At 34.3% G+C, this 57,671-nt stretch carries 44 protein-coding genes, 16 tRNA genes, 1 rRNA gene and 2 pseudogenes (1 of these 63 running past the window's edge); 53 read left to right on the forward strand and 10 right to left on the reverse strand.

Annotated elements, in window-relative coordinates:
* Window positions 1-91: 91 nt before the first annotated feature.
* The 16 genes from rrf (at window position 92) to ACYVEC_RS04315 (ending at window position 1,580) form a co-directional block, all read left to right on the forward strand.
* Window positions 92-207, forward strand: a 5S ribosomal RNA gene (gene rrf, locus ACYVEC_RS04240).
* Between the two features lie 8 nt (window positions 208-215).
* Window positions 216-290, forward strand: a tRNA-Asn gene (locus tag ACYVEC_RS04245).
* Between the two features lie 2 nt (window positions 291-292).
* A tRNA-Ser gene (locus ACYVEC_RS04250) sits at window positions 293-384 on the forward strand.
* Between the two features lie 17 nt (window positions 385-401).
* Window positions 402-476: transfer RNA gene (locus tag ACYVEC_RS04255), tRNA-Glu, on the forward strand.
* 5 nt (window positions 477-481) lie between these two features.
* Window positions 482-557 (forward strand) — tRNA-Val (locus tag ACYVEC_RS04260).
* A 24-nt stretch (window positions 558-581) separates the two neighbouring features.
* Window positions 582-658, forward strand: a tRNA-Met gene (locus tag ACYVEC_RS04265).
* A 3-nt stretch (window positions 659-661) separates the two neighbouring features.
* Window positions 662-737 (forward strand) — tRNA-Asp (locus ACYVEC_RS04270).
* A gap of 9 nt (window positions 738-746) precedes the next feature.
* Window positions 747-822: transfer RNA gene (locus ACYVEC_RS04275), tRNA-Phe, on the forward strand.
* 18 nt (window positions 823-840) lie between these two features.
* Window positions 841-916 (forward strand) — tRNA-Thr (locus ACYVEC_RS04280).
* A 10-nt stretch (window positions 917-926) separates the two neighbouring features.
* Window positions 927-1,010, forward strand: a tRNA-Tyr gene (locus ACYVEC_RS04285).
* 7 nt (window positions 1,011-1,017) lie between these two features.
* Window positions 1,018-1,091, forward strand: a tRNA-Trp gene (locus ACYVEC_RS04290).
* A 19-nt stretch (window positions 1,092-1,110) separates the two neighbouring features.
* Window positions 1,111-1,186: transfer RNA gene (locus ACYVEC_RS04295), tRNA-His, on the forward strand.
* 63 nt (window positions 1,187-1,249) lie between these two features.
* A tRNA-Gln gene (locus tag ACYVEC_RS04300) sits at window positions 1,250-1,324 on the forward strand.
* 5 nt (window positions 1,325-1,329) lie between these two features.
* Window positions 1,330-1,404, forward strand: a tRNA-Gly gene (locus ACYVEC_RS04305).
* A 13-nt stretch (window positions 1,405-1,417) separates the two neighbouring features.
* A tRNA-Cys gene (locus ACYVEC_RS04310) sits at window positions 1,418-1,488 on the forward strand.
* A 10-nt stretch (window positions 1,489-1,498) separates the two neighbouring features.
* Window positions 1,499-1,580: transfer RNA gene (locus ACYVEC_RS04315), tRNA-Leu, on the forward strand.
* Between the two features lie 331 nt (window positions 1,581-1,911).
* On the opposite strand, the gene ACYVEC_RS04320 is transcribed toward ACYVEC_RS04315, so the two are convergent.
* On the reverse strand, window positions 1,912-2,232 hold the full coding sequence (locus tag ACYVEC_RS04320) for a DUF3884 family protein (RefSeq protein WP_063225212.1): 321 nt from the start codon (window positions 2,230-2,232) through the stop codon (window positions 1,912-1,914).
* Between the two features lie 619 nt (window positions 2,233-2,851).
* Between ACYVEC_RS04320 and ACYVEC_RS04325 the strand changes: the two genes are divergently transcribed.
* From ACYVEC_RS04325 to ACYVEC_RS04385, 13 genes are all read left to right on the forward strand, one after another.
* Complete coding sequence (locus tag ACYVEC_RS04325) at window positions 2,852-3,571, forward strand: YebC/PmpR family DNA-binding transcriptional regulator (protein WP_000532949.1); 720 nt, start codon at window positions 2,852-2,854, stop codon at window positions 3,569-3,571.
* 147 nt (window positions 3,572-3,718) lie between these two features.
* On the forward strand, window positions 3,719-4,180 hold the full coding sequence (locus ACYVEC_RS04330) for an NUDIX hydrolase (protein WP_063225211.1): 462 nt from the start codon (window positions 3,719-3,721) through the stop codon (window positions 4,178-4,180).
* Window positions 4,181-4,626: 446 nt separating this feature from the next.
* Window positions 4,627-5,403: a transglycosylase domain-containing protein gene (locus ACYVEC_RS04335; RefSeq protein WP_016089400.1), complete on the forward strand. Its 777-nt coding sequence runs from the start codon at window positions 4,627-4,629 to the stop codon at window positions 5,401-5,403.
* A gap of 187 nt (window positions 5,404-5,590) precedes the next feature.
* Window positions 5,591-6,244 carry a DsbA family protein gene (locus ACYVEC_RS04340; RefSeq protein ID WP_060629453.1) on the forward strand — a complete coding sequence of 218 codons (654 nt, stop codon included), beginning with the start codon at window positions 5,591-5,593 and terminating at the stop codon, window positions 6,242-6,244.
* Window positions 6,245-6,358: 114 nt separating this feature from the next.
* Window positions 6,359-6,432, forward strand: a tRNA-Gly gene (locus ACYVEC_RS04345).
* Between the two features lie 198 nt (window positions 6,433-6,630).
* Window positions 6,631-7,773: a tRNA epoxyqueuosine(34) reductase QueG gene (queG, locus tag ACYVEC_RS04350; protein WP_063225210.1), complete on the forward strand. Its 1,143-nt coding sequence runs from the start codon at window positions 6,631-6,633 to the stop codon at window positions 7,771-7,773.
* A gap of 44 nt (window positions 7,774-7,817) precedes the next feature.
* The gene (locus ACYVEC_RS04355) at window positions 7,818-8,705 is read left to right on the forward strand and encodes an amidase domain-containing protein (protein ID WP_063225209.1); all 888 of its coding nucleotides are present in this window, start codon (window positions 7,818-7,820) and stop codon (window positions 8,703-8,705) included.
* 58 nt (window positions 8,706-8,763) lie between these two features.
* Window positions 8,764-9,252 (forward strand): tRNA (uridine(34)/cytosine(34)/5-carboxymethylaminomethyluridine(34)-2'-O)-methyltransferase TrmL, encoded by a 489-nt coding sequence (gene trmL, locus ACYVEC_RS04360; protein ID WP_000538147.1) that lies wholly within the window; start codon window positions 8,764-8,766, stop codon window positions 9,250-9,252.
* A gap of 128 nt (window positions 9,253-9,380) precedes the next feature.
* Window positions 9,381-11,450 (forward strand): sensor domain-containing protein, encoded by a 2,070-nt coding sequence (locus ACYVEC_RS04365; protein ID WP_063225208.1) that lies wholly within the window; start codon window positions 9,381-9,383, stop codon window positions 11,448-11,450.
* 396 nt (window positions 11,451-11,846) lie between these two features.
* Window positions 11,847-13,742: a PrkA family serine protein kinase gene (locus ACYVEC_RS04370; RefSeq protein ID WP_000353280.1), complete on the forward strand. Its 1,896-nt coding sequence runs from the start codon at window positions 11,847-11,849 to the stop codon at window positions 13,740-13,742.
* Window positions 13,743-14,187: 445 nt separating this feature from the next.
* Window positions 14,188-15,363 (forward strand): sporulation protein YhbH, encoded by a 1,176-nt coding sequence (yhbH, locus tag ACYVEC_RS04375; protein ID WP_063225207.1) that lies wholly within the window; start codon window positions 14,188-14,190, stop codon window positions 15,361-15,363.
* 251 nt (window positions 15,364-15,614) lie between these two features.
* Complete coding sequence (locus ACYVEC_RS04380; protein ID WP_460505717.1) at window positions 15,615-18,725, forward strand: leucine-rich repeat domain-containing protein; 3,111 nt, start codon at window positions 15,615-15,617, stop codon at window positions 18,723-18,725.
* Between the two features lie 155 nt (window positions 18,726-18,880).
* On the forward strand, window positions 18,881-19,744 hold the full coding sequence (locus ACYVEC_RS04385) for a GNAT family N-acetyltransferase (RefSeq protein ID WP_063225205.1): 864 nt from the start codon (window positions 18,881-18,883) through the stop codon (window positions 19,742-19,744).
* Between the two features lie 101 nt (window positions 19,745-19,845).
* Here the strand turns inward: ACYVEC_RS04385 and opuD are convergent, their stop codons facing one another.
* Window positions 19,846-21,396: a glycine betaine transporter OpuD gene (gene opuD / locus ACYVEC_RS04390; protein ID WP_063225204.1), complete on the reverse strand. Its 1,551-nt coding sequence runs from the start codon at window positions 21,394-21,396 to the stop codon at window positions 19,846-19,848.
* 268 nt (window positions 21,397-21,664) lie between these two features.
* Between opuD and colA the strand changes: the two genes are divergently transcribed.
* From colA to ACYVEC_RS04425, 7 genes and pseudogenes are all read left to right on the forward strand, one after another.
* Window positions 21,665-24,562: a collagenase ColA gene (colA, locus tag ACYVEC_RS04395; protein ID WP_063225203.1), complete on the forward strand. Its 2,898-nt coding sequence runs from the start codon at window positions 21,665-21,667 to the stop codon at window positions 24,560-24,562.
* Between the two features lie 397 nt (window positions 24,563-24,959).
* Window positions 24,960-25,508, forward strand: coding sequence for an NfeD family protein (locus ACYVEC_RS04400; protein ID WP_063225202.1), 549 nt, complete (start codon window positions 24,960-24,962; stop codon window positions 25,506-25,508).
* A 12-nt stretch (window positions 25,509-25,520) separates the two neighbouring features.
* Window positions 25,521-27,095 (forward strand): flotillin family protein, encoded by a 1,575-nt coding sequence (locus ACYVEC_RS04405; protein ID WP_063225201.1) that lies wholly within the window; start codon window positions 25,521-25,523, stop codon window positions 27,093-27,095.
* A gap of 242 nt (window positions 27,096-27,337) precedes the next feature.
* Window positions 27,338-28,372, forward strand: a pseudogene (locus tag ACYVEC_RS04410) (HAMP domain-containing protein); the annotation flags it as partial.
* A gap of 81 nt (window positions 28,373-28,453) precedes the next feature.
* Window positions 28,454-29,314 carry a methyl-accepting chemotaxis protein gene (locus ACYVEC_RS04415; protein ID WP_371830863.1) on the forward strand — a complete coding sequence of 287 codons (861 nt, stop codon included), beginning with the start codon at window positions 28,454-28,456 and terminating at the stop codon, window positions 29,312-29,314.
* A gap of 145 nt (window positions 29,315-29,459) precedes the next feature.
* Window positions 29,460-31,070 carry an ATP-binding protein gene (locus tag ACYVEC_RS04420; RefSeq protein ID WP_080468775.1) on the forward strand — a complete coding sequence of 537 codons (1,611 nt, stop codon included), beginning with the start codon at window positions 29,460-29,462 and terminating at the stop codon, window positions 31,068-31,070.
* Window positions 31,070-31,762, forward strand: coding sequence for a response regulator (locus tag ACYVEC_RS04425; protein WP_063225198.1), 693 nt, complete (start codon window positions 31,070-31,072; stop codon window positions 31,760-31,762). Before ACYVEC_RS04420 ends, ACYVEC_RS04425 begins: the two co-directional genes overlap by 1 nt.
* 41 nt (window positions 31,763-31,803) lie before the next feature.
* On the opposite strand, the gene ACYVEC_RS04430 is transcribed toward ACYVEC_RS04425, so the two are convergent.
* The gene (locus ACYVEC_RS04430) at window positions 31,804-33,108 is read right to left on the reverse strand and encodes a CitMHS family transporter (protein ID WP_063225197.1); all 1,305 of its coding nucleotides are present in this window, start codon (window positions 33,106-33,108) and stop codon (window positions 31,804-31,806) included.
* A gap of 256 nt (window positions 33,109-33,364) precedes the next feature.
* Between ACYVEC_RS04430 and ACYVEC_RS04435 the strand changes: the two genes are divergently transcribed.
* The 14 genes and pseudogenes from ACYVEC_RS04435 to ACYVEC_RS04500 all read left to right on the forward strand — a co-directional run bounded on the left by ACYVEC_RS04435 (window position 33,365) and on the right by ACYVEC_RS04500 (window position 47,982).
* Window positions 33,365-33,619: a hypothetical protein gene (locus tag ACYVEC_RS04435; RefSeq protein ID WP_063225196.1), complete on the forward strand. Its 255-nt coding sequence runs from the start codon at window positions 33,365-33,367 to the stop codon at window positions 33,617-33,619.
* Window positions 33,620-33,747: 128 nt separating this feature from the next.
* Window positions 33,748-34,251, forward strand: coding sequence for a nitrous oxide reductase accessory protein NosL (locus tag ACYVEC_RS04440; protein WP_460505724.1), 504 nt, complete (start codon window positions 33,748-33,750; stop codon window positions 34,249-34,251).
* A gap of 437 nt (window positions 34,252-34,688) precedes the next feature.
* A complete protein-coding gene (locus ACYVEC_RS04445) occupies window positions 34,689-35,561 on the forward strand; it encodes an ankyrin repeat domain-containing protein (protein WP_142332690.1) in 873 nt (290 codons plus the stop codon).
* Window positions 35,562-36,075: 514 nt separating this feature from the next.
* The gene (locus ACYVEC_RS04450) at window positions 36,076-36,780 is read left to right on the forward strand and encodes a metallophosphoesterase family protein (protein WP_063225194.1); all 705 of its coding nucleotides are present in this window, start codon (window positions 36,076-36,078) and stop codon (window positions 36,778-36,780) included.
* 165 nt (window positions 36,781-36,945) lie between these two features.
* Entirely contained in the window at window positions 36,946-37,617 is a 672-nt protein-coding gene (locus ACYVEC_RS04455; protein WP_063225193.1) for a response regulator transcription factor, read from the forward strand.
* Window positions 37,614-38,864 carry a sensor histidine kinase gene (locus ACYVEC_RS04460; RefSeq protein WP_460505727.1) on the forward strand — a complete coding sequence of 417 codons (1,251 nt, stop codon included), beginning with the start codon at window positions 37,614-37,616 and terminating at the stop codon, window positions 38,862-38,864. The genes ACYVEC_RS04455 and ACYVEC_RS04460 overlap by 4 nt, the downstream gene beginning before the upstream one ends.
* A gap of 206 nt (window positions 38,865-39,070) precedes the next feature.
* Window positions 39,071-39,892 (forward strand): transporter, encoded by an 822-nt coding sequence (locus tag ACYVEC_RS04465; protein WP_460505729.1) that lies wholly within the window; start codon window positions 39,071-39,073, stop codon window positions 39,890-39,892.
* 13 nt (window positions 39,893-39,905) lie between these two features.
* Window positions 39,906-40,643 (forward strand): C39 family peptidase, encoded by a 738-nt coding sequence (locus tag ACYVEC_RS04470; protein WP_142332692.1) that lies wholly within the window; start codon window positions 39,906-39,908, stop codon window positions 40,641-40,643.
* Between the two features lie 271 nt (window positions 40,644-40,914).
* Window positions 40,915-41,928 (forward strand): annotated as a pseudogene (locus ACYVEC_RS04475) (HAMP domain-containing protein); the annotation flags it as partial.
* 120 nt (window positions 41,929-42,048) lie between these two features.
* Window positions 42,049-42,867 carry a methyl-accepting chemotaxis protein gene (locus tag ACYVEC_RS04480; protein WP_445079865.1) on the forward strand — a complete coding sequence of 273 codons (819 nt, stop codon included), beginning with the start codon at window positions 42,049-42,051 and terminating at the stop codon, window positions 42,865-42,867.
* Between the two features lie 78 nt (window positions 42,868-42,945).
* Window positions 42,946-44,547: a sensor histidine kinase gene (locus ACYVEC_RS04485; protein ID WP_460505731.1), complete on the forward strand. Its 1,602-nt coding sequence runs from the start codon at window positions 42,946-42,948 to the stop codon at window positions 44,545-44,547.
* Window positions 44,544-45,251: a response regulator gene (locus tag ACYVEC_RS04490; RefSeq protein ID WP_460505732.1), complete on the forward strand. Its 708-nt coding sequence runs from the start codon at window positions 44,544-44,546 to the stop codon at window positions 45,249-45,251. Before ACYVEC_RS04485 ends, ACYVEC_RS04490 begins: the two co-directional genes overlap by 4 nt.
* A 122-nt stretch (window positions 45,252-45,373) precedes the next feature.
* Complete coding sequence (locus ACYVEC_RS04495) at window positions 45,374-46,720, forward strand: 2-hydroxycarboxylate transporter family protein (RefSeq protein ID WP_000512716.1); 1,347 nt, start codon at window positions 45,374-45,376, stop codon at window positions 46,718-46,720.
* 59 nt (window positions 46,721-46,779) lie between these two features.
* Window positions 46,780-47,982, forward strand: coding sequence for an NAD(P)-dependent malic enzyme (locus tag ACYVEC_RS04500; protein WP_460505734.1), 1,203 nt, complete (start codon window positions 46,780-46,782; stop codon window positions 47,980-47,982).
* Window positions 47,983-48,272: 290 nt separating this feature from the next.
* Here ACYVEC_RS04500 and ACYVEC_RS04505 read toward each other — a convergent pair whose 3' ends face one another.
* Window positions 48,273-48,797, reverse strand: a complete 525-nt coding sequence (locus ACYVEC_RS04505; RefSeq protein WP_460505736.1) for a DUF4871 domain-containing protein — start codon at window positions 48,795-48,797, stop codon at window positions 48,273-48,275.
* A 115-nt stretch (window positions 48,798-48,912) separates the two neighbouring features.
* Window positions 48,913-49,839, reverse strand: coding sequence for a DMT family transporter (locus tag ACYVEC_RS04510; protein WP_460505738.1), 927 nt, complete (start codon window positions 49,837-49,839; stop codon window positions 48,913-48,915).
* A 120-nt stretch (window positions 49,840-49,959) separates the two neighbouring features.
* Here ACYVEC_RS04510 and pdxR point away from each other — a divergent pair, with 120 nt between their 5' ends.
* Window positions 49,960-51,360 carry a MocR-like pyridoxine biosynthesis transcription factor PdxR gene (pdxR, locus tag ACYVEC_RS04515; RefSeq protein ID WP_063225182.1) on the forward strand — a complete coding sequence of 467 codons (1,401 nt, stop codon included), beginning with the start codon at window positions 49,960-49,962 and terminating at the stop codon, window positions 51,358-51,360.
* A 33-nt stretch (window positions 51,361-51,393) separates the two neighbouring features.
* Here pdxR and ACYVEC_RS04520 read toward each other — a convergent pair whose 3' ends face one another.
* The 3 genes from ACYVEC_RS04520 to ACYVEC_RS04530 form a co-directional block, all read right to left on the reverse strand.
* Window positions 51,394-51,906 carry a GNAT family N-acetyltransferase gene (locus ACYVEC_RS04520; RefSeq protein WP_000351216.1) on the reverse strand — a complete coding sequence of 171 codons (513 nt, stop codon included), beginning with the start codon at window positions 51,904-51,906 and terminating at the stop codon, window positions 51,394-51,396.
* A gap of 292 nt (window positions 51,907-52,198) precedes the next feature.
* The gene (locus tag ACYVEC_RS04525) at window positions 52,199-53,662 is read right to left on the reverse strand and encodes a sensor histidine kinase (protein ID WP_460505741.1); all 1,464 of its coding nucleotides are present in this window, start codon (window positions 53,660-53,662) and stop codon (window positions 52,199-52,201) included.
* A 64-nt stretch (window positions 53,663-53,726) separates the two neighbouring features.
* Window positions 53,727-54,398 carry a response regulator transcription factor gene (locus tag ACYVEC_RS04530; RefSeq protein WP_000238951.1) on the reverse strand — a complete coding sequence of 224 codons (672 nt, stop codon included), beginning with the start codon at window positions 54,396-54,398 and terminating at the stop codon, window positions 53,727-53,729.
* A gap of 329 nt (window positions 54,399-54,727) precedes the next feature.
* On the opposite strand from ACYVEC_RS04530, the gene ACYVEC_RS04535 reads away from it, so the two are divergent.
* The gene (locus ACYVEC_RS04535; protein WP_001068388.1) at window positions 54,728-54,850 is read left to right on the forward strand and encodes a hypothetical protein; all 123 of its coding nucleotides are present in this window, start codon (window positions 54,728-54,730) and stop codon (window positions 54,848-54,850) included.
* Between the two features lie 371 nt (window positions 54,851-55,221).
* Here ACYVEC_RS04535 and ACYVEC_RS04540 read toward each other — a convergent pair whose 3' ends face one another.
* Window positions 55,222-55,728, reverse strand: coding sequence for a GNAT family N-acetyltransferase (locus ACYVEC_RS04540; RefSeq protein ID WP_063225180.1), 507 nt, complete (start codon window positions 55,726-55,728; stop codon window positions 55,222-55,224).
* 276 nt (window positions 55,729-56,004) lie between these two features.
* Window positions 56,005-56,811 carry a formate dehydrogenase accessory sulfurtransferase FdhD gene (fdhD, locus tag ACYVEC_RS04545; protein WP_063225179.1) on the reverse strand — a complete coding sequence of 269 codons (807 nt, stop codon included), beginning with the start codon at window positions 56,809-56,811 and terminating at the stop codon, window positions 56,005-56,007.
* 301 nt (window positions 56,812-57,112) lie between these two features.
* On the opposite strand from fdhD, the gene fdhF reads away from it, so the two are divergent.
* Window positions 57,113-57,671 carry the 5' portion of a formate dehydrogenase subunit alpha gene (gene fdhF, locus ACYVEC_RS04550; protein ID WP_063225178.1) on the forward strand. 2,378 nt of this gene lie beyond the right edge of the window, so only the first 559 of its 2,937 coding nucleotides appear in the window; it begins with the start codon at window positions 57,113-57,115; its stop codon lies beyond the right edge, outside the window.

The following is a 57,671-nucleotide window of genomic DNA, read 5'->3' on the forward strand; positions in this document are numbered from 1 at the left end:
AGCAATGTTATCTAGTTTTGAGAGAACATAAAAAACTTGTTGACTTTTAAAGTAAATAAGTTATAATAATGATTGTCTCAAAAGAATAATGTCTGGTAATGATGGCAGAGAGGTCACACCCGTTCCCATACCGAACACGGAAGTTAAGCTCTCTAGCGCCGATGGTAGTTGGGACCTTGTCCCTGTGAGAGTAGGACGTTGCCAGGCAATATTATTCCGCAGTAGCTCAGCGGTAGAGCTATCGGCTGTTAACCGATCGGTCGTAGGTTCGATTCCTACCTGCGGAGCCATTGGAGAGCTGTCCGAGTTGGCCGAAGGAGCACGATTGGAAATCGTGTATACGTCACAAGCGTATCAAGGGTTCGAATCCCTTGCTCTCCGCCATAGGATTTATAATATTTGGCCCGTTGGTCAAGTGGTTAAGACACCGCCCTTTCACGGCGGTAACACGGGTTCGAATCCCGTACGGGTCACCACTTTTGGAGGATTAGCTCAGCTGGGAGAGCACCTGCCTTACAAGCAGGGGGTCGGCGGTTCGATCCCGTCATCCTCCACCATATAAACTATATGAATAATATTATCGCGGGGTGGAGCAGCACGGTAGCTCGTCGGGCTCATAACCCGAAGGTCGCAGGTTCAAATCCTGTCCCCGCAACCAAATGGTCCCGTGGTGTAGTGGTTAACATGCCTGCCTGTCACGCAGGAGATCGCCGGTTCGACCCCGGTCGGGACCGCCATTTTAATAAGGCTCGGTAGCTCAGTCGGTAGAGCAGAGGACTGAAAATCCTCGTGTCGGCGGTTCGATTCCGTCCCGAGCCACCATTTATTTTAATAAAATACGCCGGCTTAGCTCAATTGGTAGAGCAACTGACTTGTAATCAGTAGGTTGGGGGTTCAAGTCCTCTAGCCGGCACCATGTAAGTTTCGGAGGGGTAGCGAAGTGGCTAAACGCGGCGGACTGTAAATCCGCTCCTTCGGGTTCGGCAGTTCGAATCTGCCCCCCTCCACCATTTACATAGGGGCATAGTTTAAAGGTAGAACTGAGGTCTCCAAAACCTCCAGTGTGGGTTCGATTCCTACTGCCCCTGCCAAATATATTTACACAACATGGCGGTTGTGGCGAAGTGGTTAACGCACCGGATTGTGGCTCCGGCATTCGTGGGTTCGATTCCCATCAGTCGCCCCATTTTTATTTTTAAAATTATAAATAATCTAATTGATACTTACATATAATTAAGTAAGAATTCGATGGGCTATAGCCAAGCGGTAAGGCAACGGACTTTGACTCCGTCATGCGCTGGTTCGAATCCAGCTAGCCCAGCCATTTTTGCGGAAGTAGTTCAGTGGTAGAATACAACCTTGCCAAGGTTGGGGTCGCGGGTTCGAATCCCGTCTTCCGCTCCAATGAATTTAATATGGCGGCATAGCCAAGTGGTAAGGCAGAGGTCTGCAAAACCTTTATCACCGGTTCAAATCCGGTTGCCGCCTTTTCTTTTGTGCCGATGTGGCGGAATTGGCAGACGCGCACGACTCAAAATCGTGTTCCTTCGGGAGTGTCGGTTCGACCCCGACCATCGGTATCACGAACGGCGTAACATCAAGGCTCTACACTAATTGTGTAGAGTTTTTTTGTATTTTCTTCACACGACAAAATAAGCACAAAATCCACGTATGTAACCACTGATGAAGAAGCATTGAATTTATTTTATACTGATTACCAACTTCGAAATTTAAGACCTCACACAATAAAATGAAGCGTTTGTTTGAACGACTGAACGTTAAAAATCGATCCATCTTATTTATTTTTTAAAAGATAAGTATAAAATTTTTCTCGATCAAAGCACATACTATACAGTTGGAGTAAACTGTGAAACACTAAAAGGATAAAAACTAACATTTGTTTTTATCCCTCTATAAAGAATTTCTCCAACCTGGTGACATGAAGTTAAATCCGACACCACCAGTAGATATTAGCACATGATCAGCTGGTAATTTCGTAATTTCTAAAAACTTCTTTTCAAATTCTTCTCTGTTGTACTTGTACATTGTTGAGTGACACGACCACATTTGCGTTGAAGTACTCAACCAGTCCCCTAATTCCTTTAATTCAGGAAACGACTCAAATTGAATTGGTTCATCTAATTCCATGAATCTCACTTGATAGATAGTTGGGTTTAGTTTTTCTCCTATCCCTTTAAGACCATGTGCTTTTTTCTCATTTGAATGTATCATAATAACTCTCTCCCATCCTTCTTTCAAATTTGTGGATTTCAAAAAATTTTCTATTTCAATTATACAGCAATAGAAAGTAATTAGGGGGACGTTATAGGAAATTATCCCTTTATCTTATTGTTTAGCGAGAGATAAGAAAAAATAAGAAATGAAATAGGATAAACTTAATTAAGGGAGAGAAATGAAAATAAAAAGTATCAGTTATTCATTGTGATTCCATTTTAATTTATCATTTTGAAAGAAGCTCAAAATTTGTTAAATGCTTTAAAATAAAGGATTTTAAGGGTAACACTCTATATAAATGTCACCTAAAAGACTCAAAATCGTGTTCCTTCGGGAGTGTCGGTTCATCGGTATCGGCGATGTAAAAAGACTCTAATAGAAGTGTTAGAGTCTTTTTTGCTAAATTATGTTATGTGATTCTAAAATTCGTAATAAACGTAGGAATTCATGTATAATATAACTTGTTGAAAGAACCAAATGATAGTGATTTATATTATGTCTGTAATATGAATCAAAAATGAACTTTTTATATTTCTTTTAAAAATGTGTTGAATACACATTATATTTTATATTAATATTTTTATGTAGATTTAAAATGGGAAAGAGAGTGGAAAGTATGGGTCGTAAATGGAATAATATTAAAGATAAAAAAGCATCAAAAGATGCAAATACAAGCCGTATATACGCGAAATTTGGACGTGAAATTTATGTGGCAGCAAAACAAGGCGAGCCAGATCCAGAATCAAACCAAGCGTTAAGAGTCGTATTAGAGCGTGCGAAAACATATAATGTACCAAGAACAATTATTGATCGTGCAGTGGAAAAAGCAAAAGGCGGTTCAGAGGAAAATTATGATGAGCTTCGTTATGAAGGATTTGGGCCAAATGGAGCTATGGTTATTGTAGATACACTTACAAATAACGTAAACCGTACTGCAGCAGATGTACGAGCTGCCTTTAGCAAAAACAGTGGTAACATGGGTGTAAACGGCTCTGTAGCTTACATGTTTGATGCGACAGCTGTTATCGGCCTTGAAGGTAAAACATCAGATGAAGTTCTTGAAATTTTAATGGAAGCAGATGTAGATGCACGTGACATTCTAGAAGAAGAAGATGCTGTTATCGTGTATGCTGAACCAGATCAATTCCATTCAGTACAATCTGCACTTAAAGGTGCTGGTGTTGAGGAATTTACAGTTGCAGAATTAACAATGCTTGCACAAAGTGATGTAACACTTCCTGAAGATGCTCAAGTACAATTTGAGAAAATGGTTGATGCATTAGAAGATTTAGAAGATGTGCAACAAGTTTACCACAACGTAGACTTAGGAGAATAATACGATAGAAGCCTCTGTTCGTTTAACGAATAGGGGCTTTTTTTATGAGGCTAATTAAGGTGCTGAGTTAGTAAAGGTATTTTGTTGTAGACAGGGAATATGCTTATAGGGATATGTGAAATTTTCATTATTGCTAGGAGGCGTAATATGGAGCATAGAACACCAAAGCATATCGTTGCAGTAGCAGGCTATTTAACCAATGAAAAAAATGAGGTGTTATTAGTAAAGGTACACTGGCGAGCTGATACGTGGGAAATACCTGGAGGACAGGTAGAAGAAGGGGAAGCGCTCGATCAAGCTGTTTGTAGGGAAATAAAAGAGGAAACAGGATTAACGGTGAAGCCTATCGGTATTACAGGGGTTTATTATAATGCTTCTATGCATATTTTATCTGTCGTTTTTAAAGTGGCATATGTGAGCGGTGAAATAAAAATTCAGCCTGAAGAAATACAAGAGGCTAAATTTGTTGTTTTAAATGAAGAGAACATAGATGAGTATATAACGCGTCCTCATATGAAATCCAGAACGCTTGATGCGATGAGAGCAACACATTTTATTCCGTATGAAACGTGGGAAGTGCAGCCATATAACTTAATAGGAAGATTGTAAAGAAAAGAGTAGCCGATTTGAGATACAATCAAATCACTACTCTTTTTTGTATACTGTTTAAGAAAAAGGTCAAAATAATAATAGTGGCAGTATTGATTTTTAGAACGTTTGTTCTGTATAATATATGATGTATTATATACATTTAGATTACTAGATACTCAAAAGTATATATATTTGTAGATGATATAATGAAAGTATAAAGTGAACATAAGGTGTTTTAATAGGGAAGTATAATAGCCTTAAAGTATACTCTGTTATTTGGGCGTTAGCATAATCTATATTCGATATTTCAGATGAATAGTAGATAAAAAAAGACTGTGATACAATACTTTTTTATACCTTACAATGATGTAAGGTACGTGTAAGAGAAATCGATGGGATATTTTTTTGCAACAAGGTATTCTTAAAGTAAGAGTTATACGCTGTGTGGAAAAGAGGTGTTTAAGATGAAAGAACGAGTATTATCTAGGGTGAACTATCATCAAAAAGTTGCATTAAATCCAATGACTAAATTTTTTTATAAAGCCATTATTTTATTATTATTGTTAAGTTTTACGTTATTATTCATTGGAAATGTAATGATTGAGCAGAGTGATATTAGTAAATTACATGTACCGGCTAAGTTAGAGGTGCCAGAATCGTTAACACATGCATTCATTGCAACAGAAGATAAAAGGTTTTATCATCATAACGGTTTAGATTATATAGCGATTATCAGGGCGTCTGTTGAGAATATAAAAGCTGGTGGTGTTGTGCAAGGAGGAAGCACAATTACACAGCAATTATCCAAAAATGCTTTTTTAACGAATGAACGTACATTTTCTCGTAAGTGGAAAGAAATTTTTTACACAAAAAAAATTGAACGCACATTTACGAAGGATGAAATTTTAAAATTGTATGTAAGTAATATTTATTACGGAGAAGGAGCATGGGGAATTGAAAAGGCAGCAAACCTTTACTTTGGTAAAAAGGTGAGCCAATTAACGTTGGCTGAAAGTGCAATGATGGCTGCTGTAGTAAAGGCACCAGCTTATTACTCACCTGCACAAAATTACGATAAAGCAGTTGAGAGACGGAATGTAGTTTTAAGGTTAATGGAGAAAGAAGGCTATATCAATCATGATGAGTATGTGCAAGCAGTTAGTGAGAAATTAGTAATCCGTCATGATATAAAAACAGAGCAGTCGATGTTAAATAATGCACGTGAAAAAGCAGTAAGCTAAGGGAAGTTCCTATATAGGAGCTTCTTTTTTTGAATAAATTGTGACAAATTGTGACACAATATCGTCACAAATGTTGTATTTTTGTAATTTATGTGAGCGTGTTCATTGCGTGATATATGTAAGTATTGATATTATGTGTATTGTGTACAATGCTGTATACAGAATATGAATTTAAAGAGGAATGTATATGAAATCATCGAACAAACTCATGGCTCTTGGTATAGTTTTTTCCATTGCAGTATTGATTGTAATCGGAACGATTGCGTATAGCATCATAAATGACAAAAAAGATAAAGGGAATGAGATGTTTGCTTATTCCACACAACAATCTTTAGGGAAAGATGATGCTCCGGTTAAGGTAGTTGAATTTGGAGACTTCAAATGTCCTGCTTGTCGTACTTGGGATGTAACAGTATTACCACGATTAAAAGAAGAGTATATAGATAAAGGTAAAGTGCAGTTATATTTTATTAACTTCCCATTTATCGGAAAAGACTCTGATTTAGGTGCAGCAGCTGGTGAAGCAATTTATAAGCAAGATAAAGATTCATTCTGGATTTTCTATGATGAGATTTATCAAAGTCAAAAGAAAGACACGGAAGAATGGATTACAGAAGAATTACTTCTTAACATTGTGAAAGAAAAGCTTCCGAAAGTTGATGTAGAGCAATTTAAAAAAGATTTACATAGTAAAGAAATGAAAGAAAAAGTACGTAAAGATTCAGATCGTGCTCAAAAATTAAAAGTACAAGGCGCTCCTTCAGTATATATAAATGGAAATCTTGCAAATCCTGATTTCGATAGTATGAAGAAGGCAATTGATAAAGAATTGAAAAAGTGATGAGATACTCATCACTTTTTCGACTTTTTTCGATAAAATTCTTGCTTCCGATTTTTTTACATGCTATACTACTTTACATAAGTTATCCTAATATCTTATATGTATTTCATATTTGCGGGTGTAGTTTAGTGGTAAAACAAGAGCCTTCCAAGCTCTGGTCGAGAGTTCGATTCTCTTCACCCGCTCCAAATTTTATTTAATGTTTTTCTATAAATTGTGATCAACGCAGTGTTTCGTTTCCGAGATAAACGAGGCATTGCGTTTTTTAATGTTTGAAAAGCGTGATTGTATGCGAAAATAGAAGTAAAGAATAGTATTCCAAAAGTGAATTGCTAACCAATAGATTGTTACATAAGGGATGGATTCATCTGAGGAGGCGATTAGGAATGAATTTTGAACAATTAAAGCAAGATGTCATTGCGTATAGTAAAACAATTGGTATAGATAAAATAGGCTTTGCTAGTGCTTCACCATTTGAAGAATTAAAGCAGCGTTTAATCCAGCAGCAACAATTAAATTATCAATCTGGATTTGAAGAGCCTGATATAGAAAAGAGAACGAACCCACAGCTGCTATTGCCTGGTGCGAAATCAATTATTGCGATTGCATTAGCGTATCCTTCAAAATTAAAAAATGCACCATTAAGTAAGCGTGGAGAACGCCGCGGGATTTTTTGTCGTGCTTCTTGGGGACAAGATTATCATCTTGTTTTACGAGATCGTTTGCAAAAATTAGAAGCATATTTAATTGAAAAACTTCCCGATATAGAAGTTAAGTCAATGGTTGATACGGGTGAATTAAGTGATCGAGCTGTTTCGGAGCGTGCCGGTATTGGTTGGAGCGGTAAGAATTGCGCTATTATTACACCTGAATTTGGTTCGTATGTATATTTAGGAGAAATGATTACAAACGTTCCATTCCCACCAGACCAACCGATAGAAGATCAATGTGGAAGCTGTACAAAATGTATTGATATTTGTCCTACAGGTGCTTTAATACAAGGAGGACAGTTAGATTCGAAGAAATGTATTGCATTTTTAACACAGACGAAAGGATTCCTACCGGAAGAATATCGCGACAAAATAGGAAATCGTATTTATGGATGTGATACATGTCAGACAGTTTGTCCAAAAAATAAAGGAATGGATTTTCATAATCATCCTGAGATGGAACCAGATCCTGAGTTAGTTAAGCCGTTATTAACACCACTTTTAACAATTAGTAATCGTGATTTTAAAGAGAAATATGGAATTATGTCTGGTTCATGGAGAGGTAAAAAGCCGTTGCAACGAAATGCGATTTTGGCACTTGCACATTTTAAAGAAGCATCAGCAATTCCTGATTTAATAGGTGTTATGAAAGATGATCCAAGACCAGTACTTCGCGGAACAGCAGCGTGGGCACTTGGAAAAATTGGTGGAGACGGCGTGGGCGAAGCTATTGAAAAAGCGATGCAACGTGAGAAAGACGAAGAGGTTCTTCATGAAATGAATCGCGGACTTGAATTGTTAGCGCAGAAAAAAGAGTAGATAATATCTCCCTTTTTCATATTGTAATATGGGGGGGAGACGAAATGGTTGTAAAAATAAATATTGAAAAGCAGGTACAACAATTTTTATCATATATAACAGAGAAACGAACAAATGTAGATGGTATTGCTGAAGATTTATTACAAATAGCACAGAGAAAGAAACAATTGTTTCAAAAGCGTAATGCACATATAGTGAAAGCAACTGCGGACGTTTCTTTCATAAGACAATTAAATAATAGCAATCATCAAGAAGTTGATTATCAAATACACTTTAAATATTTAATTAAGCATAAAGAATTATTTTATATCGAAGAGGAACAATTAAAACGAAGAGTTTGTTTAAATAATAGCGGGGTAATAGGTGATTATGCTATTGAAGTGCCAGAAGCAGTTGGAATGAGTGAGACATTAGAAAGGGAAATTATAAAAGAGAAGTACGGTTCTTATCAGTATAACCGTTTAGAGGCAGTTAAATATGCGGAACGTTGGTGGGATGATCGAAACCCTGTATATCGTAATTTCCCTGATAATTGTACGAATTTTATTTCTCAATGTCTTCATACTGGAGAAGTACCAATGAATGGATATCCTAATATTCGTAAAGGATGGTGGCAAAGGGAGAATCAGTGGAGTTGGAGCTGGGCTGTCGCACACTCTTTTTATTGGTATTTGTCAGGTGCTACAACAGGGCTTCGAGCAGAAGCAGTAGAAAGACCAGAGGACCTTATTCTTGGTGATGTCATCGCTTATGATTTTGAGGATGATGGTAGATGGAATCATACGACAATTGTAGTAGCGAAAGACGCAGATGGTATGCCACTTGTAAATGCACATTCAGCAAATAGCCGCCGGCGTTATTGGAACTATGAAGATTCTAGTAAATATACACCACAAATGAAATATAAATTCTTTCATATTATTAATGGGTAGAGATTTTTCGCTCAAGTGGTATAATACGTAGTAGACAAAAAACAGAGGTGAATATCGCGTGGGAGTACATGTTGTTTTATATCAACCAGAAATTCCAGCAAATACAGGGAATATTGCTCGTACTTGTGCAGCAACTGGAACAGAATTACATTTGATTAGACCGCTTGGATTTTCAACGGATGATAAAATGTTAAAGCGTGCAGGATTAGATTATTGGCAGCACGTGAAAATTACGTATTATGATTCAATTGAAGAGTTTTATGAGAAAAATAAAGACGGTGAATTCTTCTATTTAACAAAGTATGGCGAGAAAGCTCATACAGCGTTTGATTATAGTAAACGTGAGAAGGATTACTATTTTGTATTTGGAAGAGAAACAAACGGCTTACCAGCTAATGTAATCGAAGAAAACTTCGATCATTGTTTACGTATTCCAATGACTGATAAAGTGCGCTCATTAAATTTATCTAATACAGCAGCTATTTTAATTTATGAAGCGTTCCGCCAACAAAATTATCCAGGATTAGATTTAGAAATTGTTTATTAAAAGTCGCCATATGGCGACTTTTTTTCTAAAAATAAAAATAAATATGTAATCATACATTTAAAAAAGGGTACATATTCATATAGAATGGGATATATGAATAAAAATAGATCAGACAGGTTGAGATAAATATGAAGGAACAATATCGTAATCAAAATACCTTTTTAAGTATGATAGATATGGATTTAATAAGAAGAGGATTATTACATGCTATTCAAGATTTAGTATTTATTGTGAAAGTTATTGATGATGAAACCTTTAAATATATTTATGTAAATAAGTTAGGTATGGATTATGCAAAGCTAAGTGAAGAATGTTATGGAAAAACTTTTGCAGAAGTATTACCGGAAGATACGGCGGAAATATTGCAAGTGCAATATGCAAAAGTAGCGAGCGAAGCGAAAGCGCATACCTTTTGTGATGTAGTTAGTTTACCAAAGGGTGAGATACATTATGAATCTTCACTTAATCCTGTATTTGACGAAGAAGGAGTATGCCAGTTTATTATTTGTATTACGAGGGATATTACAGCTCAAATTGAGGAGAAGATTGAGATAGAGGAAAAACAAATGTTATTTAAGTCATTACTAGAATATAATAATGACTCTATTATATCTATAGATTCTATAGGGGAAATTACATATGCAAATCCAGCAACGTATGAAATATTCGGATACCGATATGAAGAATTAAATAATAAATTTATTTTTGAATTTATTAATAAAGAATATGAAAAAGATTTTCAAATTATATTTAAAGGGGCTATGCAAGGAAGAGCAAAGCAAATTGTTTCAAAGAAATATGTTCATAAAGAAGGGTACGAGCTCTATATTTCTTTGAGAACTATTCCAATTATTGTGAATGGTGAAATTGTTGGGGTTTATATTGTTACGAGGGATGTTACAAGGCAAGTATTAAATGAGATGAGAACGGAATATTTAGCTTACTATGACCAGTTAACAGGATTAATGAATAGAATTTCATGTACAAATAAGTTAAATGATTTCTTAAATGAGAAGGTAGATTTTGCGTTTATCTTTATAGACTTAGATGAATTTCATCTTATTAATGATACGTTTGGTCATAAAGAAGGAGATAAAGTATTACAAAAAGTTACAGAATGTTTAAGTAGTCTCCAAATAGACGGTATGCACTTATTTAGAGAACACGATGATCAATTTGTTATGTTAATAGAAAATATAACGAAAGAACGTGTAGAGGTAGTTGCAAACAACATACTAGAAAGGATTAGTGAGCATTTTGTAATACAAGAAGAGGACGTGTATTTAAGTGCGTCAATTGGAATTGTAATGGCCCCAACAGATGGAAAAGATGAAAAAATATTATTCCAAAGAGTTGATGCTGCTTTGGAAAAAGCAAAAGAAAAAGGAAAAGGGCATTATCATTTTTATGGCAATGGATTAGATTGTGAGCGTGAACAAAGATTTATAATAGAAAACCAATTACATCGTGCTATAGAAAAAAATGAATTCTTTTTATATTATCAGCCGCAAATTAATATTGAAACGAAAAAAATAGCTAGTATGGAAGCCTTAATAAGGTGGGAGAATAAAGAATTAGGATTTGTCCTTCCCAATCAATTTATTCCGCTAGCAGAAAGAACAGGATTTATTATTAAGCTTGATGAATGGGTAGTAAATGAAGTGTGTCAGCAAATACGTGAATGGTTAAATAAAGGATATGAAGTTGTCCCGATCGCAGTTAATATTTCAGCCAGGCACTTTCGCTCTATTACATTAATAGAAATGATTACACGTGCTTTACATAAGTACAATGTACCAGCCCATTTATTAGCGATAGAGGTTACAGAAGGAGCCCTTATACATAAAGATATATCGAAAAGAGTATTGCTACAATTAAAAGAACAAAATTTAAAGATTCATTTAGATGATTTTGGGACAGGATATTCATCTTTAAGTTATTTAAAAACGTATCCAATTGATACTTTGAAAATTGATCGTTCTTTTATGGAAGGTATACATGTAGATGAACGTGATACGAATATTACAGCTGCAATTATTCATTTAGCTCATACTTTAGAATTGAATGTAATCGCAGAGGGAGTAGAAAGAACGGAACAAATACAGTTTTTGAAGGAAAAGAATGTGAAGCTTGTACAAGGTTATTATTATAGTAGACCGCTATCAAAATATGATGTGGAAAATACGTATTACAAATGATTGATAAAGAAAAAAGTGATGTGCTAAAAAGCACATCACTTTTTATGTGTACCTGGTTTATCATTGTAACCAGATGTAAAAATGGCTGTAAGAAATGTGAGTGATACACCTAAAATCAATAATAATTTCATACTAATATCCTCCTTACGTTTTCGGTTTATGAATCCTAATTATTATTCGAAATGTATGTAAGGTTCTTGGAAGAAAAGAATTTATTTATAATGAATAGCGGTGTAAAAACTTTAATACCTATATTATACAGAATTTTCTTTGAATTTTGGAGAGAATTTTATATGACTACTATATATTTCATTTTGATTTAAAGAATGTTTGAGGACATCCTAGCATACCTTTTATAATAATCCGATTGAACAAGGAGATGGGGGAGGAGCTATAATGGATATTCTTAAAAAAATTGAACAGCATCGAGAAGCAGAAGAACGCTTACAATGGGAAGGTACGTTTGCGGAGTATTTAGAGCTTGTGAAGGAAAGACCATGGGTGGCTCAAACAGCACACTCTCGCATTTACAATATGATAAAAGACGCTGGAATTGAAGAAGTTGATGGTAGAAGAAAGTATAATTTCTTTAGTAATCAGCTATTTGGATTAGAGGATGCTTTAGAACGCCTTGTAGAGGAATATTTTCATCCATCTGCAAAACGATTAGATGTTAGAAAACGTATTTTATTATTAATGGGTCCTGTTAGTGGAGGGAAATCAACATTAGTTACGATGTTGAAACGAGGATTAGAAACTTATTCAAGAACAGATCGCGGAGCAATCTTTGCAATTAAAGGTTGCCCAATGCATGAAGATCCACTTCATTTAATTCCGCATCATTTACGAGATGATTTCTTTGATGAGTATGGGGTTAGAATTGAAGGGAATCTATCACCATTAAATGTGATGCGTTTAGAACAAGAATATGGGTCAAGAATTGAGGATGTAGTCGTAGAGCGTATTTTCTTCTCGGAAGATCGTCGTACAGGGATTGGTACATTTAGTCCTTCAGATCCGAAGTCACAAGATATTGCTGACTTAACAGGTAGTCTTGACTTCTCTACAATTGCAGAATATGGTTCAGAATCAGATCCTCGAGCGTATCGCTTTGATGGAGAATTAAATAAGGCGAACCGGGGAATGATGGAATTCCAAGAGATGTTAAAATGTGATGAGAAATTTTTATGGCATTTATTATCCCTTACGCAAGAAGGAAATTTCAAAGCAGGAAGATTTGCGCTTATTTCAGCAGATGAATTAATCGTAGCGCATACGAACGAAACAGAGTATCGTTCGTTTATAGCAAATAAGAAAAATGAAGCATTACATTCACGTATTATCGTAATGCCAGTCCCATACAATTTACGAGTTAGTGAAGAAGAACATATTTATGAAAAAATGATTCGTGAAAGTGACGTGTCCGATGTGCACATTGCACCGCACACACTTCGAGTTGCAGCAATGTTTACGATTTTAACTCGATTAAAAGATCCGAAGCGTCCAGATATTGATTTAATTAAAAAGATGCGTTTGTATGATGGAGAAACGGTAGAAGGTTATAATGCGATTGATGTAGAGGAGTTGCAACGCGAATATCAAGATGAAGGTATGAAAGGTATTGACCCTCGTTACGTTATTAATCGAATTTCATCTACAATTATTCGAAAAGAGGTACCTTCTATTAACGCTCTAGATGTGCTTAGATCGTTAAAAGATGGGTTGGATCAGCATCCATCGATTAGTAATGAAGACCGAGAGCGTTATATGAATTTCATCTCATTAGCTAGAAAAGAATACGATGAAATCGCTAAGAAAGAAGTACAAAAAGCGTTTGTTTATTCGTATGAAGAATCCGCTAAGACACTTATGGATAATTACTTAGATAACGTTGAGGCGTACTGCAATAAGTCGAAATTACGTGATCCGTTAACAGGGGAAGAAATGAGCCCAGATGAAAAATTAATGCGCTCGATTGAGGAGCAAATTGGAATCTCAGAAAATGCTAAAAAAGCATTCCGGGAAGAAATATTAATTCGCATCTCTGCTTATGCACGTAAAGGGAAACGCTTCGATTATAATTCGCACGAACGTCTTCGTGAAGCGATTCAGAAGAAGCTATTTGCTGATTTAAAAGATATAGTGAAAATCACAACATCAACGAAAACACCAGACGAAAATCAGCTGAAGAAAATCAATGATGTTGTTGCACGTTTAATTGATGAGCACGGCTATAATTCTTCTTCAGCAAATGAATTATTACGCTATGTAGGTAGCCTGCTAAATCGATAGTTTGATAACAAAACGCTGTCTCTTGTATTTTGCGGGACAGCGTTTTATTATCCGTTCATATGTGTAAAGTGTCATACCTTGTCCAAATATAATAAATTAAGATGCAATTTTATGAATTTATTGTCAATTATTTTTACAATATGCATATGATAGAGTAACCAACCATTCATACGAAAAAAGCCAACACAATACAATATGTTGCAAAGTGAAAATGTGTGCAACAATGCATTGTGTTTCTTTCTTATCGACGGTTAAATGTCATTTCTATTATGTGAGTGGCAAAATTTTGTTTAGGATGCTCGGAGTATTATATGAAAAACGTTATATATGTTTATGGGATGATTTTCGATGGGCAGTTACCTTTCATTCTAGCTGGCACAGTATAAAACAAAATTTTTAGCTTGCTGTTCATATAGGAAGACAATTACAGTAAGGAGGGAAAGAAATGGGTGAAGAAAATCAACCAAATTATACGATTTCACAGGAAAACTGGTCCCTCCATCGCAAAGGATATGACGACCAACAACGCCATCAAGAAAAAGTACAAGAGGCAATTAAGAATAATTTACCCGATCTTGTAACAGAAGAAAGCATTGTTATGTCTAATGGTAAGGATGTTGTAAAAATACCAATTCGTTCTTTAGATGAATATAAGATTAGGTACAATTATGATAAAAACAAACACGTTGGGCAAGGAAATGGTGACAGCAAAGTTGGTGATGTCGTTGCGAGAGATGGATCAGGTGGTCAAAAACAAAAAGGACCAGGAAAAGGGCAAGGGGCAGGAGATTCAGCTGGAGAAGATTATTATGAAGCTGAAGTTTCTATTCTAGAATTAGAGCAAGCGTTTTTCAAAGAGTTAGAACTGCCTAATTTGAAGAGAAAAGAAATAGATGAAAATCGGATTGAACATGTTGAATTTAATGATATTAGAAAAACAGGATTATGGGGCAACATCGATAAGAAAAGAACGATGATATCCGCATATAAACGAAATGCGATGCGTGGTAAAGCATCCTTCCATCCAATTCATCAAGAAGATTTAAAGTTCCGCACTTGGAATGAAGTGTTAAAGCCAGATTCTAAAGCGGTTGTATTAGCAATGATGGATACGAGTGGGTCAATGGGAATATGGGAGAAATATATGGCACGTAGCTTCTTTTTCTGGATGACGAGATTTCTACGCACAAAGTATGAAACAGTAGATATTGAATTTATTGCCCATCATACAGAAGCGAAAGTAGTTACAGAAGAAGAATTTTTCTCAAAAGGAGAAAGTGGTGGAACAATATGTTCTTCTGTATACAAAAAAGCACTCGAGCTAATTGATAATAAATACTCACCAGACCGCTATAATATTTATCCATTCCATTTTTCAGACGGTGATAATTTAACATCAGATAATGCTAGATGTGTAAAGCTTGTTGAAGAGTTAATGAAGAAGTGTAATATGTTTGGATATGGGGAAGTGAACCAGTACAACCGCCATAGTACCCTCATGTCAGCCTATAAAAATATTAAAGATGAAAATTTCAGATATTATATTTTAAAGCAAAAAGCAGATGTATTCCATGCGATGAAGAGCTTCTTTAGAGAAGAAGCTGGAGAGAAAATGGCATAACCCCTTTAAAAGGGGTTATTTTTTTGTAAACTTTTTATTTTCCTAGTTGACAATGAAAATTATTATCATTTATTCGAGATGTGATTACATTTTGATTGATATATTTTGGAGGAGATGTAAAGTTGAAAAGAAAATAAATTAGATGTTAATGAGTGGTCACCTTTATTGGAGTAATATCTGTTTTGGAGATAATAACCAAAAATTAATATGTTAAGAAATTACAATTTATATAACTTGGAGGAAAGTTTAAAGTGAAAAATAATAAAAGAAAACATATAAATGCAATGTTAATAGCGGCGACATTATCGTTGCCATTTGCTACATATTCTACGCCGGCATTGGCAGCTGTAGTAAGTGAAGTAAATAAAGCTGGGCATATTGTAAAGGATGGAACGTATGATGTTGTTTTAAAAGCATATAATGAGAAAACAAATGAAGAATCACGAGCTACAACGTATATAAAAGAACCAAAAGTAACAATTGAGAACGGTAAAAAAATTGTAAAAGCTACGCTAAATGATAGTGATTTTTTCCAATACCTTAAGGTAGAAGATAGTCAAAATCCTGGTACTTTCCATGATGTCAAAGTACTATCAGAAGATAAGAGGAAAAATGGGACAAAAGTGATTCAGTTTGAAATTGGAGAACTAGGAAAAAGATATAAAATGCAAATGCATATTTTCATTCCATCTATGGGATATGATGAAAAATATCAAGTGCAGTTTGAAGTAAATACAATTCATGCAGGAAATAACACTGTAGAAGAATCGAAAGAGAAAAAAGAAGAGCAACAACAAGTAAAAAACATAATATCTGATAATAAATTACAACAATATATTAATAAAAGTGTTTTACAACGAGCAGATATAAATGCGCCTATTACTGAGGAAGACGCAGCACAAATTAAAGAGTTAAAGGTGTACTTAGGAAAAGGTATTGAGAGTTTAGATGGTTTGCAATATATGGTGAATCTAGAGGAGTTTGAATTACATGAGTCTAATGTAAAAGATATATCGCCAATATCAGCTTTTAAAAATTTAAAAAAGCTGAAATTATATTTGAATCCAATCGAAAATATTGAACCTATTTCTAAACTAGAGAAACTGCAAACCTTAACTTTACGAGATAATAAAATTAGTGATTTATCACCAATAAGTCAGTTGAAAAAAGTAAAAGTATTAGATTTGATTGGAAATGAAATTACAGATATTAAGCCGTTATTTTCAATGGACTCTGTAACTAAATTATATTTAAGTAATAATAAAATCAGTGATCTGACAGGTCTTGAGAAATTAGATAATTTACGCTTGTTATGGATAGGGAATAATTATATTGATAATTTGACGGAAATTGGTAAAATGACAAATCTTGTTGAACTAGAAGTTGCAAATGCTGAAATAAGAGATCTAACACCATTAGCAAATATGGAACAGTTACAATCGTTAGATTTAGAGCAAAATTATATTTCTGATATTTCACCAATTAGTAAATTAAATAATTTATATGCTTTGAATTTAATAGCAAATGAAATTCGTGACATTAGACCAGTGAAAGAATTAGGGAAAAGGGTTCCTATTAAACTTCAGCGACAAAAAATCTTTTTAAGTGATGGAGTAGTAAATGAAGATATAAAAATTCCTATATACGATTCAAATGGTGAAATAGTTCAAAATATTAGATGGCAGGGCGAGGAAGGAACGCTTAATAACGGATCTGTTAAATGGAATAGTACAGGAGAAAAAGTATATGAATTTAAATTAGAAACAGATTCTGCTGAAAGCCAAATACGATTTAATGGAACAGTATACCAAAACATCGTTGAAAAACATGAAGATATAAATATTATTCAAGATAAAAATTTACAAAAATTCATTAATAAAAATGGTTTAGGAAGAACGAACTTAGAATCATCTATAACAAAAGAAGATTTATTACAAATTAAATCATTAAAAATAGTTGATGGAAAAAATCAAGGCATCACTGATATTTCTGGTCTAGAATATATGACAAACATAGAAGAGTTGGTTCTAGATAATGTTGAGCTGAAAAATGTAGATTTTATCTCGAATTTGAGAAACTTGAAGACTGTGAAATTAACTTCAAATCAAATTGAAAATATTGAACCACTTTCAAAATTAGATAAGCTTGAAAAAATAGATATAAGTGGAAATGATGTGACGGATATTAAACCGTTGTTTACATTAAGTGCGTTGAAAAATTTAAATGTATCTAATAATAAACTTACTGATACGTCACTACAAGAAATACATCAGTTGAAGAAATTGGATGTATTAAAATTAAATCATAATGAGATTAGCAATGTAGAAGCGATCAGTGAAATAAGTATGTTGAACGAACTTGAATTGGTAGGGAATAAAGTAGTAGATATAACTCCATTAAGTAAATTGAAAAATTTACAGTGGTTAGATTTATCTGATAATAAAATTCAAAATATTTCTATTTTTGCTTCGATGCTAGATTTAATTGGTTTAAAGTTACCTGGTAATGAGATTCGTGACATTAGGCCGATTATACAATTATCTCAGTGGAGTACAATGGATATTAGAAGACAGAGAATTACTTTAGATGATGTGCAAGTGAACGAAGCTGTGAAGATCCCTGTTCATGATGTAGAAGGAGTACCACTTGAGGATATTACACTGAAAAGTGAAGGCGGAATTATTAATGAAGAAGAAGGTACAATCACTTGGAGCACGCCAGGGGAGAAAGTATATGAGTTTACGTTTGATGGAAATGATTATTTGGGGTTAGGTATTTGGTTTAGTGGAGAAGTCATACAAAACGTTGTAGATAAAATTGAGCCAAAAGAAGAAACAACTAAGCCAGTGGAAGAAGAGAAGCAAGAAGAAGAAACAAGTGCAACAGTGGTAGAAGAAAAACCAAAAGAAGAAGCAAGTAAACCAGTGGCAGAGGAAAAACCAAAAGAAGAAACAAGTAAAACAGTGGTGGAAGAGAAGCAAGAAGAAACAACTAAGCCAGTAGTAGAGGAAAGTACGAAAGAAGAAACAACTAAGCCAGTGGTAGAAGAGAAGCCAAAAGAAGAAACAACTAAGCCAGTGGTAGAAGAAAGTACGAAAGAAGAAACAACTAAGCCAGTGGTAGAAGAAAGTACGAAAGAAGAAGCAACTAAACCAGTGGTAGAAAAACAACTAAAAGAAATTAATCAAACAGCGAAAGAGAATGCATCTAATAAACAAGTGGATAATAAAAAAGAAGAGAGTAAAAACACTTTAGCTGCAACGGGTGGGCAAGAGAGTAACGTATCTTTACTTTCTGGACTAGCAATCGTTTTATCTGCACTGAGTATGTTTGTATTTAGAAAAAAATTATTTAAGAAATAAATAATTTAGTATCTTATGATTAAGTAACATATTTTACAAATTTTTGAGAAGACATTACCATGGCGATTTCATTTTGAAATAGGGTTATGATAATGTCTTTTTTAGAAGGATATAAATGGAAAATGTGTAAATGTATTAGAGAAGGAGGAGAGGTTATGTATGTTAGTTCAATTTCAAAAGTTGAAGAAGTAGCATCATTTATTGCAAGTATGAATAAAGATGCTATTCATCATGTTGGTTATTGTGGAGATGAGAAAGCGGAGTTATTACATACAATTCTTCATGATTTTTCTGATATAGGTTGGGAAGGATCCTTTGTTGTTACTTATGAGGACAATAAAATAATTGGTGTATTAGGATTTGATGTGGATGAAGTAAAGAAATGTGCAGAAATATGGGGACCGTTTATTATTGCAAACGATTGGAAGGAAGTTGCTTTACATATGTGGAAGGAGCTTTTAGAAAAAATGCCTTTTCATATTGAAAGATTTCATGGTTTTTATCATGTGGAAAATAATAATTGTGCCCGTTTAATGAAAGATTTACATGCTAAAGAACAAGATCGACATAGTATTCTCATTTTAAATAATATTGTGGGGAAACGTATTGTATGTAATGTAGAAGAGGCTTTACCACAAGTGTTTGAGCAGTTTATCGCTTTACACAATCATGTGTTTCCTAATACATATTATGAAGGAAATGAAATTATTGAACGTTTAAGTAATACGAATAAATTATTTGTAAGTATGAAGAATGATAAATTAGAAGGTTATGTATATGTGGAAGTAAATCCAGAGTTTCAAGAAGCGAATATCGAATTTATTGCAACCGCTGAAAATAGTAGAAGAAAAGGTGTCGGAGAGCGGTTATTACAAAAGGCAATTCAGTATATTTTCTCCTTCCAAGGAATGAAGGAGATAGAATTATGTTTGAATCCGAATAATGATCGTGCGATGAAATTGTACAAGAAAGTAGGATTTGAGGAGAAGGCATGTTTACAACACTATATAATAGAGTGAAAACCCATTCGTATGAAAATTATATTTCATACGAATGGGTTTTATTAATCTACTTTTCCCTCAGTTATTACGGATTTAGAAGTAATTTGAGGTGCTAATCGTTACATAACCTTTTTTATTTTTTGAGAGACTTCTTTCGTTTGTGAATTAATATCTTCTTTTCGCAGCTCTTTAAAGAGTGAAATAACCATAAGAACGACTACGATAGAAAATGGTAGTGCTGCGATTATAGCTGCAATTTGTAGGGCGTTTAATCCTCCAGCTTGCAATAAAATAGCTGCAATTATCGCGATTGTTAATCCCCATATAAGTTTCAAACTATTTTTCGGTGATAAGCTTCCATTACTCGTTTGCATAGAAACAACAAATGTTGCCGAGTCGGCAGAAGTAACGAAAAATGTGGCTACTAAAATTAATCCGATAATTGTTAAAAATGTAGAGAATGGTAGGTGTGAAATAACAGCGAATAATCCAATCTCTGTCCCGTTTTTTGCGATTTCATCAGCTATGCCAAGCGATTGGAACATTTCCATATGGATAGCAGTGCCGCCAAATACTGCAAACCAAAATGTACAGATGAGAGTTGGGACTAATACAACTCCAAAGATAAATTCTTTTATTGTGCGCCCTTTAGAAATACGGGCGATGAATGTACCGACGAATGGAGACCAAGAAATCCACCATCCCCAATAGAAAATAGTCCAGTTTTCAATCCAAGAAGAAGATTTTTCATTAAATGCTCCTAAATTTAATCCCATACTAGGTAAAGCTCCGATATAAGAACCGAGTGTAGATGTGAAATATTTCATAATAAATACAGTTGGTCCTAAAAGTAAAAAAGAGACGAGTAAAATACCTGCAAGAGAGAAATTTAAGTTACTCAAATATTTAATCCCACGATCTAAGCCAGTTTGTGCACTTGTTAAATATAAGACAGCGAAGATGGCGATCAGTACGAGCTGTGTAAGTAAAGTGTTATGAATAGAAGGGAATAAATAGCTTAATCCTCCGGCGATTTGTTGAGCACCAATCCCAACAGATGGCACAATACCGAATACTGTGGCTAAAACAGCTAAAATATCGACTGTTTTTCCGATAGGAGAATTTTTCGATCGATTAAATAATGGAGTAACTGTAGCACCAATTGTGCTACCTTTTTGTTTGCGGAATGTGAAATATGCAATTGTTAAAGCAACCATTGCGTATAGTGCCCACGGAAAGAGACCCCAGTGGAAAAATGAATATTGCATAGCGAGCTTGGCGCTTTCTTCTGTGCCTGCTTTTCCTGTTAATGGATCTGTAAAATGTGAAATCGGTTCAGTGATTCCATAAAAGAGGAGTCCGATTCCCATTCCTGCTCCAAACAACATAGATAACCAAGATGGATAACTATACTTTGGTTTTTCTCCATCTTTACTAAGACGAATGGAACCGTACTTAGAAAATGCTAAATAAGTAGCTAAAATAATCATTGCGGTCATAAGTAAAGAGTAAAACCATCCAAATTTATTGAGGATAAACGAGTTTAAGGAAGATGTAACACTTTGTAAATCATAGCCTTGTATCCAACTTGCCGGGGTAATTCCCCATATGATGAATAATGTTGTAAGCAAGATGGAGATATAAAATACACTATTTTCTTTTTTTATCATAGAATCCCACCCTTGTTTAATAAAGTTAACAATTATATTAACCATAACAATTAAAGGTTTAATTGTCAAAAAATTCGTTTTTTAACACGTGTAAAAGGGCAGTTTAATCGCTATAGATTCATAACTATTGGAGGTTAGATAAAGGTAAGGTTGTTCACGATATGTACAAAATATGGGGAGAAATAATATGAAATATTGCATTTTATATTGTTGTATCCAGATTTTATGTTAAATTCGTGAATGGAATATTTGAATAGGGGGCAAGGATATGAACAAGAAATCAAAAATCAATAAAGTGATGCTTAGTATTAGTACAATGGCTTTATCGTTAGGGGCACTTCAAACTCATGCATCTGCAGAAGAAAAAGTACCTTATAATGTGTTGAAAACAAAACCGGTTGGAATTGAAAAGCACGTAGATGAAGTTGGACATATTTCAAAAGTTGATGAAACATTATCATTTCAAGAACGTTTAAAAGTAGGAGATTTTTCACAGCGACCAGCATCTACTATGAAGAAAGTAGCAGTAAAACAAGTTAAAGAAAGCTATTCAATGGCTGATTTAAACAAAATGAATGATCAAGAATTAGTTGAAACGTTAGGGAGTATTAAGTGGCACCAAATTACAGACTTATTCCAGTTTAATGAAGATACAAAGGCTTTTTATAAAGACAAAAGGAAAGTGCAAGTCATTATAGATGAATTAGCTCATAGAGGGAATTCATTTACGAAAGATGATTCAAAAGGAATTCAAACGTTTACGGAAGTGTTACGTTCAGCTTTTTATCTGGCATTTTATAATAACGAATTAAGTGAATTAAATGAAAGAAGCTTCCAGGACAAATGCTTACCTGCTTTAAAAGCAATTGCAAAAAATCCAAACTTTAAGCTTGGTACAGCTGAACAAGATACAGTCGTATCTGCGTACGGTAAATTAATTAGTAATGCATCAAGTGATGTGGAAACAGTGCAATACGCATCGAATATTTTAAAGCAATACAATGATAATTTTACTAACTATGTAAATGATCGAATGAAGGGACAAGCAATATACGATATTATGCAAGGTATTGACTATGATATACAGTCTTACTTAATTGAGGCTCGTAAAGAAGCGAATGAAACGATGTGGTATGGGAAAGTAGATGGGTTTATTAATGAAATAAATCGTATTGCTCTTTTAAATGAAGTAACACCAGAAAATAAGTGGCTCGTTAATAATGGAATTTACTTTGCTAGTCGTTTAGGGAAGTTTCATAGCAATCCAAATAAAGGATTAGAAGTTGTAACACAAGCAATGCATATGTATCCGCGGTTAAGTGAACCGTATTTTGTCGCAGTAGAACAAATTACAACAAATTATAATGGAAAAGATTATAGCGGGAATACAGTAGATTTAGAGAAAATACGTAAAGAAGGAAAAGAGCAATACTTACCAAAAACGTACACATTCGACGATGGATCTATTGTGTTTAAAACAGGAGATAAAGTATCAGAAGAAAAAATTAAGAGATTATACTGGGCTGCGAAGGAAGTAAAAGCGCAGTATCATCGTGTAATTGGAAATGACAAAGCGTTAGAGCCAGGAAATGCAGATGATGTATTAACGATAGTAATTTATAACAGTCCAGAGGAGTACCAGTTAAATAGACAACTTTATGGATATGAAACAAACAACGGTGGAATTTATATTGAAGAAACAGGAACATTTTTTACATATGAGCGTACGCCAGAGCAAAGTATTTATAGTTTAGAAGAGTTATTCCGTCATGAGTTTACTCATTATTTGCAAGGGAGATATGAAGTACCAGGTTTATTTGGAAGAGGAGATATGTATCAAAATGAAAGATTAACTTGGTTCCAAGAAGGGAATGCAGAATTTTTCGCAGGATCTACTCGTACAAATAACGTAGTACCGAGAAAGAGCATCATTAGTGGATTATCATCTGATCCTGCAAGCCGTTATACAGCAGAGCGAACATTATTTGCTAAATATGGCTCTTGGGATTTCTATAACTACTCATTTGCATTACAGTCTTACTTATATACACATCAATTTGAAACGTTTGATAAAATTCAAGATTTAATTCGTGCAAATGACGTGAAAAATTATGATGTATATCGTGAAACTTTAAGTAAAGATCCTAAACTAAATAAAGAGTATCAAGAGTATATGCAGCAGCTAATCGATAATCAAGATAAATATAATGTACCGGAAGTAGCAGATGATTATTTAGCTGAACATGCACCGAAATCATTAACAGAAGTGAAGAAAGAAATTAGTGATACGCTACCGATGAAAGATGCAAAAATGACAAAACATAGCTCCCAATTCTTTAATACATTTACATTAGAAGGCACGTTTACAGGTAGTGTAACAAAAGGTGAGTCAGAAGATTGGAACGCAATGAGTAAGAAAGTAAATGAAGCTTTAGAACAACTGGCGCAAAAAGAATGGAGTGGCTACAAAACTGTTACAGCATACTTCGTCAATTACCGTGTAAATAGCTCAAATCAATTTGAATATGATGTAGTCTTTCACGGTATCGAAAAAGATGACGGAGAAAATAAAGCTCCAACGATTAATATAAATGGCCCTTATCATGGGCTTGTAAAAGAAGGTATTCAATTTAAAAGTGATGGCTCAAAAGATGAAGATGGAAAAATCGTTTCTTATTTATGGGACTTTGGAGATGGAAGCACAAGTGCAGAAGTAAATCCAGTACATGTATATGAAAGAGAAGGTTCATATAAAGTAGCGTTAATAGTAAAAGATGATAAAGGGAAAGAGAGCAGAAGCGAAACAACTGTCACGGTTAAAGATGGAAGTTTAACAGAATCAGAACCAAATAATCGTCCAGAGGAAGCAAATCGTATTGGGCTAAACACTACTATAAAAGGTAGCCTTATCGGCGGAGATCACACTGATGTTTATACATTTAATGTAGCATCAGCCAAAGATATCGATATTTCCGTTTTAAATGAGTATGGAATCGGGATGACATGGGTACTTCACCATGAATCAGATATGCAAAATTATGCTGCTTACGGTCAAGCAAATGGAAATTATATAGAGGCAAACTTTAATGCAAAACCAGGTAAGTATTACTTGTATGTATATAAATATGATAATGGCGATGGAACTTACGAATTATCAGTAAAGTGAACCTTTAATCAGTGGGGGTTCTGTTCATCCCCCACTGATTATTAGCCCACACCAATCGGGCTTTTACGGGCAGTTATCTCTCGCTTAACTTCCTCGAATTCACCGAATTTTGAAGTGGGAGTTTTACTGCCCGTTAATGCGGGGTAAAATAAGTGCTTTTCCAATGTATGTTTAACTTTACTTTTTGTGGAAAATAGTATATTATATAGATATATAATATATCGGTTATTTTCTAGGAGGAGCCTGTCACAATAGGTTTCTCCTGTTCTTTTTTAGAGGCCTGTACTGCAGGCTTTTCTTTAAAAGGTAAATAACTGAAAATTAAGAACGATAATCTTTGGAAGAGGTGGGGCATACACATAACAAAAAAGGATTGTTTAAGAGAGGGGGATAAGAAATGGTTTTGTTTGGTTATCCACTTGAGACAATTTATTTATATGGATTTATTATTGCTACTATACTTACTGTGATTTATATCTTTTTTGGAGATATATTTGAATCCATATTTAGTTTTGGAGGCGGATCGGTATCCGTTGTTACTTTATTACTTAGTTTTTTCGCCATGTTATGTGGACTTAGTTATATAGGAGAATATTTATTTTCCTTTAATAGTATTCTTATTTTCGGGGCTGCATTTGCTATATCTTTTATTGGTGTATTCATAATGAAAATACTAATTTTAAAGCCGATTGCAGAAGCAGAACAAAATACTGTGCAACGTATGGATGAATTCGTTGGTTGTAAGGGAGAAGTCATTACGACAATTCCGACAGAAGGATTTGGTGAAGTATTAATCTCTTCCCAATTTGGAAGTAATGCAATTCCAGCTAAAACAGTTGGAAAAAAAGATATTTCACAAGGAACTGAGGTTATTATCGAGGGAGTCCAAGATGGTGTTTTGCTTGTACAAAACATCGCTTATTCTTTAAAAAAACCAAAATTATAAGGGGGAATTTACATGACGATTCCATTAATTATTGGTGGAGTTTTACTCGCAATTTTAATTCTACTCATTTTAGTATTCATTACGAAGTATCGAACAGTTGGACCAGATGAAGCGTTAATTGTTACAGGTAATTGGCTTGGTGGCGGGAAAAATGTTGTTACCACGGATGATGGAAAGAAGATTAAGATTATTCGCGGTGGCGGTACTTTCGTAGTTCCGATTATGCAAAGAGCAGAGCCTTTAAGCCTATTAAACTACAAGTTAGAAGTCGGAACACGTGATACGTATACAAAACAAGGTGTACCAATTACAGTAAACGGTGTTTCTATTATTAAAGTAGGATCAACAATTGAAGAAGTTTCCACAGCAGCTGAACAATATCTAGGAAAAGAAACGGAAGAGTTAAAAATAGAAGCAAAAGAAGTTTTAGAAGGGCATCTTCGTGCTATCTTATCTTCTATGACAGTAGAAGATGCGTATAGTAATAGAGAGCAATTTGCTCAAAAGGTGCATGAAGTAGCTTCTACAGATTTAAAGAAGATGGGTCTTCGCATCGTTTCCTTTACAATTAAAGAAATCATGGATAAGAACGGTTACTTAGATGCACTTGGTCAGCCGCAAATTGCGACAGTTAAGCGTGATGCAACAATTGCGAATGCAGAGCGTGAAAAGGAAGCACGTATTGAAAAAGCTCGCGCTGAGAAAGAAGCGAAAGAAGCTGAATACCAACGTGATGCACAGATTGCTGAAGCTGAAAAACATAAAGAACTAAAAGTACAATCTTATAAGAGAGAACAAGAACAAGCTCGCGCAGACGCGGATCTTTCTTATGAATTACAACAAGCGAAAGCGCAACAAGGTGTAACAGAAGAGCAAATGCGCGTTAAAATCATTGAGCGTGAAAAGCAAATTGAGTTAGAAGAAAAAGAGATTGCGCGTCGTGAAAAGCAATACGATGCAGAAGTAAAGAAAAAGGCAGATGCAGATCGTTATGCTGTTGAGCAATCAGCTGAAGCTGAAAAAGTAAAACAAATTAAAAAGGCAGATGCGGATCAATATAAGATTGAAGCAGAAGCGAGAGCACGTGCAGAAGAAGTACGTGTAGAAGGTTTAGCGAAGGCGGAAATTGAGAAAGCGCAAGGTCAAGCGAAAGCGGAAGTACAAAAAGCACAAGGTACAGCAGAAGCCGATGTTATCAGATTAAAAGGTTTAGCGGAAGCAGAAGCGAAACAAAAAATTGCAGAGGCATTTGAATTATATGGCCAAGCGGCAATTATGGATATGGTACTTAAAATGCTTCCAAGTTATGCGAAAGAAATTGCAAGCCCACTTAGCAACATTGATAAAATTACAGTTGTTGATACAGGCGGCGGTGGTAAAAATAGCGGCGCTGGAAAAGTTGCGGGTTATGCGACTGATTTAATGGCGACGATGCAAGAAACATTAAAAGCTTCTTCTGGCATTGACCTAAAAGAGTTATTAGAAGGATTTGCAGGAAAGGGAGCGGTACAACAATTATCAAATGATAAACCTGTTGTATCTGTAGTAGAAGATGAGAAAAAAGAAGTAGAAAAAGGTAAAGAATAGTAAAGTGGGAAGAACCTCTAGTAAGTGAGATACTAGAGGTTCTTCTCTGAATTATAATATTTAGAATAATATACATTTTTATATATTGTTTTAATTATTTAATTTATATAGAATGAAAAGGGTATGTATTAATTCTTTAATAGAAAAAGAGACAAAGAGTTGATACATCTTAATCGTATAATTTATATAAAGAAATTAAATGTAAGATAATTACATTTAAAACGGTATGGAGGGGTAGAAATATGCTTCAAGGGAAATTAAGGAGAAGTAGTTTAAAAGCAAAGTTACTTATATCATTTGTTATTGTTTTAATTCTTCCAAGTATTGTAATTGGTTGGACGTCTTATCAACAAGCGAAGACAAACTTTAATGAAACAATTTTACAATCAGCGGAAGATAACGTAAAGATTTTAAATAATGTTATTAACAAAGAGATAGACGGTAAAAAGGTAGACGCAGTATATTTTACAAAGTTATTTAATGGAGTAAGTTATGGAACGGATCAGCTTCAAAATGTGCAAAATAAATTAGAAGAATATAATAAATTACATCCAGAAATAGAAGCGATTTATACGGGATCTAGTACTGGACAATTTATTCAATCACCGTCTATTCAAATGCCAGATGGGTATAATCCTACCGAAAGAGATTGGTATAAAGAAGCAGCGAAAAAAAGCGGAGAAGTGGTTATCACAGCCCCATATAAATCAACTACAACAGGGAATATTGTTATTACGATAGCAAAACAAAATGAGGATAAAAGTGGTGTTCTCGGTATTGATTTAATTATTAATGATATTGTAAATACTTCAAAAATGGTCAATATCGGTAAAAAAGGATATGTAGCAATCTTCGACCAATCTAAAAATGTAATAGCGCATCCGACGATGAAGCCAGGTGACAAAATAGAAGAAAAACTTGAGAAGGAATTGTACAAACAGGAAACAGGTGATTTTAAATTCAAACTTGATAGTGATGATCGCAATGTTACCTTTATAACAAATAAGCAGACTGGATGGAAAATAGCAGGGATTATGCCTTCCAAAGAAATTATCGAAGCAGCTAACCCTATTTTCTATAAAACGCTAACTGTTATTGGTATTTCATTAATAATTGGCGGGATTTTAATTTACTTCATAATTGCTTCTATTATTAGTCCGTTAAAACAACTTGTTATATCATCGAAAAAGATTAGTGAAGGTGATTTAACAGAAACAATTACAGTTCATTCTAAAGATGAAATTGGGCAGCTAGGAGAAAGCTTTAACGAGATGGCGGCATCATTACATCATGTCATTTCTAATATAAATACTTCAGCAGGTCATGTAGCAGCATCTTCAGAAGAATTAACAGCTAGCATGAAGCAGACAAGTGAAGCGACGGAACAAATTACACAGGCAATAGAGCAAGTGTCGAGTGGATCGGAAATACAAACGAAAGAAGTTGAAGAAGGCGCAACATTATTAGAAGAAGTTACAGAAGGAATTCAGCGTGTTGCAGATAGTTCTTCATTAGTATCCACAGCATCTATGTATACGAAGAAAAAGGCTGAAGATGGTGGAAAGTTAGTTGAACAAACTGTGAATCAAATGCAATTAATCCATGAGTCGGTTTCACAATCAGATAAAGTTATTGTTTTGTTAGATGATAAGTCGAAACAAATTGGAGCAATCCTTGAGGTGATTCAACATATTGCAGAGCAGACAAATTTATTAGCATTAAATGCTGCAATTGAGGCTGCGAGAGCTGGAGAGCAAGGAAGAGGATTTGCAATTGTAGCAGATGAAGTGCGAAAGCTAGCTGAACAATCAGGACAGTCTTCTACGGAAATTGGAAAACTAGTAAAAGAGATACAATTTGACATAAAAGAAACAGTAAGCTCTATGAAGCAAGTTGGGACAGAAGTACAATCAGGACTTGTAGTTGCAAATGAAACGAAGCAAAGCTTTGCTGAAATATTGAAGTCTACAGACGATACAGTTCTACAAATTGATAGTATGGTAGAAGTAGCGAAACAAATGACGGTAGATGCAAAACAAGTTAGTGCATCTATTAATGAAATTGCAGCTACGATTGAAGAAAATGCAGCAAGCGTTCAAAATATTGCTGGTTCTTCAGAAGAACAATTAGCTTCAGTAGATGAAATCAATGCAGCATCAGTTCATTTATCGCAAATGGCAGAAGAATTGCAAGAAATGATTGGGAAATTTAAAGTGTAATCACAAATGTTAAGAAACGAAGTAGTAATTGTACTTCGTTTCTTTTTTTATGAAGATAAAAATTAAGAAATATACAGTAACCGTGTTATGATTGAGTAAAAAAACTGTATTTTCTTTAAATTCCATCTTTATTTATGTTAGGGGAATGGTTTTGAAATTAAAAAAATTAAAACTACAGCCGAGAGTCACATTAACTATTAGTACACTTATTCTTGTTGTACTTCTGTTAACGAGTTATTTATTCTATTACATATTGTCTGAAACAGTAGAAGAGCAAATTGGGAAACGAGCTTTACATGTTGCGAAAACTGTTGCTGCTATACCTGAGATAAAGGAAGCTTTTCAAAAAGAAAACCCAGCTTCTATCATTCAACCGATTGCAGAAAAAATTCGAATGGATACAGAGGCTGACTTCATTGTAGTTGGAAATAAAGAAGGGATTCGTTATGCACATCCTAAGAAAGATAAAATAGGAGAAGTAATGGTTGGTGGAGATAACAAAGGAGTTCTATTAGAAGGGAAATCTTACGTTTCGAAAGCAACTGGATCATTAGGCCCTTCATTACGCGGCAAAGTTCCAATTCGTAATCAGGAAAATGAAATTATTGGCGTGGTGTCTGTTGGATTTTCAATTGATGATATTCATGGAGCGGTAGAAGTGTATGGAAAGCGTGTATTTTGGATTACAATAATAGGTCTTTTAATTGGGATAATTGGTTCTATGTATTTAGCAGGAAGTATAAAAAGAATGATGTTTGGGATGGAGCCAGAAGAAATTTCATCTTTATATGAAGAGCATAGTACAGTGATTCAATCTGTACGTGAAGGGATTATTGTCATTGATCAAAAGGGCATGATTAGTTTAGTCAATCAAGCAGCTTATGATATTCTTTCGCTAGATGAACAACGCAATATTATTGGAGAATTCATTTTAAATGTAATTCCTAATTCAACGATACTAGATGTACTTCAAACTGGTGAAGAACAGTTTGATCGTCAATTAAATATAAATGGGCAGGCTGTGATTGCGAATCGTCTACCTATTAAAGTAAAGAATAAAGTAACGGGTGTTGTATCGAGCTTACGTTTGAAATCTGAAATGGATCAGTTAACAGCAGAATTATCTCAGACGAAGCAATATACAGAGGCATTACGAGCGCAAACGCATGAATATAACAATTTGTTGTATACGCTTTCAGGTCTTATTCAGCTAGAATCATATGAGGATGCTTTAGAGCTTATTCATAAGGAAACAGCGGTATATCAAGATTTTGTTCAATTTATTATGAAGCGAATTCAAAATCCATGGTTAGGTGGAATTTTAATTGGATTCTATAATAGAGCAAGAGAGCTGAAGATTGATTTTGTGCTAGATCGAGAAAGTAGTTTAGACAAATTAAGCCCGCACATTGAGAGTAATTATGTCGTTTCCATTTTAGGAAATTTAATTACGAATGCATTTGAAGCGATTGAAAGAAATGAAGAGAATGATAAGAAGGTAAGGATGTTTGTAACTGATATCGGAGAAGAAATCGTAATTGAAGTGGAGGATTCGGGCCAAGGGATTCATGATGAAGTCATTACTAGCATATTCTACAAAGGCTTCTCGACGAAAGAAGGCGGGAAGAGAGGATATGGATTAGCAAAAGTGAAAGAGTTAGTAGAAGATTTAAATGGAAGTATCGCAATCGAAAAAGGGGATTTAGGTGGTGCATTATTTATTATTGCATTACCAAAAGAGAGAGGCGAATTGTAATGGGTGAGGAGATTGAAGTATTGATTGTAGAAGATGATATTCGAATTGCAGACATTCATCGTCGTTTTACTGAAAAGATTGAGGGATTTAAAGTAATTGGAACAGCAACGAATGGAGAACAAGCGAAAGAATGGCTAGATCTTGTGAAGCCACAGCTCGTTTTATTAGACGTATACTTACCTGATATGCAAGGAACGGAACTTGTCACATATATTAGGAATAATTTACATGATACAGATATTATTATGATTACAGCTGCATCGGAAACAGATGTAGTGAGGCATGCTTTACGAGGTGGAGTAACAGATTATATCGTAAAACCGCTTATGTTTGATCGATTTAAGGCAAGTTTGGAAAGTTATCAAAAAAAGATTGTGCAGTTAAAGAAAAATAATCAATTATCTATAGAACAAATAGAACATCTATGGTCCCAAAGAGGTGTAAAGGGAAATGAAATAGAATATGCGCCGAAAGGGATAGATCCTTTAACTTTAGCAAAAATAAAAAAGCATATGTTAACAGTGAATGAAGAAGGAATTACAGCAGAAATGTTAAGTACAATGGTAGGAGTAAGCCGGTCAACAGCGAGGCGTTATTTAGAATATTTAATATCAGGAAAGAAAGTTCATGCGGAGCTTACATATGGAAGTGTCGGGAGACCAGAAAGAAGGTATTTTCTCGTTTCTTCATAAAGAAACAGTAGAGGATATATGTCCTCTACTGTTTTTTTATCTTATATTGGAATAATCCCAATTAAAATTCCAGTAATCAACATTACCATTGTCGTTCCAACTGCCCACAATAAAGTGAAGCGTTGATGTTCACCAAAATCAACTTTAGCCATTCCGACTAATAAATAAGTGGATGCGACAAGAGGACTTAATAAGTGAACAGGTTGCCCGAGTAAGGAAGCACGTCCCATTTCAGCCGCACTAATTCCATAGGTAGCAGCAGCTTTTGTTAAAATAGGTAGTACACCGAAGTAAAACGCATCATTGGACATGAAGAATGTGAACGGCATACTAAGAAGCGCTGTAATAATTGGTAATTGTGGTCCAAGTGCATCTGGTATAAGGGCTACTACACCTTTAGCCATCGCATCTACCATTTTTGTTCCAGATAAAATCCCAGTGAAAATTCCAGCGGCAAATACGAGAGAAACAACCGCTAATACGTTTCCTGCGTGAGAAGCAATACGTTCTTTCTGCTGTTCTAAGTTCGGATAGTTAAGCATAACAGCAATAGCGAAAGCGATTGTAAATAAGACAGGTAACGGCATAACTTCTAGTATGAGACAGACAAGTAAGGTAGCAGTTAATAAAAAGTTAATCCATAGAAGGTTAGGACGTTTGTGAGTGGCAGCTTCGACTGTTGCAGCTTGCTCATCCATCGTTTGCATTTGTTTTAAATATTGTACATCCATAATTCCTAAACGTTTTCTTTCTTTTTTTCCAAGATAGTAAGCAACGAAAACTACCCAAAGTGCACCAGCAATCATTCCTGGTATAAGTGGTGTGAAGAGCTCTGATGCGTCTAGTCCAAGTGCACTCATAACCCGAGCTGTCGGTCCACCCCAAGGCGTAAGATTTGTTACACCAGCCCCCAACATAACAACCCCAGCTAATATAAGTGGATTCATTCCAAGGCGTTTATATAGTGGGTACATTGCAGAAACAGTAATCATATAAGTTGTCGTTCCATCCCCATCTAATGAAACGATAATAGTAAGAATTGCTGTACCAACAACAATTTTTAAAGGATCTCCTTTTACAAATTTTAAAATTCTACTAATGACAGGGTCGAATAAACCGCTATCAATCATAATTCCAAAATATAAAATAGCAAACATAAGCATAATACCAGTAGGTGCTAGTTTTTGAATTCCTTCTAACATCATAGGTCCCATATTTGCATAAAACCCCCCAATTAATGCGAAAGTAATTGGAACTAATATTAATGCTACTAGTGCAGACATACGTTTCGTCATAATTAAAAACATAAAGACAAATACCATCGTAAATCCAAGTAGAGCTAACATATGATTTCCCCCTCCAAAAAATGATTACGCTTTCAAAATAAAATAAAAATTCAGAAAATAGTTTTTTTGTTTATCATAGTGGCATCTATTCAAATGGTAAATAATTTGAAAAATAACATCATTAGAAGCATAATTTTTATTTTGTTCATTTTGTTCACGGTAGTTAATTTGAATTTTTAAAAAGGTAAGCTGCTCTCTGTAAGAATGGTAGAATAAGATGAAAATATTGAAGTGTGAAATAGGGAGTAGATTTTATATGAAAACGAGAATGGAAGAGATTTATAGTTCTTATGAAGGAAAAGTAGAAGAGATTTTTGTTAATGAATCTTCTTACGTATATGAGTGGGAAAAATTAATGATGATCCGAAAAAATAACGGTGAACTTGAAAAAGTTGCGGTCGGTATCAGTGGAAATATAAGATTAGTAAATGTAGTTGTTGGGCAACTAATTCATATAGAGACATTATTAGTTAAGTTAGAAGACGATTTATTAATTACAGGTTGTGAATGATGAGAGATGTGTAGATATGACTACACATCTTTTTTCCATGTATTACAAAAATAACATTGTTTTTTCACAAATCTCACACAAGTTTTTGATATTCTCCTTGTGGAAGATACGTATAGGGAGGAAATAAAATGAGAACAAAGTATGTGATGCTTGCTATATGCTTATTCTTTGTATTTACAATAGTAGGATGTGGTAAGAAACAAGCAGAAGCGGTAGCAGTTGATGAGAAACATGATAAGTGTGATATTTGCCAAATTGGGGTAATGGATAATCAATTTGCAACAGAAATCATTTTAGAAAATGGAAAAGCGTTAAAGTTTGATGATATTGGTTGTATGTATAAATGGATGGAGATTAATCCAGGCGAAAAGACGAAAGAAAAATTTGTTCGAGATTATGATTCGAAAGATTGGGTTTCGTTAGAAGACGCTACTTACGTATATGATAAAACAATAACGACACCAATGGCTTATAATGTCATTTCATTTAAAAATAAAAAAGGTGCAGAGAGTTTTGTATCTAACTATAAGGGGAAAGTTCTTTCGTATAAAGAGCTAGCAGAGCATAAATGGGAAATGAATAAAGAAATGATAGGGAAACCAAAAACAGGGAATCATGGTGGGCATCATTAATACTAGAAAAAGACAACTGTAGGGTTGTCTTTTTTTAGTATTACTCAGGTGCAAATATAGAAAAGGTGTAAAATTTTTAGAAGAACGGTTACAATGGAATATAGTAACCTAAAGCAATCATTTATCCCGCTATTTGTGGGCAGTAAAACTCCCACCTCAAAATTAGGCAGGAGCAAAGAAGTTAGGTGGGAGATCAATAGCCCGTAAATGCTCGAGTGGTTCAACTAATAATCAGTGGGGTGAACCCTCCCACTGATTAAAGTTTCACTTTATGTACTTTTTAGAAATGTATACAAATGCGGTAAAAACGTGCTAAACTAATTGCTTCATAATGTTAATGATGAGGCCATCAGGCGTATCATTCCAATAGGTTGAGAAACATAGTATAAGTTTAAGATAATCCGATTAAAGAAGGAATATAAAGGGCTTATGGATAAATGTACTCAAGAAGAGTTATTGTATGTGATGGAGGAATGGTTAAGAAAACATTATCTTTCATAGGAGCTGTAGTTGTGAGAAAACAAAAAATTTTATTATGTATGTTATTAGGACTTTTAATGACGGTAGTGGCTTGTGATAAGCAAGAAGAACCAGAATCGAAACCGGTTCATGTGAAAAACGAAAAGAAAAAAGAAAAGCATAAAGAACAGGAAGAATCTAAAGAAGAAAAAAGTATAAATTTAATGGACAAACAGTTGTTACTTTCAGCAACTCTTGGAGACACAGAGACAGCTATGAAGTTGATTCAAGATGGAGCGAATATAAACGTAGAAGGTGACAACGGAGAAACGCCTGTCCTTGCAGCAACGTATCAAAATCATGTAGAAACAGTTAAAGCATTAATTGGTGCAGGTGCTAATATTGAAATTAAAGATGAGAAACAAAGTAATCCATTTCTTTATGCAAGTAGAGAAGGATATACGGATATTGTAAAAGTATTAATTAATGCAGGAGTTAATACGAAAGAAACGACTAAGTCAGGTGGAACAGCACTCATTTCAGCATCTGAACGTGGCCATGTAGAGGTCGTAAAAGAATTATTAGAGCATACAGATATTGATGTGAATTATAAAAATGCTCGTGGTGGAACAGCTTTAGTAGAAGCAATTGTATTAGGAAATGGTAGTGAAAATCATAAGAAAGTAATTCAAATGCTTATTGACCACGGGGCAGATGTAAATATGGCCAATAAGGAAAATATTACGCCGTTACAATATGCTGAAAAAAGAGGCTTTAAAGATATTGCAAATATGTTGAGGGTAGCTGGAGCGAATGAATTAGTACAGCCACAACTACAACCGGTGGAATAATAAGACAAAGAAATAAAAAGTACGAAATAATCTCATTTAGATAGACAGAATGAAGAAGTCATTTAGTATGATGGATTCAGTAATGTGTATGTAAATGGGATTTTTGTTTGTAAAGAAAACCGTATCCTGAAAAAGGATACGGTTTTTTACAAGGAGATAAGGGATCAAAAAAATGAAGAAGTCTTATCTCTTTTATATGAGTAAAGGGTCTAGAATGAATCTTGCTCTTTTCATTATTTGTTTAACTCCATTGCAACTTGTTTGTCATTTACGAAAACCTCTGCCACTGCTACTACAATTTCCATCACTTTTTTCATTTCTCATCTCTCCTTGTTTTTTGTTTCATTTCTTACTTTTAGTATAAGGAAATATAGCAATTGCAACTATCGAATTGAATGACAAGAGACTTACATTGTTGTAAGGATAATAGTCTATTTTGTAATAAATGTGATTTGAAATCATGATTCGGAACTTTCTGTCGTTTTGAACTATAATTAGAAAGAGGGGGGATAATATGAAAAGAATTCTTGTTATTAGTGATATTCATGGAGAAATAGAAAAGTTCGAACAGTTATTGGAAGAAGCTCAATATGATACAAAACAGGATCAATTAATTTTACTGGGAGATTATGTGGATCGTGGTCCCAATGCGCGTGCAGTAATTGAAAAGGTAAAAGAGTTAAAAGAAGAAGGAGCCCTCGTTCTAAAGGGCAATCATGAAGATATGATGATTAAAGCGTTAACGACTGATGAGGAACGCTCATGGAACCATTGGGTAAAAAGGAATGGTGGAGATAAGACTTTATACAGCTATGGATTTGTAGAAGAAGATATTGCAGTTAATGAGGAGGACTTCCAAAAACCGATTTTACAATCGCATGCTTTAAAAGAACATGTAAAGTTTATTCAAGAATTAGATCATTACATTGAAACAGAAGAGTATATATTTGTACATGCTGGTGTTGAGCCATTGAAACGAGTTTCTGAATCTGAACCATATACGTTAATGTGGATCCGTAATGAGTTTCATAATGGATATAGTGGCGAAAAGGTTGTTGTATTTGGTCATACGGAAACAAAAACGCTTCATGGAAATGATAATTGTAATGTGTATTTTGGGAATAACGGTATTATAGGAATTGATGGTGGTGCTGTATATGGTGGCCAGCTAAATTGTTTAGAATTGCCGAGTAAAAAGGTGTACGTAGTAAAAAGTTGAAAGAGATAAGGAGAATCTTATTTCTTTCAATTTTTTATTAAGCAAAATTTAAGGAAGAGCTTTTATAATAAATCTTTCAAATTTTATATCGAGAAAAACGTTAGAAGGAAATAGTCAAAAATGTAATCATAAATAGAATCGAACGATATAGTGGAAGGTGAGAATATGCGCTTGCTTGTAGTAGAAGATAATGCTTCGTTATTAGAGTCTATCGTACAAATTTTGCGTGATGAATTTGAAGTAGATACAGCATTGAATGGAGAAGATGGATTATTTTTAGCGTTACAAAATATATATGATGCTATTTTGCTTGATGTGATGATGCCAGAAATGGATGGTTTTGAAGTGATTCAAAAAATACGTGATGAAAAGATTGAAACGCCAGTCCTCTTTTTGACAGCGAGAGATTCTTTAGAAGATCGAGTGAAAGGGTTGGATTTTGGTGGAGATGACTATATCGTTAAGCCGTTTCAGGCCCCTGAATTAAAAGCGAGAATTCGCGCTTTACTACGCAGAAGTGGTAGTTTAACGACACAGCAAACCATTCGCTATAAAGGGATTGAATTGTTCGGAAAAGATAAAGACGTTCAAGTGGATGGACAAGGTATTAAGCTGACGTTGAAACAATATGAGCTACTAGAGTATCTCGTTCAAAATAGCGGGAAGATTTTAATGCGTGAACAAATTTTTGATCGTGTTTGGGGATTTGATTCAGATACGACAGTAGCGATTGTAGAAGTGTATGTGCATCATTTACGTAAAAAACTAGAGCCATTCGGTTATCAGAAAGATATTCAAACCGTTCGAGGTATTGGATATATATTAAAAGAACAATGAAAAAGGGAAGTATGTTTCAGAAGACACGCATTCGATTGACTATATTGAATTCATTAGTATTTATCATATTAATAGGCGTATTAGGTAGTATTATTTATTCGTACACATATAAGCGTATTTATAATGAAATGGATCAATCTATAAAAATGGCGACTCAGTATGGAAAAAATTCAGATGTTAAAATACCACCAAGAAAAAGTATGGAGAATATTAAAATTGGAGATCCGCGTGTAACTAAAATAACTTGGAATGGGAAAATAGTGGAGATAGAGGGGAATAACCATAAATTCCGATCTATTTTTGAAGAGAATTTGGAAAAGTTTTCTCCAAAAAAGTTAGGAGATTTACAAGATATTGAAGTGCAAGGACGATATTTTAGAACATTTGCGCTTCAAGAAGATGGAAAAATAGTTCAAATTGTACGTGATACAACGGCTGAAGAAGAGATGCTAAACACTTTATTTTTAATTCTCGTTATAGGTTGTAGCATAGGAAGCCTATGTGCGATAGGTATCGGCTTTTTCTTAGCTGGCAGGGCACTCGTACCCATTCAAAATTCATGGGAAAAACAGCAGCAATTTGTGTCGGATGCATCGCATGAATTAAGGACACCACTTGCGGTTATTCAATCTAAAACAGATATATTATTTCAGTCACCATCTGCGACAATAGAAGAGAAAGCGATGGACATTTCTACGATTTCAAAGGAATGTAGACGATTGTCGAAGCTCGTTAGTAATTTATTGTTGTTAGCACGTTCAGATTCTAATCAAATTGAGATGGATAAGAAAACATTTGAAATGGATAAATTGTTAGAAGAAATAGTAGATCCATATAAGGAAATTGCTTCCTATCAAGAAAAAGAGATGATATTGAAAGTAGAACATGACATATCATTTATGGGTGATAGAGAGAGAATTCATCAAATGATGGTCATATTATTAGATAATGCGATGAAGTATACGAATAAAGGTGGGCATATTCAAATCGAGTGTACACAAACGAACAGTTCGATTCTTATACGAGTGAAAGATGATGGGATAGGAGTGAAAGATGAGGACATCCCAAAACTATTTGACCGTTTTTATCAAGGAGATAAAGCGAGGAGTGCGTCAGAAGGAGCGGGATTAGGCCTTTCAATCGCGAATTGGATTGTAGAAAAGCATTATGGGAAAATATCAGTAGAGAGCAAATGGGGAGAGAGTACTTGTTTTGACGTGATTTTCCCTAAAAATCAAAGAATATAAGTGAGAAGACGATCTTGTTTTTACAAGGTCGTCTTTTTTTAAGGGAAAGTTAAGAAACAATTTGTAACATGTATTATATACAGAAAGTTCGTCACATGAAGAAGTGATTATAAAAAGATATTTGAACAGATTATATCAATCATAATGTTATTTTGATTATGTATAGGGAATGATGGAAAAGAAAGTGTAAGAGGGAGGAATTAATTTTGAAAAAGAAAATGATGACGGTATTCACTATTGGAGTAATGAGTTTAAGTATATTAGGGGGTGCCTCTCCTTCTGAAACATCAAAAGGAAAGACAGATTACACGCAGCGTAGTAAAGAACAATTAAATAACGGAAAGATACATGCGGTGCATACAGAAGAGAAGGCGGAGAATCTAGGTATTGAAACGGAAGGGAAAGAACAGATTACGCTAGAAAAAGAAATTCATGAGACGGAAGTAGGAAGAGAAGCTGAACAGTTAGGAATTTCGATTGAAGGAAAAGATGTTGGAACTCTTTCAGAAGAAATCTATGAAACAAAAGTGAGGCAAGAAGCGTTAAAGTTAGGCATATCAATAGAAAATACATCAATTGTAAATTTGATTACTCAAATTAATACGATTAAAATTAGCGTTGAAGCGGATAAATTAGGTATTTCGACAAATGGAAAAGAAATAGAGGACATTGCGGAAGAAATCTATGGAACGAAAGTAAGAGAGGAAGCAGGGAAGTTAGGTATTTCACAAAAAGGAAAAGAGATAGAAGAGTTAGCACAAGAAGTGTACGAACAAAAAGTGCAGGCAGAAGCAAAAAAATATCATATTGATTTATATGGTAAAGATATATATCAAGTATTAAGCGAAATTAATGAACAAAAAGTGTTACAAATGGCAGATGAGCTTAATATGGATAAAACGAATATGAATGTTCAGGAATTAGCAGAAAAAATAAAAAAAGATCAGCCTGAAAAAGGAAAAGAGCTAAATTTTGTACCAGTGATTCGAACGGATGCGGACGCATTTTATTCTTATTTAACGAACTAAAAAGGGCGTGAGAGTGATAAGGAAATGGAAGTGGTATATATGTATGGCTTTACTCGGTATAGCAGTATGGAGTGTATATACAAATGGAATTACAAAATTAACATTCTTCAATATACAAAGTGAAAAACGAACGGGGTTTAGTAATAATGATGAGAAGGTTATCTTATCAAATGTACCATTAATTCAGCAATTACCAGAGTTAGATAGAGGGTGTGAAGTAACGAGCTTAGCGATGATGTTACAATACGCAGATATTACAGTGGATAAGATGAAATTAGCAAATGAAATAAAGAAGGTTGATTTTATGAACGATGGTGTACGTGGGGATCCGAATGAAGGATTTGTAGGAAATATTTATACCTTTTCTGAATCCGGATATGGTGTATATCATGGGCCACTTTTTCAATTAGCGAAAAAGTATTTACCTAATAAAGCTGTAGATTTAACGGGGAAGAGTATAGAAGAAATGTATAAGAGTGTAAAGGCAGGACAACCGGTAGTCATGATTACAAATGCAACATTTGCGCCACTAGATGAGGATGAATTCACTACATGGGAGACAAATAGTGGAGATGTTTCTATTACGTATAATGAACATTGCGTTGTACTGATTGGATATGATAAGGAATTTGTATATATTCGAGATCCTCTCAGTGATAGTTTAGATGTAAAAGTACCGAGAGAAAGCTTTGAAAAGGCATGGATACAAATGGGGAGTCAGGCGATTAGTTATGTGAAAAGCTCCAAATGAATTAGTAAGGAAAGAGATGTAAGGAATTGTAAGAGGTGTTTTTTTGTTAAGAAATAAGAGAACTTTAGCTTATTATATGAGCTGAAGTTCTTTTATTTTTTATAATTAAATATTTAGAAGTAGTGAATATGTAAAAATGCATAATTGACAAAAATATTACATGTTATCATTATATATTGTTTTATATATGTCACTTGTATAAAATTACACAAGTATCCACATTACATAAAGGAGGCTTATTATGCAAAAAATATTTAACTGGGTTAAATGTATGAGTATCAAGAAAAAATTAATCATTTCATTTTTTCTTATTTTAACTATACCAGGACTTATTATCGGTGGTGTTTCATATCAAACTGCCAAAACAAATTTTGAACAACAAATTACAGGTAAAGCAAAGGAAAATATTTCGATTTTAAATACTGTTATTTCTCAAAATATAGAAGAGAAATTTGTTGATGCAGCATATTTTGCAGACATTTTAACAGAGGATACATATCCAAACGGACAAGAAGAAATAGTAAGAACGAAATTAGCGCAATATATAAAACTTCATCCAGAAGTAGAAGGTATTTATATTGGAACGCAGACGGGAAAGTTTATAAGAGAACCATTTATCCAAATGTCTGATGGGTATAATCCAACAGAGAGAGAGTGGTATAAAGAAGTACATGAAAATAAAGGGAAAGTAATTGTTACTGCACCATATCAATCAGCATCTACAAAAAATATGGTAGTGACAATTGCTAAAGAAGTAAAAGATGGTAAAGGTGTTATAGGAATTAACTTAAATTTAGATAACATTTTAAAAATCTCCAAAATGATTAACATTGGGGAAAAAGGTTATGCAGTTATTTTAGATCAAAATAAGCAAATTGTTAGTCATCCATCTAGAAAACCAGGTGCAAAAGTTACTGATCCTTGGGTTAAACCAATCTATGAAGAAAAACAAGGAAATGTTTCTTATACAGAACAAGATGATAAAAAGAATTTAATCTTTGCAACAAATGAGAAAACGGGCTGGAAAGTAGTTGGAGTCATGTTTGATGAAGAAATTACCCAAGCTGCGAATCCAGTTTTTTATAAGACTTTTATTGTCATTGCTATCGCTATTGTATTTGGTAGTGTATTAATTTATTTCATCACAAAGTCTATTACAAGACCATTAAGAAAAATAGCTGACTCGGCATATAAAATTAGTAAGGGGGATTTGACAGAGAAAATTACAATTCATTCAAATGATGATATAGGAAAATTAGGGAATTCATTTAATGAAATGTCTGCCTCTTTACAAGATATTATTACTCAAATTAGTTTTTCAGCAGAGCATGTGGCGGCATCGGCTGAAGAGTTAACAGCGAGCGTACAGCAAGCAAATGATGCGACAGATCAAATTACAATTGCAATGGAACAAGTATCAGGTGGGGCTGAATCACAAAGTCAAGGTGTTGAAGAAGGTGCGGCTACATTACAACAAGTAAATACAGCAATTCAAGATGTGACTGGAAGCGCGGAATCAATTTCTATTTCCTCATTACATGCGAGAGAGCGAGCTAAAGAGGGTGAAGACTTGGTTGAACAAACTGCAACACAAATGCAGTCTATTTCTAGGTCGGTATCCGAGTCGGATGCTATTATTAAACTTCTTGATGAGAAATCAAAGCAGGTAGGAGCTATTTCTGAAGCAATTCAAAACATCGCTACTCAAACGAACTTATTAGCTTTAAATGCGGCTATTGAAGCAGCAAGAGCGGGTGAACAGGGCCGAGGGTTTGCTATTGTAGCAGATGAGGTTAGAAAATTAGCGGAGCAATCAGGAGAATCATCTGGAGAGATTGCAAATTTAATTGCAGAAATTAAGGCTGATATTGAACATACTGTTAAGGCGATGGATAATGTGAATGGGGAAGTTCAACAAGGTCTTGATGTTGTAACAAAAACGAAAGTAAGTTTTACGGAAATTTTAAGTTCTACTACACATATTGTTTCTCAAGTTAATCAAATGGTAGAAACAACGCAGAGAATTGCTGGAGATGCAAATGAAGTGACAAATGCTATTGATGAAATTGCAGCGGCTGCAGAAGAAAATACAGCTAGTATGCAAAGTGTTGCTGCTTCAACAGAAGAACAAGTAAATTCAATGGAAGAAATTAGTTCAGCTTCGCAAAACTTAGCTGAGATGGCCGAAGAACTACAAGCGATGACTAGTAAATTTAAAGTATAATAACAGCAGATAAGTAAGGTGAAAATAATATCACCTTACTTATTTTTCTATTCAGCAATTAGGGGAGTCATTAACGGGATGAAAAAAAGAAAAAGGCTATGGAATTTATGGAAAACGATTACATTGTTAGTTTGTACGGTTGTAATTTTTTCTTTACTTGTGACAGATATATTAATTAGTCATAATGTAGAACGGGCAACGGAGGACAGCCAAGCAGAGAAAGCAAAAACAATTGCACACATTGTGGCGAATGAGTCAATTGTAATCGATGGTTTAATTAGGAAAGCAGATACTTCTGCAATCCAAACGTATGCAAATAGAATATTAAAAAACACAGGTGTTCAATTTATTGTAGTTATGGACATGAATGGAATAAGAAAATCACATCCAAATCCTCAAAAAATAGGTCATCATTTTATTGGGGGAGATGAAGGACCTGTATTGAAAGGAAAGGAACATGTATCGCTGGCAGAAGGAACTTTAGGTATTTCAATGCGAGTGTTTGTACCTGTATTTTCTGAAACAGGTGAACAACTTGGAGCGGTGGCCGTTGGTATTTCAGCAGATAATGTAAAAGAGAGAGTTAAGGAAAGTAGACATATCATTTATATTGGTGTTGGAGTTGGGGTACTAGTCGGAATTATAGGAGCAATATTGCTAGCTAGACATATAAAGAAAAGTTTATTCGGTCTTGAACCCCACAGGATAGCGAAAATTCTTGAAGAAAGAAATACGATGCTACAATCTGTAAAGGAAGGTATTATTGCTGTAGATAAAGAGGCCAATGTAACTTTAATAAATAATGAGGCAAAGCGATTGTTTAAGAAAAGTGGACTTGAAGAAGATTTTATCGGTAAAGATGTTGAGTTGTATATGCCTAATTCGCGTATAAAAGAAGTATTACAAACGGGAGAGGTACAATTAAACGAAGAACAAAATATTTATGGAATTACGATTGTAACGAATCGTGTTCCTTTATATGTAAAAGGAGAAATAGTTGGCGTGATTGCAACATTTCGTGATAAAACAGAGATTAGAAAATTAGCAGAAGAATTAACTGGTATTAGACTATATGCGGAAGCGTTACGGGCACAATCTCATGAATTTATGAATAAAATGCATGTCGTATTAGGGCTTACACACATGAAGCAGTATGAAGAATTACAGAAGTATATAAGCGGTATGGTGTCAGAGCATCAATATGAAATTGGTGGAGTTATGAAAAGAATAAAAAGTCCAGTATTTGCTGGTTTTTTACTCGGGAAACTTAGCTATGCTAGAGAGAAAAATATAAAATTAATTATAAGTGAAGATTCTTATATGCCGGAAATAGATGATGAAAGTATTACTCATGAACTGATTACGATTGTCGGAAATTTAATTGATAATGCATTAGAGGCAGTGACGAATTGTGAAAAGAAGCAAGTTGAACTTGAGATACAATATGGGGATACATTAACTATTACAGTACAAGATACGGGAAAAGGTATACAAGAAGAAATAGGGGTGTTATTTACGAAAGGTTATTCCACAAAGGGAGATAACCGCGGTTATGGTTTGTATCTTGTAAAAGAAAGTATACAGCGAATAAATGGGGAAATTCATATGCATTCATTAGTAGGAAAGGGAACAAAGATAACAATTGAAATACCTAAAGGTAGGGATGAGAGGCAAATATGATTAAAGTTTTAATTGTAGAAGACGACCCGATGGTAGCAATGTTAAATACGCATTATTTAGAGCAAGTAGGAGAGTTTGAACTTGTTCAAGCAGTTAACTCCGTAAAATCGGCGATAGAAGTATTAGAGGGATCACGAGTAGATTTAGTATTACTTGATATTTTTATGCCTGAAGAGACTGGATTTGAGCTTTTAATGTATATTCGGAACCAAGAAAAAGAAATCGATATTATGATGATTTCAGCTGTACATGATATGGGGAGTATTAAAAAAGCATTACAATATGGCGTAGTAGATTATTTAATTAAGCCATTTACATTTGAACGATTTAAAGAGGCATTAACTATATATCGAGAAAAACTTACTTTCATGAAAGAACAACAAAAAATTAGTCAATCGGAATTAGATTCGTTAATTTTGCAAAAAGAAAAAAGAGAGCCTATTGTCACTAAAGAGCTTCCGAAAGGATTAACGAAGCAAACGTTGCAATTAATTTGGCAGAAAATCGATTCGCTGAATGGACGAGCGTTTACAACAGATGAAATGGCAAAATTAGTTGGGATTTCAAGAGTTTCTATTCGAAAATATGTAATGTTTTTGACTGACATTGGAGTGTTAGAAAACGAAATGATGTACCAACATGTGGGAAGACCTGTAAGTAAACTAAGATGTGTTGATCAAAAGAAAATAGAGTTTTACGTATAAGCGACTTATTATAAGTCGCTTATACTTTTTTTAATTACAAAATCAATTACAAAACTTACAAAAACTATTTTTACTATTGAAAGCGTTTTAATATTGTTATTAAGAAAACAAGGGGGTGCCATATGGGAATTCAAAAGAATGTGGAAGCGGTATCATTTCCTGAAGGAAATGAAGTGCAAAGAGAATCTTTCGCTTCTAAAATTATGAATGTAAAAATCGGTGTTATACCTTTACCGTTATATGTAGTATTGGCTGCTATTATTTATGGGGCATCTGTATATAATAAATTGCCAGCAGATATGATTGGTGGATTTGCAGTTATTATGATTATGGGTATTTTCTTAGGAGACATTGGGATGAGAATTCCAATTTTAAAAAATATCGGCGGTCCGGCAATACTTTCGTTATTTATTCCATCATTACTTGTATTTTTTAACTGGATGAATCCAGCTTCAATGGAAGCTGCGACTATGTTAATGAAAAAATCGAACTTTTTATATTTATATATTTCTTGTTTAGTAGTCGGAAGTATTTTAGGAATGAACCGTAAAGTGTTAGTACAAGGTTTCGTTCGTATGTTTATTCCTTTAGTAGTAGGGACCTTAGCTTCTGTAGCAGTAGGATTATTGGTCGGTTCACTATTTGGATTTGAAATGAAGCAAACATTCTTCTTCATCATCGTACCAATTGTGAGTGGTGGTATTGGGGAAGGGATTTTACCATTATCGCTAGCTTATAGTGATATTTTAAACGAATCATCAGCAACGTTTGTATCACAGCTTATTCCAGCAGCTATTATTGGGAATATGTTTGCAATTGTGAGTGCAGGATATATGAAGCGTTTAGGTGAGAAGAAACCGGAGCTTAGTGGTAACGGTGTATTAGTAAAAACAGACAATCAAGCAGAGTTATTAAAAGAACAAAATACAGAGAAGCCAATTGACTTCTCATTAATGGGAGCGGGTTTATTAATCGCGTGTACGTTCTTCATCTTCGGAGGATTTGCTTCTAAGTTCATCGGTATCCCTGGGGCAATCATTATGATTTTCTCAGCAGCACTTGTGAAATACTTTAAATTAATGCCGGCAAAAATGGAGCAAGGAGCATTCCATCTATATAAATTTATTTCGAAGAATTTAACTTGGCCGTTAATGGTTGGACTAGGATTGCTATATATCCCGTTAAAAGACGTAGCGGCAGTTCTTTCAGTAGGATATGTTGTTGTGTGTGCATCGGTTGTTCTTACAATGGTAGCGTCAGGTTTTCTTGTAGGGAAAGTAATGAAAATGTATCCAGTTGAATCAGCAATTGTAACTGGATGTCATAGCGGTTTAGGCGGAACTGGAGATGTTGCTATTTTATCAGCTTCAAATCGAATGGAATTAATGCCATTCGCGCAAATTTCAACTCGTTTAGGCGGGGCAGCAATGGTTGTAACAGCGACAATCTTATTAAAAATGTTTTCATGATCAAACAAGCTAGCTATATTCATATAGCTAGCTTGTCAAATTAAGGAGAGATTATAAGTATGTTAGAAAATCAAATTAATGAAAGATCATTGTTATTGCATAAAGAATTAGTAGGGAAAATTGAGATTACAAGTAAAGTAGAAGTAAATTCAGCGGATGATTTAAGCCTGACATATACACCAGGTGTAGCGGAGTCTTGCAAAGCAATTGCAGCAGATGAAGAAACGGTGTATGACTATACAGCACGTGGGAATATGGTGGCAGTTGTCTCAGATGGAACAGCGGTACTTGGTTTAGGAAACATTGGACCGAAAGCGGCTATGCCTGTTATGGAAGGAAAAAGTATATTATTTAAGAAATTTGCGAATGTAGATGCTTTCCCATTATGTTTAGGGACGACGGATGTGGATGAAATCGTTACCCTTGTGAAAAATTTAGAGCCTACATTTGCAGGGATCAATTTAGAAGATATTGCAGCACCGCGTTGTTTTGAAATTGAAAAACGATTAAAAGAAGAAACGAATATTCCTGTATTCCATGATGATCAACATGGAACAGCTATTGTCGTCTTAGCGGCTGTTATTAATGCATTAAAAGTTGTTAGCAAACAAATGGATAATGTGAAAATTGTTATTAACGGTGCGGGTTCGGCAGGAATTGCGATTGGAAAATTATTATTAAAGGCTGGTGCAAAGCACATTACGTTAGTTAGCTTAGAAGGTATTGTTTGTGAAGATGAAGCATGGATGAACGAAGCGCAAATTGAAGTTTCAAAAAAGACAAATCGAGAACATGTGCGTGGAACGTTAAAAGAAGCGATTCATCAGGCTGATATCTTTATCGGTGTATCGGCCCCTAACGTATTAACGAAAGAACTTGTACAGACGATGAATGAGAAAGCAATTGTGTTTGCAATGGCGAATCCAATTCCAGAAATCTTCCCTGAGAATGCATTAGAGGCTGGAGCAGCTGTAGTAGGAACCGGGCGCTCGGATTATGCGAATCAAGTAAATAATGTATTGGCGTTCCCTGGAATATTCCGCGGTGCATTAGATGTGCGCGCGACTGATATTACAGAAGAGATGAAGTTAGCGGCAGCATATGGGATCGCTAACATAATTACGGACGAAGAACGTAATGCGAATTATGTAATCCCAAATCCATTAGATAAAAGAGTTGTTCCAAGTGTTGCGGAAGCAGTAGCGAAAGCAGCCATTGATTCAGGTGTGGCGCAAATTACGAAAATACCAATTTATCAATAGCTAAAAGCAGTGCCTAAAAAGGCACTGCTTTTTTGAGATAAGAAATCAAAATAATGAAGAAATGTAGAATTATTTATGTTTCTTCATTATTCATTTAATTCCATTGCAACTTGTTTACCATTTACTAAAACCTCAGTTATTGCTACGATTATTTCTATCATTTTTTTCATCTCTCATCTCTCCTCGTGTCATTTCTTACTTTAAGTATAAGAGAAGAGAGCTACTTCAACTATCGAAGTACATGACGTAGAAATTACATTGTTGTAAGAAAGTGTTTTAGTTTTGTCACTTTACTCAGCAGTAATTACAAACTGATCATAATATTTTTCATTTATATATATGTTTAATATCCATAATCCAGATGAAGGTAATGACATTACGAGAGGGAGTTCTGTTATTGTAGTATCGACTATATTTGAAGTAGTCCAAGTTTGTTTAGAAGTGTCTTTTTGAAAGAGTACCGGCGCCGGAGTGATAGATCCTTGTTTTAGCGCAATGATAGACAATTTTCCAGTTGGTATTTCAGGATCTAGAAAGTACCACATTATTTCATTTTGTTCATTTGAGATAATAGAGGTATCAGCCATTGCGATTTTTCCTTCAATGCCTTTTAACGGTATTTTTCCATCTACGAAGGATGGAGCTTCTTCCCAATTCACATCTTTTAAAACGCTAAGATGAAAAAAGGAAGGTGCGTTAACTTGAGTGGATGATGTTGTGATGCTTTCTTTTTTAGGTACTTCTGAATCAGGCTGTGCTTGTGCGCATCCAGTGATGAGAAAGGAGAAAAGTAGCATAGTTCCGATTTTTTTCATGGTGCCACACTCCTAATTTTTATTGTTAGTGTAATTGTATTTGCTAGAAAGCAGGACAATTCCTTTAAAACGTTAAAAGAGGTCGTAAGTTTTGTACGACCTCTTTTGACATTTTTTATATTTGCTCAGTTGAAAAGGTTGGTTCTCTCTCTTTTTGAGGCATTGTTAAGAAAATAACTGAAAGAACGATACATACGCCACCTAATAATTGATAGGCTCCAAAGGATTCATTCAGCCAAACGATTGAAACGATGGCAGCTACAAGTGGTTCAATGCTAGATAGAATGCTTGTTTCTGTTGCGGCTAAATATTTCAGACTACCGATATAAAGAAGGAAAGAAAGAGTGCCGCTTATAATGATAAGGATAAGCATAGAAAAAGTTTTTGGTGTAAAGGTTTGTGAAAGCTGACTCCATCCAAACGAACGATTGCAAATAAGCAGGGCGATGCCGCCGATTAACATCCCCCAGCCAATTACTATAGTTGTTCCACATTCTTTAATAAGAGAAGCTGGATGAAGGGTATAAAATGCAAATCCAATTGCCGTTAATAGGCCAAAAATAATCACTTCTTTTGATAAAACAATATTTTCAATCGAACCGTTTGTAATAATAAAGTATGTCCCTGTTAGCGCGGCTATAATTGCGAATAGTTGCATAGAAACAGGGAATTTTCTTTGCTCAAATGCAACATAAATAGTAATAAGAACAGGACCAAGAAATTGAAATAATGTTGCTGTGACCGCATTACTAATATGAACCGTTTCGATAAAGGCGTATTGCGCACCGAGCATCCCGAGAATAGAGAAAATAATAAGTTGTATAGAATATCTAGGATGTTTCCAAATTTGAAATATGTTTTGTTTTTTTATAAGTAAAAAAGATAAAATAAATACTCCCGCAAGCAACAAGCGAATTGTTAAAAAATCAATTGATGATACGTTAGTATGTTGAAATAGCCACTGAATCATTGGGCCAGATAATCCCCATAAGGTAGCTCCTGTAATAATCATAATGAGTCCAATACGTCTACTATTGTTCATAATCATGCATCTCCTCTCGAGTATTTGATTTTTTATGTGTGACATGATAAAAGGAATTATATATAACTTCTGGTACTGTAAAAAGTATCAGATTTTAGTTTTGTTAAGGGGTCAGATATTATGTTAGAATTAACGCCTAATTTAAATATGAATAGTAAAAAGGCATTGTACGTGCAATTGTATGAGTATATAAAAAAAGAGATTAAAGATGGAACGATTCCAGCTTTTACAAAATTACCTGCAAAGAGAAAGCTGGCGGGCTATTTACAAGTGAGTAAGAATACAGTAGAAGCGGCTTACGAGCAATTACTTGCAGAAGGTTATATTGAGTCGGCATCGAGAAAAGGTTACTTTGTATGTGAAATTGAACAAATGATTGATGTAGAAGGAAGCGAAGCGGAAGTAGAAGAAATACCGTTTCAGGAGGAGAACTATACATTTGATTTCACTCAAACAGGGGTGGATACGAATACTTTTCCTTTCACTATGTACCGCAAGCTTATAAATGATGTATGGCAGCCACATAATAATGAGTTGCTTTTTCTTGGACACCCTCAAGGGGAATTGAGCTTAAGAGAGGAAATTGCGAACTATTTGTATGAATCTAGAGGTGTGCGTTGTTCTGCTAGTCAAATTGTATTAGGAGCGGGAACACAAATATTAGTAAAGTTACTTTTTCAATTGTTGAAGGGAAGTAATTATGCTGTTGAAAACCCAGGTTATCATAGGAAAATGGTCGTTTTTGAACAGAGAGAACAAAAGGTTCAAATGTTGTCTTTAGATAAGGATGGCATTTGTATGGCAGATTTAGAAAATAGCGATGCAAATGTTGTATTTGTAACTCCCTCTCATCAATTCCCATATGGAATGATTATGCCTATTACGAGAAGGACGCAACTTTTACAATGGGCGAAGAAAGAAGGAGGCAGGTATATTATTGAAGATGATTACGATAGTGAATTTCGCTATTCAGGAAAGCCAATTCCAGCGCTACAAGGGTTAGATACAGAGGGGAAAGTTATTTATATGGGGACGCTATCAAAAGCTTTGTTACCCTCATTACGGATGAGTTATATAGTATTACCGAAGAATTTAATTATAAAGTATCAAAAGGAATATTTGTTTTATACACAAAGTGTTTCAAGAATGGACCAAGAAGTGATAAGAAGATTTTTAAATGAAGGCTATTGGGAAAAACATATTCATAAAATGCGTGTCGTCTATCGAAAGAAGAGAGATAGACTTGTTTTTGAAATAGAGAGGTATTTCTCTAATTGTGTTGAAGTGATAGGAGAAGATTCGGGATTACACATTTTATTAAAAGTGCATAATGGAATGCACGAAGAAGAACTAATTAAAGAAGCAGCAAAATATAGTATTAAAATATATCCTGTTTCTACGTACTATGAAGACGGTACTGCACCTGGAAATGTAGTTTTACTTGGGTTTGCAATTTTATCAGAAGAAGAAATTGCGAAAGCGATTCAATTATTACATAAGGCATGGGTTACAAGAAAGTAAAAAACATCCTCATACATGAGAGGATGTTTTTTATTATTTATTTTCATCTAAGAATAAGACCATATGCTCTTCGTCCCAATATTGTCCGTTATATTTTAATGAACGTTCTTGCACACCGAATGTTTTAAATCCTAATGATTCATAAAGTTTTTTTGCGCCATCGTTGCCAACAACAACATCAAGCATAACTTGTTCTACCTCTAAAGATTTAGCAAGTTCAAGACATTCTTTAATAAGTGCTTTTCCTGCTCCAAGTCCGCGTGCTTTTGGAGACACATATACAGAACCGATTTTAGCTTTATGTTCTTGTTTTACATATGGTTTCGTTTCCAGCGTTGCAACCCCGATTAATTGCCCATCTTTAAATGCACCTAGCGTATAGTTTTCATCTTGTGCTAATTTTTGTGCTTTATATTCAATCGCACACTCTTTATTAATAATATCTTCATAAGAAGAGCTGAAAGCTTCAGGGTTTTGCTTTAATCCTTCTACACGAAGTTCTAAGTAAATTTCCGCTTCGTCTTTTGTTAATACATGGATATCCAATTATATCACCCTCCAAATCTTTGACAAATGTATCTTTACCCTGCATTAACGGGCAGTAAGACTCCAACTTTAAAATTCGGCGAATGCGCGGAATTTAGGTGGGAGATAACTGCCTATAAATGCCCGATTGGTTCAACTAATAATCCATGGGGTGAACCTTTCCATGGATTAAAGTTTCACTTTATTTTATATTGAAATAAGAATAATTTCAAAAGCTTAGCTTATATGAGCTGATTTTATGAACAAAATAACACCAGTAGTGTTTACTACTACTGGTGTTTTCACACACATATTACTCAAAAGGTAGTTCGATTATAAAGTTTGTTCCTACTCCTAATTGGCTTGTTACTAGAATGGAACCGTTATGCAATTCTATAATTTCTTTTGCAACAGCTAGCCCGATACCTTTTCCTCCAGTAGCTCTCGTTCTGGATTTATCAACACGATAAAAACGATCAAAAATATGTGGAATATCTTCTTCAGGAATACCTTCTCCTTCATCTTCTACACTTATTGTAAAAGAATCTGTTTCTATGAGTACGCGTATCGTAATAGTTGTGTTTTCTAGTGAGTGTTGATAAGCATTGTGTAATAAATTTAACATAACTTGTTCCATACGTCTTTCGTCTATGCAAACTTCTAAATCATCTTTGCAATATACATGGAGTTGCATTTGTTTATTTGTTAATGTAGTTTTTGTTTTTTCAACCATTCGTTCTAAAAATGGCCTAAGAAGCACTTTTTGTTTTTTTATAACAAACTGGTGTTGTTCTAATTGCACCAGCATAAATAAATCTTGGACGAGATCGGTTACACTATCTGTTTCATCCTCAATAATTTGCAAGTATTCTTCACGCTCTTCTTTCGTTAAAGAGTCTCTCTTTGCCACTTTCGCATAACCTTTCATATAGGTTAATGGAGTTAATAATTCGTGAGCAACACTAGCGAGAAATTCGCTTCTTTCTTTTTTCATATAAGTCAGTTCACTGGATAAATCTTCAATCGTTTTTGCTAAGCTTCCAAGTTCATCATTCCGTTTAATACCTAATTGAATTGGCTTATTTAATTTTGACATTTTTTCTGTTGCCCTCTTCATTTTGATAAGCGGTTCAGTAATAACACGAGAAAAAACAAAGACAGAAATAGTCGTTAAAATAATTGTCAAAACACTAATGATAAGAAATTGCTTCATGAGTTTAAGTAACATATTTTCTAAGAAAGATGTTTTTAATAACATATATAACTTTCCTTGAAACTCTGCTGTGTTAAGTGGGCTTACCGTTGTGATGAATTTTGATTTTTTCCAGTTCTTTTCGACGATCAATCCGCCTTTTGGAATAGGTTCTGTTTTACAAGTAAGTTGTTTTTGCATTGCTTTTGTTACTGGTTCTGAAGTGGAAATAATTTTTCCGTTATCGTCTGTTATAATGATAGCTATATCAGAGTTAGCAATTGCTTCTGATTCAACTAAGTGTTCAGCCTCATCAGCGATATCGAACTCTGGGTACACAGGACGGTTAGGATTTTTATTGTATTCAGCGCGTTCGACGTGTTTCTTTTCTTTAGCAATTGTATTCCACTTTGCGCGTTTTGTAATTTTGTCACTATAGCGATTACCTTTTTCTAAAAGAGCAAGTGTTTCTTCCTCAATCCGCATTGTTGAAATACTTTTGTAAAAAGAAACGAAAGCAATTGTTTCAATACATAAGGCTAATATTAAAAAGTATGTCCCAATTTTAAGTGAAAGTTTACTCATTTTCTCACCATACCTTATTCATAATAAAGGGTCAGTGGTATGATATTTCCACTGACCGAAGTAATTATTCACTTTTCCATTTATATCCGACTTTATAAACAGTTTCTAAGTAATTTTCAACTGGAAATCCTTTTTTGCGTAATTTATCACGGATATTGCGAATATGTGAATCGATTGTTCTATATTCGATGTCTGTTTCATAACCCCAAATTTTTTCGATTAAATCATCTCGGCTATAAGCGCGGTTTGTATTTTGTAAAAATAGTCCAAGTAACGAAAATTCGATAGGTGTTAGTGAGATTTTCTCATTATAAACTGTGACAGTATGTTTCGTTTTATCCCACTCAATACCATTGAAGCTAACAAATCCATCTTTCTTTGTACGGCGTAATATAGCCTCAATGCGTGCAACTAATACATGCTCATCAAATGGTTTTGTAATATAGTCATCTGCGCCCATAGTAAGACCTTTCACCATATCATAATTTTGATTACGAGCTGTTAGCATAATAATTGGAACGTTGGAAATTTGACGAATTTGATAGCAAGTATCCCATCCATCCATATTTGGCATCATGACATCTAACAAAATAATATCGAAGTCTTTTTGTTCTATTAATTTTAGCGCTTCAAGGCCAGAGGTAGCTTTCATACAAAAATAGCCGCGAGGGCTTAAGAACAGATCTAATAATCGTAACATACGTTCTTCATCGTCTACTAATAAAATTTTTACCATAATCTTGTGCACCCCAAACTGTTCATTCTACTTGTATAGTTTACATGAAAATAATAAAAAACTCTTTTTATGTGATTGAGTGGAAGAGTTATTTTTCGCTCAGAGTAATTGACATAAAAAATGCACTAGTTTTGCACAACTATTTCTTATAATAGAAAACGTAGCGACACAAAATACCCTATGTTGCGACATAACGTCATGTCATTTTATTTATAAAATGACAATTCCATTCTATTGTGTATGTGAGATAGAGAGGGTTTTCGTATTCACCTCGCATCGGATAAGAAAAATTTCCTATCTCACACTTTTTTTAAAAGGAGATCATACACATGAATCCAAAAGAAGAAATTTCAAAAAAAGAAAAGCAAGATCGTAATACGGTTGTCATGTGCATTGCCGTATCTATGGTTATTATTATAAGTTGTGTAAATAAAATTTTGGGGATTTTATAATATATAAAAGCTCATTGCTTCGTAAGAAGCAATGAGCTTTTTTCATTATTAGGGGAATAGTTCTATATAATAAACCAAGGTAAAATTGCTAACCCAGAAGTTACAATCGCTGTAGTAAATATTAAAAGCATAGCTCGTTTGTTTTGTTTCATGTCACATTCTCCTCTACATATCAATTGAATGCTATACGTTCATTTCATGAGCAGTTAAGGATGGATTTCCTCACTAAGTAAAGTTTCACTTTATATTTTTAGTATAATGAATGGAAAGGTTTGGTACGATCGATAAAGGTGACATGAAGATTACATTGTTGTAATGAAAAAAGCACCTTTTTAATAAAAAGGTGCTTTTGGAAAACTTATATTGAAGTATTAATTATTTAAGAACAGAACCATATGTTCCTCGTCCCAATATTGACCGTTATGTTTTAATGAACGCTCTTGTACGCCGTAAGTTTGGAAACCTAATGATTCATATAATTTTTTTGCAGCATCGTTACCAACTACAACATCGAGCATAAGTTGTTCTACATGTAATTTATCGGCATTTTCAATAATTGCTTTAATAAGCGCTCGTCCTGCTCCAAGGCCACGAGCTCTTGGGGAAACAAAAACGGAACCGATTTTTGCTTTATGTTCTTGTTTAATAAATGGTTTTGTTTCTAAAGTAGCGATACCAATTAAATCGTTATCTTTGAAGACACCTAGAGTATACTTATCCGGATTGCTTAATCGTTTTGCCATAGCAACTACAGGATCCTCATGTTTAAGAACATCTTCATAAGAAGAGCTAAAAGCTTCCGGGTTCTTCGTTAAACCTTCCATACAAACTTTTAAATATATTTCTGCATCCTCTGTCGTTAATAAGCGAATTTCCATCGTTGTAACCTCCTTGGTTGATTTCAAATAAATCCATTACTTGTATAAGATTGTATATGCGTTTTGTTAGCAGTCTCTTTTAATTTGTAAAAGAATGAAAAGATATATGCTATAATGTTTTATTTTTAATTACCCCGCATTAACGGGCAATAAAGCTCCCCACTGATTAAAGTTTCACTTTATGTAATGAAATTATATATTAACTTTATTAACTATTCAAGTGTTTAATATATTACATTTTTATAACTAAAATAACTCCTCGATCGAGGAGTTATTTTAGTTATTCGATTGATAACCATCAATTCGATGTGGATGTGTGTAAATATTGCAAGATTTATTTCTAATAAATCCTACGACTGTAATGCCTAAATCTTGAGCGAGTTGCAATGCTAGTTTTGTTGGAGCGGATTTAGATAGAACAATTTCACATCCGATTTTTGAAACTTTGAGTAAAATTTCGGATGAAATACGCCCACTAAATGCGATGATTTTTCCTTTAACGGATATATCGTTGCGCAAACAATGACCATATATTTTATCTAATGCATTATGTCTTCCAATATCCATTCTTGATATGAGGATATTGTTTCGATCACATAGCGCGGTATTGTGAACCCCACCAGTTTGGCGAAATGTAGTGGAAGATTGTTGTAAAGTATTCATTAAGTGAAAGCATTCTTCAGGACTAATTTTCACATGTATATCATGTAAATCTTTTGCTTTTGCAGCATCGTTAGCGAAAATAAAACCTTGTCTACCTTTTCCACAACAGGAAGTGATATATCGTTTATTATATAAATTTTGATAGAGAGGATTTACTTTTGATGATGTTACATGGACAATTCCATTATCTTTTTGAATCCATAGTTCTCCAACATCTTTATAGGAAGAAATAATTCCTTCAGAAATTAAAAAACCAATTACCATATCTTCGATGTAATTTGGTGTACATACGACTGTTACATACTCTTCGCCATTTATTTTAATAGTGATAGGAGATTCTGTAACAATCTCATCAAGTTGTTTTGAAAATGTACCAGACTGATAGCGTACAATTGTATAATTCTCTTGCGTAGGCCCCATATTAAATTCCCCTTTTATACGTATTTCTCTCCCACATTTATCATAAAACATTGAAAAAATAAAAACATCTATTAGAAGGAAGGTATCAGATTATTTTGGTTATTATTGTATATATACGATATAATAGAAATGTAGAATAGTGAAATTTTCAAGCTTTCGTAGTGATACCTTATAAACATCTAGAATCGACTTCATAAGAAAAGTATTTGGACAGAGCGTTTCAAAAATATGTACAGTAATCTATTTATGAAAACGGATTCATAAATATGTTGTACAGTTGGTTGTAAGGAGAGGGGAAACTATGGCAGAACAGACAGTCCGTGTAACCGTAGATGGTAAAGAATTTTCAGCATCAGGTGAAAAGACAATACTACAATTATTTAATGAGAGTAATTTGGAACATCCTCAAATTTGTCATGTACCAGAAGTAGATCCAATTCAAACTTGTGATACGTGTATTGTAGAAGTAGATGGAAAGTTAATGCGTGCTTGTTCAACGAAGCTTGAGAATGGTATGCATATTGAAAGACAGTCACAGCGTGCAAAAGAGGCACAGACTGAGGCAATGGATCGAATATTAGAGAATCATTTATTGTATTGTACTGTTTGTGATAACAATAATGGTAACTGTAAAGTCCATAACACAGTGCATATGATGGGAATTGAAGAACAGAAATATCCGTATGAGCCAAAAGTAAGTGCTTGTGAAGTGGATATGTCACATCCGTTTTATCGGTATGATCCAAATCAATGTATTGCTTGTGGACAGTGTGTAGAAGTATGTCAAAACTTACAGGTTAATGAAACTATATCGATAGACTGGAGCTTAGATCGTCCACGTGTTATATGGGATCATGGTA

The organism is Bacillus sp. MN7755 (assembly GCF_054771475.1).

Excerpts from the sequence above, each read along its gene's own strand:
- ACYVEC_RS04320 (WP_063225212.1), bottom strand. The coding sequence starts at position 2,232 with ATGATACATTCAAATGAGAAAAAAGCACATGGTCTTAAAGGGATAGGA.
- ACYVEC_RS04325 (WP_000532949.1), top strand. The coding sequence starts at position 2,852 with ATGGGTCGTAAATGGAATAATATTAAAGATAAAAAAGCATCAAAAGAT.
- ACYVEC_RS04330 (WP_063225211.1), top strand. The coding sequence starts at position 3,719 with ATGGAGCATAGAACACCAAAGCATATCGTTGCAGTAGCAGGCTATTTA.
- ACYVEC_RS04335 (WP_016089400.1), top strand. The coding sequence starts at position 4,627 with ATGAAAGAACGAGTATTATCTAGGGTGAACTATCATCAAAAAGTTGCA.
- ACYVEC_RS04340 (WP_060629453.1), top strand. The coding sequence starts at position 5,591 with ATGAAATCATCGAACAAACTCATGGCTCTTGGTATAGTTTTTTCCATT.
- queG (WP_063225210.1), top strand. The coding sequence starts at position 6,631 with ATGAATTTTGAACAATTAAAGCAAGATGTCATTGCGTATAGTAAAACA.
- ACYVEC_RS04355 (WP_063225209.1), top strand. The coding sequence starts at position 7,818 with ATGGTTGTAAAAATAAATATTGAAAAGCAGGTACAACAATTTTTATCA.
- ACYVEC_RS04365 (WP_063225208.1), top strand. The coding sequence starts at position 9,381 with ATGAAGGAACAATATCGTAATCAAAATACCTTTTTAAGTATGATAGAT.
- ACYVEC_RS04370 (WP_000353280.1), top strand. The coding sequence starts at position 11,847 with ATGGATATTCTTAAAAAAATTGAACAGCATCGAGAAGCAGAAGAACGC.
- yhbH (WP_063225207.1), top strand. The coding sequence starts at position 14,188 with ATGGGTGAAGAAAATCAACCAAATTATACGATTTCACAGGAAAACTGG.
- ACYVEC_RS04385 (WP_063225205.1), top strand. The coding sequence starts at position 18,881 with ATGTATGTTAGTTCAATTTCAAAAGTTGAAGAAGTAGCATCATTTATT.
- opuD (WP_063225204.1), bottom strand. The coding sequence starts at position 21,396 with ATGATAAAAAAAGAAAATAGTGTATTTTATATCTCCATCTTGCTTACA.
- colA (WP_063225203.1), top strand. The coding sequence starts at position 21,665 with ATGAACAAGAAATCAAAAATCAATAAAGTGATGCTTAGTATTAGTACA.
- ACYVEC_RS04400 (WP_063225202.1), top strand. The coding sequence starts at position 24,960 with ATGGTTTTGTTTGGTTATCCACTTGAGACAATTTATTTATATGGATTT.
- ACYVEC_RS04405 (WP_063225201.1), top strand. The coding sequence starts at position 25,521 with ATGACGATTCCATTAATTATTGGTGGAGTTTTACTCGCAATTTTAATT.
- ACYVEC_RS04415 (WP_371830863.1), top strand. The coding sequence starts at position 28,454 with ATGAAGCAGACAAGTGAAGCGACGGAACAAATTACACAGGCAATAGAG.
- ACYVEC_RS04420 (WP_080468775.1), top strand. The coding sequence starts at position 29,460 with ATGGTTTTGAAATTAAAAAAATTAAAACTACAGCCGAGAGTCACATTA.
- ACYVEC_RS04425 (WP_063225198.1), top strand. The coding sequence starts at position 31,070 with ATGGGTGAGGAGATTGAAGTATTGATTGTAGAAGATGATATTCGAATT.
- ACYVEC_RS04430 (WP_063225197.1), bottom strand. The coding sequence starts at position 33,108 with ATGTTAGCTCTACTTGGATTTACGATGGTATTTGTCTTTATGTTTTTA.
- ACYVEC_RS04435 (WP_063225196.1), top strand. The coding sequence starts at position 33,365 with ATGAAAACGAGAATGGAAGAGATTTATAGTTCTTATGAAGGAAAAGTA.
- ACYVEC_RS04440 (WP_460505724.1), top strand. The coding sequence starts at position 33,748 with ATGAGAACAAAGTATGTGATGCTTGCTATATGCTTATTCTTTGTATTT.
- ACYVEC_RS04445 (WP_142332690.1), top strand. The coding sequence starts at position 34,689 with ATGTACTCAAGAAGAGTTATTGTATGTGATGGAGGAATGGTTAAGAAA.
- ACYVEC_RS04450 (WP_063225194.1), top strand. The coding sequence starts at position 36,076 with ATGAAAAGAATTCTTGTTATTAGTGATATTCATGGAGAAATAGAAAAG.
- ACYVEC_RS04455 (WP_063225193.1), top strand. The coding sequence starts at position 36,946 with ATGCGCTTGCTTGTAGTAGAAGATAATGCTTCGTTATTAGAGTCTATC.
- ACYVEC_RS04460 (WP_460505727.1), top strand. The coding sequence starts at position 37,614 with ATGAAAAAGGGAAGTATGTTTCAGAAGACACGCATTCGATTGACTATA.
- ACYVEC_RS04480 (WP_445079865.1), top strand. The coding sequence starts at position 42,049 with ATGGAACAAGTATCAGGTGGGGCTGAATCACAAAGTCAAGGTGTTGAA.
- ACYVEC_RS04485 (WP_460505731.1), top strand. The coding sequence starts at position 42,946 with ATGAAAAAAAGAAAAAGGCTATGGAATTTATGGAAAACGATTACATTG.
- ACYVEC_RS04490 (WP_460505732.1), top strand. The coding sequence starts at position 44,544 with ATGATTAAAGTTTTAATTGTAGAAGACGACCCGATGGTAGCAATGTTA.
- ACYVEC_RS04495 (WP_000512716.1), top strand. The coding sequence starts at position 45,374 with ATGGGAATTCAAAAGAATGTGGAAGCGGTATCATTTCCTGAAGGAAAT.
- ACYVEC_RS04500 (WP_460505734.1), top strand. The coding sequence starts at position 46,780 with ATGTTAGAAAATCAAATTAATGAAAGATCATTGTTATTGCATAAAGAA.
- ACYVEC_RS04505 (WP_460505736.1), bottom strand. The coding sequence starts at position 48,797 with ATGAAAAAAATCGGAACTATGCTACTTTTCTCCTTTCTCATCACTGGA.
- ACYVEC_RS04510 (WP_460505738.1), bottom strand. The coding sequence starts at position 49,839 with ATGAACAATAGTAGACGTATTGGACTCATTATGATTATTACAGGAGCT.
- pdxR (WP_063225182.1), top strand. The coding sequence starts at position 49,960 with ATGTTAGAATTAACGCCTAATTTAAATATGAATAGTAAAAAGGCATTG.
- ACYVEC_RS04525 (WP_460505741.1), bottom strand. The coding sequence starts at position 53,662 with ATGAGTAAACTTTCACTTAAAATTGGGACATACTTTTTAATATTAGCC.
- ACYVEC_RS04530 (WP_000238951.1), bottom strand. The coding sequence starts at position 54,398 with ATGGTAAAAATTTTATTAGTAGACGATGAAGAACGTATGTTACGATTA.
- ACYVEC_RS04535 (WP_001068388.1), top strand. The coding sequence starts at position 54,728 with ATGAATCCAAAAGAAGAAATTTCAAAAAAAGAAAAGCAAGATCGTAAT.
- ACYVEC_RS04540 (WP_063225180.1), bottom strand. The coding sequence starts at position 55,728 with ATGGAAATTCGCTTATTAACGACAGAGGATGCAGAAATATATTTAAAA.
- fdhD (WP_063225179.1), bottom strand. The coding sequence starts at position 56,811 with ATGGGGCCTACGCAAGAGAATTATACAATTGTACGCTATCAGTCTGGT.